Genomic DNA, 56,881 nt, shown 5'->3' on the forward strand with positions numbered 1-56,881 from the left:
ATGGTGCGCAGAATACGATGAATGGGGCAACCTGCTGAATGAAGAGAACCCGCACCAGCTGCAGCAGCTCATCCGCCTGCCGGGTCAGCAGTATGATGAGGAGTCCGGCCTGTATTACAACCGCCACCGCTATTATGACCCGCTGCAGGGGCGGTATATCACTCAGGATCCGATTGGACTGAAGGGGGGATGGAATTTTTATCAGTATCCGTTAAATCCGGTTCAGTATATAGATTCAATGGGACTGGCATCTAAATATGGACACTTAAATAATGGCGGATATGGAGCGAGACCCAACAAACCGCCTACGCCCGATCCAAGTAAGTTGCCAGACATAGCGAAACAATTAAGACTGCCATATCCTATTGACCAGGCCAGTAGTGCGCCTAATGTTTTCAAAACATTCTTCAGAGCATTAAGTCCTTACGATTACACACTGTATTGCAGGAAGTGGGTAAAACCCAATCTGACTTGTACGCCGCAGGATGATCCCCAGTATCCAGGGATGGAGACAAAGACAGCAAGTGATTACCTGCCACAGACAACTTGGCCAACAACTCAATTACCACCAGGATATACTTGTGCAGAACCCTATTTATTCCCAGACATTAATAAACCCGATGGGCCAGCAACAGCAGGGATAGATGATTTGGGTGAAATTTTAGCTAAAATGAAACAGAGAACATCGAGAGGAATAAGAAAATGAAAAGAGCTTTGTTCTTTTTGCTGATGATATTCGTTAGTTTTGGTGTTATAGCTAATTGCGAAACACAAGCTAAAGATCAAGATTGCTTTACCATTTTCACTAAGGGTACTATTTTTTCCGCGTTTCCTGTCTTAAATAATAAAACCATGTGGAGATGGTATCAGAATGAGGACATAGGTGAGTATTATTGGCAAACAGAACTTGGTATATGTAAAAATAACAAATTCACACCAAGCGGGGCGAGACTCTTAATTCGCGTCGGATCACTACGCCTTAATGAAAATCATGCAACCAAAGGAACGTTGCAGGAGTTGCTAAATACAGCAGAAAAAACGGCGTTTCTCGGCGATCGGTTTAGAAGTTATATAAGAGCGGGTATCTATCAAAAAAAGAGCAGTGATCCAGCTCAGTTGTTGGCAGTCCTTGATAATTCAATCATGGTTAAATATTTTAAAGATGAGAAGCCAACTTATGCTCGAATGACAGCACATCTCCCGAACAAAGATGAGTCTTACGAATGTTTAACAAAAGTACAGCATGAACTGCTTCGTAGTGAAGAAAAATAAAATCTCTTCCTGAGAAAATAAATTAACTATTCGAAAAAATATGTTCTTAATGGGTATCCAGGAACACCAGAAGGTCGATTTGGAAAAATGGATTCCGATGGTAAGAATATCATATATTCTGAATGTAATGTTTTACCCACAACTTTTGAGATTCGATAGGTGTAGAGCATGAGAAACTCACTAATATTACTTATTATGATATTGTTTACAATATCACACTCAGTATTTGGAAAAGAAAATTCAGTGGAAATTTTAGTAAATAGTCGTGAAATGGCTTTGGAATTATCATATGTTTATATTAAATATATATACGGGAAAGAAAAAGCAGAATTTCAGAAACCATATAGTATTACAGATGACAATAATTGTTGGAAAATCGAGGGAAAACAACCGAAGACGTTAGGAGGAAATTTTACAATACTAATAGCGAAAAAAGATGGGCAAGCGTTGGATGTAATACACAAAATAATCCACTGTTCAGACGATTCAAATATTTTACCAAGGTGTGTTTCATAACTATTTTGTGTACAATATGACTCTACATATCGACGAAAAAACCACTTGATTTGACAGGAACACATTCAAAAAAATTTCTTTTTCATTTCAGGAGCGATTTTCATCTGTTACTTGAAGTATCTGTGAGATTAAGTGACTCCCCCTAACGTCGTACTAAATAGTAATTACTGGCCATACCGGGAGCAGTATTCGGCGCTTCCCACATGCAGCAGAATAACCGCATCAGCGAAGATGTATTGTATTTTTACTATCACAATGTGTACGGACGGTTTATGGAAAAGAATGAACATTAGATACGCGATGCGGCGGCAGATTACACGGTTATCACTACGATAGCCAATACTGGCTGGTGCATTACCGCCGTGAACAATAGGACGCCGTACTGCTGGAAATTTCTTACCTTTATGACTCCCCGCACCGCCGTATCGGGAAACGGGAAGCAGTCAAGATGAGGCTGATATAATGTGTGGAATGCCTGAGTATTTTTAGAATAGAGGGTAATATGTTTGATAGAATATATCTTGGTGATCGACCAATAAAAAAATTGAATTTGATTTATGGAGCAAACAAATTAGAATTCAGGTGAATTTAATCTCAAGGATAGCCTATGGTACAACAGAATGGAATTTTTATAATAATGAAGACTTAGAAAATGGTTATTTAGTATTTACCGATGTTACTTTCTTTAATATAATACCTAATGGCTCCATTCCAGATGATTATATAGTTTCAATAATAACAGATAAAGTCAATGTTGAATGTTTTGAATCAACTATAGTTGCTGTTGGTCAAATTCGAAACACAAATGTTGGTGACATTGATAATATTGGTGAATGTCAAATTCTCATCAGGTATAAAGACCGCTGGATTGAGAATAAACTCAAAGAAAAAATAATTGAATAACCATGTCAGTTATAGACATTTTAGATGGAACGAACCAGAGAAGGTCATGCCTCCGAGCTGGGTTATGTGGACACGGAGCTTTAGCGTAGTGAACTCAACGAAGCAAGCCGGAAACCTGCCAGCCCTTATCAGCACGTAAGGGACAACAGCGTAGTACGCAGAATAATCCTACCCACGTAGTATGGACACAGGCCTAAGCGAGGTTCTGGTTTTCAAATTTTTCAGGAGTTAGATGATTGGAGGAACAGATGATAAGAATCGCATTTTTAATAACCAATAAATTTCTTGAGATAGATAGTACCACTCTTGCTGGATATGATTTTAGCGGGATGAATCTACATCGTGCCACCCTCAATGGTTATTGTCTTGATGGGGCGAAATTTGAAAAAACTCATTTAAGAAATGTAATGATTCAACATACATCAACTAGAAATGCTGTCTTTCACAATGCGGCTCTGATGAATGCTATTCTGAATAACTCAGATTTCACTGGAAGTGATTGTAGTAATTCAAGGTCAATAGGTGAAAATTTTAAAGCAATAGATAATCATGGGAAAGATATAATAAATGGAAAAGGATTGTCTAATGTTTGCAAAATACATGACAACGTATAAGAAAATATTATTCAGAACCTATGTGATTGTATCTTTGTTTTTACATACAACACATGGGCGCAGTGTAATAATATTATTATAATGCGCAAGTATGAATGTGAGGGGAAATACACCGTTAGAAATTTGGTAAAAAATAAAGCTATAGCATTGGAATTAGCTGAGATGTATGTTAAAAATCGTTATGGGCATGATGCCGCAGAAGAAGAAAAACCATACAAAATCATGGAATTACCAACAAGTTGGATTGTTGAAGGCACCATTGAATCAGACCAAATTGCTGGTAGGGTTTTTATTATAGAAATAGGCAAAAATGACGGGAGAATTCTAAATTTTGGCCACGGAAAATAAGTATGTAAGGATAAACAAACATCGTGTGTGCTGATGGCAGAGTAGGTGGAGGACTCCAGACAGTCAAACGATAGAAAAAGATAGTCTTTATGGAGGTTCCTGCAATGTCAAATACATACCAGAAAAGAAAGGCAAGTAAAGAGTATGGTTTATATAATCAATGTAAGAAACTAAATGATGATGAATTATTTCGCTTACTTGATGATCACAATTCCTTGAAAAGGATTTCATCTGCCAGAGTATTACAGTTAAGAGGTGGTCAAGACGCTGTTAGATTGGCAATTGAGTTCTGCTCTGATAAAAATTATATCCGTAGAGATATCGGAGCATTTATACTCGGGCAAATAAAAATTTGCAAAAAATGCAAAGATAATGTGTTTAATATTTTGAACAATATGGCATTGAATGATAAGAGCGCTTGCGTTCGAGCTACGGCAATCGAGTCAACGGCTCAGCGATGCAAGAAAAACCCAATTTATTCACCTAAAATAGTAGAACAATCTCAAATTACTGCTTTTGATAAATCGACTAATGTCAGACGTGCTACAGCATTTGCTATTTCTGTTATCAATGATAAAGCAACAATTCCACTATTGATTAATCTGTTAAAAGATCCAAATGGAGATGTCAGAAACTGGGCCGCATTTGCAATAAATATCAATAAATATGATAATAGTGATATTAGGGATTGTTTTGTGGAGATGCTTCAGGATAAAAATGAGGAAGTCCGTATTGAAGCAATAATCGGACTTTCCTACAGAAAAGATAAAAGGGTTTTATCTGTTTTATGCGATGAGTTAAAAAAAAATACTGTTTATGATGATATCATTGAAGCTGCGGGTGAATTAGGTGATAAAACGCTACTTCCTGTTTTAGATACTATGTTGTACAAGTTTGATGACAATGAAATTATAACTTCCGCTATTGATAAGCTGAAGCGTTCATAGCGTGAGTTGCCTATGCACAGTGGGGGATTCCCGCCGGCACGGTGCAGATGCTCGACCGGCTGGAAAGTGAAATCCTGGCTGACCGGGTGAGTGAGGAAAGCCGCCGCTGGCTGGCATCGTGCGGCCTGACGGTGAAGCAGATGCAAAACCAGATGGACCCGGTGTACACGCCGGCGCGAAAAATCCACCTGTACCACTGCGACCATCGCGGCCTGCCGCTGGTGCTTATCAGCACGGAAGGGGCAACAGAATGGTGCGCAGAATACGATGAATGGGGCAACCTGCTGAATGAAGAGAACCCGCAACAGCTGCAGCAACTCATCCGCCTGCCGGGTCAGCAGTATGATGAGGAGTCCGGCCTGTATTACAACCGCCACCGCTATTATGACCCGCTGCAGGGGAGGTATATCACTCAGGATTCGATTGGGCTGAAGGGGGGATGGAATTTTTATGAGTATCCGTTGAATCCGGTTCAGTATATAGACCCTTTTGGATTAGCTGATATGAATTTCTATGATGAGGGGATACGCAGAAATGTATCACTGCATGCTGCAACAGATAAAATAAATATTCCTGGCGTTTTTACTATTGGAGGACATGGATATCCTGGTTTTATTACAGATGAAAATGGAAACTATGAAACTGCTGAGGGATTAGCCAAGAGAATCAGAGCTAATCCACGCTATAAAAAGGGAATGTCTGTTTGATTATTCTCATGTGGTACAGCCAGAGAGGGAGATAAATCTTTTGCCAGCAAGTTAGCCAGAGCACTTCATGCAAATGTCACTGGAGCTGATACACAATGGCAAGTATGGATGGCATGGGATAATAATACTCCTCTTTTTAATACGATCCAAACAGGACTTACGGATAATATCTCGGCAATTGACACAAGTAATAATGTCATAACTGGTAATAATATGGGCCGCTGGATAACGTTTGGACCTTCAGGTCAACCCATTTCTTCCACTCCTGGCAAAGTTATGAGACCAAGTGATATAAAATAACAAAGGTGGCAACATGAAGTGCTTTTTATTTATTCTGATTGCAAATGTTTTCTTTTTCTCTTGTTGTTCATATGGAGGTGAAATCCCCCCCCCTATTAAGCTCCATAACATTGAAATAAGCTCAACATCTGAATCGTTTAATTTAAGTGAAAATCAAAGATATGAACTTGATATTAAATCTGAGGGCGGGGATGGTGATGCGTCATATCGATTACATCAATATTATACATATGTTTGCTTTAATATACCCAAGCAAATTAAATATCTGGCAAGGTCTGCATCTCAAGGAAATATCATAGCGCAATATAATTATGCTATGATTCTATCCTCAGAGGAGGATGATTCCTATTTAAAATATTATAATTTAGATAATGCAATTAATTGGCTGAAAATGGCTGCCTCACATGGCTATATTAAAGCCGAGGTTGAATTGCTAAGGCTTGAAAGGCTAAAAGAAACTATAAGGTTAGGGAAAGATCATCCAATGCCGTAGGCACAAAGATGCAAGGCAAGATATTTTTCATATTATAAGCATAATGTTGTGAAAAGCGGGGCTGCGATTGTATTAAAGCCATTTTTCTGGCTTCTGAAGGCTGAAATTCAGTCATGATTACTCAGGCTCTGCGCCTCCATCAGACCACCGTTGATCACCATATCCATGTGTTTATGAATAAAGGGCAGGGAAAGATCACGCAACGCTGCTTTTTTGTACTAAATAATTCGCACTAAATATTCAATAATTGAGATATTCCTTATTACCTAAAGCTGTTTTCCATTGCTTATACATGATCAAATACTCCTTACATAATTAAGGAGAACAAAATGAAACTTAAAAAATTGATGGAACATATTTCTATTATCCCCGATTACAGACAAGCCTGGAAAGTGGAGCATAAATTGTCAGATATTCTACTTTTGACTATTTGTGCCGTTATTTCTGGTGCAGAAGGTTGGGAAGATATAGAGGATTTTGGGGAAACTCATCTCGATTTTTTGAAGCAATATGGTGATTTTGAAAATGGTATTCCTGTTCACGATACCATTGCCAGAGTTGTATCCTGTATCAGTCCTGAAAAATTTCACGAGTGCTTTATTAACTGGATGCGTGACTGCCATTCTTCAGATGATAAAGACGTCATTGTAATTGATGGAAAAACGCTCCGGCACTCTTATGACAAGAGTCGCCGCAGGGGAGCGATTCATGTCATTTCTCGCGTCAGTCCTTGCGGGGAGCAGGCTTTCGTAATCTTGCCCTGAATACCGGACTGAGTATCAAAAAGCCGGTTAACTGAAACTGTCCAGGTTTTGGTGGTCAGTTCATAAACGCCTTATCCGGCCTAAAAAAAACTAAAATTCAATAAATTGCACCAATGCGTAGACCCTATAAGCTTACGCATCGGGCAACTGTAATTACGCCATTGTCCCAATCGTCTTCCTAAATCGCAGCAGTGCGATGGTGAAAAACGCGCCGCCAATTGCCATCAGCGTCAGGAACTGCGGCCAGACGATTTCGAATCCGGCACCCCGGTAGAGGATGGCCTGCGCGAGGCTAACAAAGTGTGTCGTCGGCATGGTCAGCATAATGTCCTGCACCATCTGCGGCATACTTTCGCGCGGCGTGGATCCACCGGAAAGCATTTGCAGCGGCAGCAGCACCAGAATCACCAGCAGCCCCAGTTGCGGCATTGAACGCGCTATCGTCCCCATAAAAATGCCGATTGACGTGGTGGCAAACAGACTGAGCGCCACGCCCAGCATAAACAGCGGGATCGAGCCTTCAATCGGTACGCCCAGCACGCCTTTTACCATCAGCACCAGCGATAATCCCGATACCACCAGCACCACCAGCCCCATCGACCAGATCTTCGCCATCATGATCTCAAACGGCGTTATCGGCATCACCAGTAAGTGTTCCACCGTGCCGTGTTCACGCTCGCGGATCAGCGCCGATCCGGTCAATACAATCGCCAGCATAGTAATGTTGTTGATGATCGCCATCACCCCGCCAAACCACGCGGGATCGAGGTTCGGGTTAAAGCGCATCCGGGTTTCCAGCGATACCAACGGTTCGCTATTATCACGGTAGCGCGCGACAAAGCTGTTCACTTCACCGTTGATAATATTCTGGATATACCCATTGCCGGTAAATGCCTGGCTCATGCGCGTGGCATCGACGTTCACCTGAATATCTGGCTGGCGTCCGGCGAGGACATCACGCTGAAAATTAGGCGGAATATTTATCGCGAAGGTATAGCGTCCGGCGTCCAGCCCGGCATCCATCTCATCGGCGGTGATCATCTCCGGTGGCAAAAACCACGGGCGATAGAAGCTGTTAACGATCCTGTTCGATAACTGCGATTGATCCATATCGGCAATGGCGATCGGCGCGAGGTTCAACGATCCTGGCGTAACGGTCGCTGACGAATACACCGACACCGTAAACGAGAAGACAATCAGCGTCAGCATCGCTTTATCACCGAGCAAACTGCGCAACTCTTTGATACCCAGATTAAAAATATTGCGTAAATGGCGCATCATCCCTCCTGTTTTTTCAGCAGCAGGATGCTTAAGCCCATCACCAGCGGGATGGCTATCAGCAACGGGATAAAAAGTTGCCACAAATCAGTCAAATCCAGCGCCTTCGAGAACGTCCCGCGGGCAATAGTCAGAAAATGACTGGTCGGGTAAACCTCGCCGATCCAGCGTCCTGGACCTTCCAGCGAAGCTACCGGATCAATCATCCCGGAAAACTGTGTCGCCGGGATCAACGTGATAATCGCCGTACCGAAAATAGCGGCAATCTGGCTTTTCATAAAGGTGGAGATCAGCAGCCCCATTCCGGTGGCGATGATGATATACAGCAGCGCCGCCAGGGTGAGCGTCAGGAAACTGCCTTTATGCGGTACGCCAAACACAAACACCGACAGGCCGCAGAGCAGGAAAAAGTTCAGCATCCCCAGCGCGATGTACGGTAGCTGTTTGCCAAGCAAAAATTCGCTACGGGTGGTGGGAGTCACGTAAAGGTTGATAATCGACCCCAACTCTTTTTCCCGCACCACGCTAAGGGCGCTTAGCATTGACGGGATCATCATCAGCAGAAGCGGGATCACCGCCGGAACAATCGCTGGCAGGCTTTTTACGTCCGGGTTATAGCGATAGCGCGTCTCAATGTTCATCAGCCCGCTTTGGCTGGAGGGTGTGGATTGTCGGCTCGCCACATCCTGTAGCCAGCTCTGGTGCATAGCCTGCACGTAACCTTTTACCGTTTCGGCACGACTGGGCATCGCACCGTCGATCCAGACACCGAGTTCCACAGGCGTACCACGCGCGATATCGCGCCCGAAATTGGGTGGGATCTCAATCGCCACCGTGATATCGCCCGCACGCATCCGGCGATCCAGTTCGTCATAACTGGTGAGCGGTGGTTGTTCGATAAAGTAACGGGAACCGGAGAGATTGAGCGTCCACGCCTGGCTACTGACGGTCTGGTCGCGGTCAAGCACCGCAAAGCGCAGGTTTTCCACATCCATACTGATGCCGTAACCCATTATCAGCATCAGGATCACCGTTCCCATCAGCGCCAGCGCCGAACGTACCGGATCGCGTCGCAGTTCCAGTGCTTCGCGACGGCTGTAGCTAAACAGACGGCGCAGACTAAATCCCTGACGCGGCGCGTGGGTGGCGTCGTGTACCACGGGCGGCGCTTCGGCTTCGCTGCTCTGCCCTGCCGCTTCCTGCAAATAGGCGATAAATGCCTCTTCCAGACTGGCGGCTCCGCGTTTCTCAACCAACTCCTGCGGTGTACCGCTGGCGAGCACTTTTCCGGCGTGCATCAGTGAGATACGGTCGCAACGTTCCGCTTCGTTCATAAAGTGGGTGGAGATGAAGATAGTCACTTTGTCCTGACGCGAGAGATCGACCATCAACTGCCAGAACATATCCCTCGCCACCGGATCGACACCAGAAGTAGGCTCATCGAGGATTAACATCTCCGGGCGATGAATCACCGCCACCGCCAGCGAAAGCCGCTGGCGAATGCCGAGCGGTAATGACTCCGGCAGAACATCTTCAACGTCGTTGAGCTTAAAACGCTCGCTCATTTCAGCCACTCGCGCGGGAATTTCCGCTTCCGGGATGTGAAACAAACGGGCATGTAACTCAAGGTTTTGCCGCACGGTGAGTTCGTTATAGAGCGAAAACGCCTGCGACATATAGCCTACCCGACGGCGAGTATCGATATCTTTTGGATCAACCGGTTGCCCGAACAGCCACGCCTCACCTTCGCTGGCGGGCAGCAATCCGGTAAGCATTTTCATGGTGGTGGATTTACCGCAGCCGTTCGAACCAAGAAAACCAAAAATCTCCCCGCGTGGAATGCGGAAATTGACGTGATCAACGGCAACGAAGGAACCAAAACGCATGGTCAGATCGCGCGCTTCGATGGCAATCTCTGCGTTTTCAGGTTGATATGGTGGGATCACTACCGCCTGATGCGCCTGGCGTTGCGCTTGCGGTAACAGATTTATAAATGCTTCTTCCAGCGTGGCGCTTTGCGTTTGCTGCCGCAGCTCTTCGGCGCTGCCGGTTGCCAGCACTTCTCCGGCATTCATCGCTACCAGCCAGTCGAAGCGTTCGGCCTCTTCCATGTAGGCGGTGGCGACCAGCACGCTCATATTGCTCTGCCGCTGGCGAATACTGTCGATCAGATCCCAGAACTGGGCGCGGGAGAGCGGGTCAACCCCCGTTGTTGGCTCATCAAGAATCAACAGTTCCGGGTCGTGGATTAACGCACAGCACAGCCCCAGTTTTTGCTTCATCCCGCCGGAGAGTTTCCCTGCCGGACGATCACGAAACGGTGCTAACCCGGTGCTGGTCAGCAGCTCATTAATTCGCACTTCTCGCTCCGCTTTGTCGTGACCGAACAGGCGGGCGAAAAAATCGACGTTTTCATACACCGACAAGGTGTGGTAGAGGTTTTTACCCAGCCCCTGCGGCATCCAGGCGATGCGCGGGCAAACGTCGCGTCGATGCTTCGGGTCGCGCATATCGCCGCCCAGCACGATCACATTGCCCTGCTCAATGACACGAGCACCGGAAATCAATGACAATAAACTCGACTTCCCGACGCCATCCGGACCAATCAGCCCAACCATGCAGCGGGTCGGAATATCGAGAGTGATATTGTTCAGCGCAACGGTTTTTCCATAATGCTGGCTCACGCCCGCCAGTTGCGCGACAGGCGGGACGGGAACCAGTTCCAGATGCGTCATTGCGGCAACCTCACCACCAGGTCGTCAGGCCACGGAAGTTCTTCATTCACCCGCACCCACGCTACGCCCGGCAAACCGGTTTTGACATATTCCAGATGCTGCTGGAGTAATTCCGGTGGGATACGCGCTTTGACGCGGAACATCAGTTTCAGCCGCTCATCGCTGGTTTCGACGGTTTTTGGCGTGAACTGGGCGACGCTGGCGACAAAACTGATGGTTGCAGGAATACGCAGATCTGGCGCGGCATCGAGGATCAGCCGGGCTTCACCGCCCAGTTTCAGCGTGCCCGCCTGTTCGGTTGGCAGGAAGAAGGTCATATAGACGTCGCTCAGATCGACCATATTCAGCACCCGACCGCCTGCCGCCAGCACTTCCCCTGGCTCGGCAACCCGATACTGCACGCGTCCGTCACGCGGGGCTTTCAGTTCGCTGTCATCGATATCTGCGGCAATGCGCCGTTCAGTGGCTTGTGCGGCTTCGACGCGTGTTTGCGCCTGAATGATATTGGTGCGTGCCGCTTCTATAGCGGCTTTAGAAGCCGAAACCTGGGCTTTTGCTGATTCCAGCGCAGCTCGGGCGCTCTCAGCGGCGGCGCGATCGTCATCCAGCTGTTGCGCAGAAATAGCCCCTCGTTGGGCGAGCGAACGGGAACGCGTATGACGTTTGGCAACGGAGTCCAGTTCGGCCTGGCGTTGATTGACCAGCGACTGTGCGGCACGAGTTTCGCTTTGGCGTTGCTCCAGCAAAGCCTGCGCGGCGGCAACGGCGCTTTGTGCTTCTTTGATTTGCGCGATGGCTTCCAGTCGCTGTTCCTGCAACACGCGAGTATCCATCTTCGCCAGCACTTCACCTTCGCGAACAAACTGGCCTTCTTTCACCAGAATGGTGTCGATACGCCCGGCAATTTTGCTGGCGATATCCACTTCCGTCGCTTCAATGCGCCCATTGCTGACGGCAAAGCCTTCCGGCACACCCGCTGGGCGCAACAGCCACCACGCCACGATAGCGGCCACCGCCAGTAACCCGACAACCCACCACGCCAGATGGCGCTTACTCTTATCCATAATCGACCCGCCATAATCCCTGTAAGCAAACGACGCGTGTTACAACTGCCGCCGAACGACGTTCAGCGGATTCTTCCATCCGGGATAAGAAGGAAACGGCAAATACGACCAGCGCGCAGAGCATTGAGCGCCAACGTGGAAGGCTTAGTGAAAACGGGTAGTAATGTTGTCATCATCAGCATTCCTGGCCGTAAATGAAACACGCATACTCATAAGTGTGATCTATAAAACTGGCTGACAAAACGGTATCCATCCTGTTGGATAGCGTTTCACGCCTGTTCAGTTGCAGGAACAGAGCATTCCTTATTACGTTTTATCAACAGTCTCAACCAGATAGTAACATTAATATTCATGTTGTCTATGGTTCAGAGCTGTAACATTGTGCGCCTTCTAATCAAAGGCATAAGTCCATTTTTGTTTTTTTCATGCTGGTAAGACTTCCAGGGAGTGGTTATCTCAGGCCCCGCACCAGGGTTAATTTGGCAATTATGCATGCTGAACATTCTTCCAGCATGTTTACTGTCACGGGCGTTAAGACCTAAAACTGTCCCCGTTTCACCTATGCGTTCTCTCCCACCATTTCCGTTATGTGCAACAACTTGATTTATACCTAACATTTGTGAGCATGCTAATAGTGCTTCAAGTTTAGGTCTGTAATCTGTCGAAACAGAAAAATAACGATTAAAGGATCGACAAGAGATAGCCCGGCTAGTTTTAAACTTTTTACCATTAATTATAGTATGATGCTTTTTATTAATAATTGCCGCTAATTCGACCGGATCGAGAGCATTGGTCATTTCATCAATAGAGACTGTTATCGGTCCTATAATGTAACGTTTTCGCTGATCATCAAAAGTTATCCCATGATGATTTGCCATTATTTTGTATTTAGGGTCATAGAAACATACAGGATAATCTTTTATCCCAGCGTAGGTATCCTCATCAAGTGGTTTCATACGCGTGAAGTTCTGCATATAGTTACCATTGCAATTCGTTTCATGATTTCCAGCTAATACATGAACGTTTTCATTGATACTCATTATACGTTTTAACAAATCGATGATAAATTGATCGCCACAGATATTACTAAATCGATCGCCGGTTTGGTCACCCAGAAACGTACATGGCGTCACAGCGTCTTTATTAATAACTAAATAAGGCTGAAGACTTTCTAAAACTATATCTCTTCTGTTCAGAATACTGATTATTGTATTAACATTAGTGTCAAGTTGCTCATTAAAGTTCTCCCTTAGCAATACGTTGAGAACTTCATCTTCTATATTAAGCAACTGGCCAAGGAAATTTTCTCCTTCAGCCATGATTCCCAAATGTCCCGTTGCGAAAAGCGCGTACAAAACTGCACCAACTGAGCCATCGGTATCGCCAAAATAGGTTGGTCTGGTACTTGTGGGATCAACAGGTGAACAATTGGAGAAATAGGTTCTGTCAGCGAACTGGGGTTTTATCATTGTTTCGAATTTAATATCAGATACATTGTATTGCGATATTTTCCAGTTCCAGATGGGTTTGTACGACTCAGTAACTGCAACATCATTAGCATTATCATTTACTGTCATATTATTAAGTAAATAAACAATGCTGCACCAATTAATATCGGTATCATCAAGAGGGCAACCGTAATTTTTACTATTAATTGTCACAATAAACTGATAACTATTATTCCTACGTAGAATATGGGCACGCATGCCCGATAGCATACTATATTTTTCTGAATGATTCGTTTCTATGGTAAATGAAATTTTGTCATCTTGAAAAGATTGTTGGAAACGTTCTATTTGCCAATCATCAATTTTTTCCACAACTTCACCGAGCATTGTCCTGGCAATACTTGATATATCATCACCTATACCATTTGCAATATACCCAAACAGTTCTTTAGTGAAGTTAGTAACATGCTCTTGCACCATATCATTTGTTGCGATTGTCGTTGTACTGTCGTTAGTGCCTGCCACAGTTCCAAGTTTCATCTTTTACCTCATATAATTCACCGCAAGGAATACATAGTTATCATTTAATCTTATGACATACACCTCATGTTCGACGGGGAAATAATTATATTTTGCACAAATCATTCAGCCTTAAAGCATAATATGAAATTTCTTATCTCATAGTAGAGAAAGTCCCTAAAGATTGTAGAGGCGTCATCAGTACATGCCTCTACAATCGATTAAGAAAAACTATGAAATACTGGCAGGATTAAAAAAATATACCACCGTATTCATGGAGTTTTAATGAGATTGAAAACAACTAAGCCCTGGGACACCTTTTTTATCACCACGTTCGTTAGGTGCTATCTTCCAGGAATTTAGCCCCATGGTATAATTATCAATTTTTTGATGCTGATCTACCCCTAATCCATAATGGCCATATTTCTGTTTACTTTTTTGAGCGTCTGTCCACATTTGAAGATATCTTCAGGTTTTGGTCTGAAAGCAGTAGTGTTATTAAAATAATTGTCATATACAGGTGTGGATGCTATAGCATTGCTTCTAATTAGATGGATAAGACGATCATCCATGTGTTGTTTATGTTTTTTATTAAATATATTTGCTAATTCCTCAGGATCAATTGGGTCTTTCATCTGATTAAATGGAATCTGCAAAGCACCTAGACAATAACATTCATTTTCTTCATTTCTTATTATTCCGTGATGACTGGTTAAAACTTTCGTTTCTGAGTCATAATTACAAACATCGAGCGTTTTAATTAAGTCATATGTATCACCGGAAGAGAGTTTATGATTTGCTAGTCGTGCACTATAGTTACCATTAAAATTGATTTCATGATTTCCAGCCAGAACGACGACATTTTTATTTATACGACTATCTTTATTACCCTCCATATTTCGCATAGAATTTAGCAAAGTAAGGATATATTTATCACCAAAAATAGTACTAAATCTATCGCCTGTATGATCCCCAAGGAAGATACAAGGGGTAATCGCATCGCCTTTTAAAAAAACATGTTGATGCAACTCATTCAAGATCATGTCTCTCGTATCTAATAAAGTGAAGAGTTTTTTCAATTTTTTATTTTCATATGCGAATGAAGCCATGTCTTCGTGTTTTAATAAATCACATAATAAACTCCACCCCTCTCCCCTGATGCCTATATGCCCTGAAACGAGCAATGCATAAAGTACAGCGCCTACTCTTCCATCTGTATCGCCAAAATAAGCCGTGTTGGCATTTTGTGGATTAATCACACCACACTGTTTATAAAAGTCTATTTTTGAAAAAACAGATTCAACATAGCTATCAAACTTTTCCTTAGTAAACGTCTCTTTAGAGACAGCCCAACGCCAGTCAGGTTTGAAATTACCACTAAGAAGAGTAAAGAAATTTCTCTCTATGATAGAAAACCCATCAACTTTATAAATTATGTCTGATTTATCTCCGGAGAAATTAATAAAATAATAACCGTCCTTACGCTCAATCGTAACGGTAATGGGAGACGATAATTTTATCACATGGTTATTGTCTGGTATAATTGTAAAGATAAACGTGTCAGTAGTATTATCGGCGAAACTATTATATTCTTTAATATCTATAGATGGCTCACTATTGTAAAACCATAGTTTTTCTATCTGAGGACTATGTTCAGTTACGTTCCAGCAGCCATGTTGCAGGAAATAGATGATATGCAGGCCAAAATCGTTATCTATTTGCGAATGTTTATCCAGCTTATCAATTTCAACTATCTTTGAACGATGTTTTTTATCAACCTTGCCATGGTGTTGATGACTGTTAACTTTATCTGAATGCTTATCTTGATGGTTTGAAGAGAAGTGCTTAAATATATTGTGAAATACTTTCATAAATAACCCGTGATATTTTTGACTTGTTAGTAACAAAATAAATGACACATGTCTGAAAGACATATTTACGATGATACAAAGCAATAATACTTATATGTTCGATGATTTTAAGCACCGATACCATCCGGTCTTTTACCAAATAATGAAAAAGAATCCCTCCCTGGAAGATAATTGTAAAAAACAACAGAATAAGAATTAATCTTAGGATAAATATTTATTTACCATGGCCTTTTGAACGCTGAAAAGTAGCGCTCTGTAAAGTAAATCCCGCTATAGTTATGCTATGCATTTGTCTTTAATGATATCTCGTCATTATATTAACAGGCTGAAATTATCATTAATGCACATTTCAATATTAGCAGGGATACCTGAGGAGTTTAAAGTGAACATATATATCGGGTGGCTTTTCAAATTAATCCCTTTAATTATGGGCTTAATTTGTATCGCGTTAGGTGGCTTTGTGCTGGAAAGTTCTGGGCAAAGTGAGTATTTCGTCGCGGGTCATGTGCTGATTTCTCTGGCAGCCATATGCCTGGCATTATTCACTACCGCATTTATTATCATTTCGCAGCTCACGCGCGGCGTTAATACGTTTTACAATACATTGTTCCCCATTATTGGCTATGCGGGGTCAATTATCACCATGATATGGGGTTGGGCACTGTTAGCAGGCAATGATGTGATGGCAGACGAGTTTGTTGCCGGCCATGTTATTTTTGGCGTTGGTATGATTGCCGCCTGTGTATCGACAGTGGCAGCGTCATCCGGTCACTTTCTGCTCATTCCCAAAAATGCAGCAGGGAGCAAGAGCGATGGAATACCGGTACAGGCTTATTCGTCATTAATCGGTAATTGCCTCATTGCCGTTCCCGTGTTACTCACCCTGCTCGGTTTCATTTGGTCTATTACGCTGTTACGTAGTGCCGACATAACTCCGCATTATGTCGCCGGTCACGTATTGCTTGGGTTAACCGCAATCTGTGCCTGTCTAATTGGCCTTGTTGCCACAATCGTCCATCAAACACGTAATACGTTCTCATCCAAAGAACACTGGCTGTGGTGTTATTGGGTTATTATTCTCGGCTCAATCACGGTGCTGCAGGGCATATACGTGTTAGTCAGCTCCGATGCAAGCGCCCGACTGGCTCCCGGCATTATCCTCATTTGCCTCGGAATGATCTGTTACAGCATATTCTCAAAAGTCTGGCTACTGGCACTGGTCTGGAGACGTACCTGTTCGTTAGCCAACAGAATACCGATGATTCCCGTCTTCACCTGCCTGTTTTGCCTTTTCCTGGCATCGTTTCTTGCGGAAATGGCGCAGACCGATATGGGATATTTTATTCCTTCGCGGGTTCTGGTCGGTTTGGGAGCGGTATGCTTTACGTTGTTCTCAATCGTTTCAATATTAGAAGCGGGTTCTGCTAAAAAATAATTGCAACGTACCGGATAAAACCAGCGTTGATTATTTGCGTAACGCTGGTTTTTCTTAGGTATCATGAAATAACGCAGCATTAATGCATAGTGGTTAAGTATAAATAAACAGCTAAGTTGCTGATTTTTTCAACCTGTTCATATTTTATAAAGATCTGGCCACTGGGGGAGTTTTAATCACCTTTCCCTCCACCTTATATTAAGCATGGAGGGTCTCAGTTCACAGGCTCATTAGAAAATAATCACAAGATAACCACTATCAAAATTAGCTCATTTTTAATGCGACTCTAATAATTTTCATCTTTAGGAAATAGCTCAGGACGACTTCGCTGCAATCAAATCCTGCGCACAAGCCCACGCACTCGACCACGCCCACTGGAAGTTATAGCCCCCCAGCCAACCGGTGACGTCCATCACTTCGCCGATGAAGTACAGCCCAGGCACTTTGCGCGCTTCCATCGTCCGTGAAGAGAGTTCGTTGGTGTCCACGCCGCCGAGCGTCACTTCGGCAGTGCGATAGCCTTCAGTGCCGTTGGGTTGTACGCGCCAGTCGGTCAATGTGCTAATCAGTGCCTGTTGGTCACGCACGTTGAGCTGTTTTAGCGAAACATCCGGGATTTGCCCGAGTTGTTGTAAACGTTCAACCAACCGCTTCGGTAGATGAACCGCCAGTGTGTTTTTCAGGCTCTGATTCGGATGTGCATTACGCTGCTCATTCAGGAAGGTTTCGAGGTCCACATCCGGTAGCAGATTGATACTGACAAATTCACCCGGTTGCCAGTAGCTGGAAATTTGCAACACCGCCGGTCCAGATAAGCCGCGGTGGGTGAAGAGTAAGTTCTCACGGAAAACGGTGCCGTTTTCAGCGGTAATCACGGAAGGCACCGCCACGCCTGCCAGCACCTGTAACTCTTCGAGCAACGGTTTATGCAGAGTGAATGGCACCAGACCCGCGCGGGTCGGCAGCACGTTGAGGCCAAATTGTTCGGCAATCTTATAACCAAACGGCGACGCGCCCAGCCCCGGCATTGACAGTCCACCGGTCGCGATGACTAGCTTTTCGCAACCGACAGTCATGCCGTTCAGTTCAAGCGTGAAGCCTGTATCATCCTTCTCCACGCTCAGCACTTCGCTACGCAATCTGAAGGTCACATTGCCCTTCTCGCACTCATCCACCAGCATGTCGACAATCTGCTGAGCGGAGTCATCGCAGAAGAGTTGCCCTAACGTTTTCTCGTGCCAGGCGATGCCGTGTTTATTGACCAGATCAATGAAATCCCACTGGGTAAAACGCGCGAGTGCAGACTTACAAAAATGCGGATTCTGGCTCAGATAAGCGCCCGGTTCGACATAAAGATTGGTAAAGTTGCAGCGCCCACCGCCAGACATGAGGATTTTGCGCCCTGGTTTTTTACCATTATCGATCAGCAGAACCCGGCGTCCTGCCTGACCTGCCAGCGCAGAACAGAACATACCCGCCGCACCAGCGCCTATAATAATGGCATCAAACCTTTCCACGTTGCGCTCCTCTAAGAAAAAACGGGCGTGAATTGTAAAGATTCCTCAGTGGTCGCACCAGCATCAATATTACTAAAAGGAAGTATTTACCTGAATTATATAAGATAATTATTTTTTGAGTGAAATCCATACAGGAGGCAAATCAAAAAAAGTCTATATTTCACTTTGCCCGCGCCGCGAAAGTCACTGATAATGCGCCGCGTTCATGTCCTCAAAATGGCGTAACGTCCTATGCTACATTTGTTTGCTGGCCTGGATTTGCATACCGGGCTGTTATTATTGCTTGCACTGGCTTTTGTGCTGTTCTACGAAGCCATCAATGGTTTCCATGACACAGCCAACGCCGTGGCAACCGTTATCTATACCCGCGCGATGCGTTCTCAGCTCGCCGTGGTTATGGCGGCGGTGTTCAACTTTTTGGGTGTTTTGCTGGGTGGTCTGAGTGTTGCCTATGCCATTGTGCATATGCTGCCGACGGATCTGCTGCTTAATATGGGATCGTCTCATGGCCTTGCCATGGTGTTCTCTATGTTGCTGGCGGCGATTATCTGGAACCTGGGTACCTGGTACTTTGGTTTACCTGCATCCAGCTCTCATACGCTGATTGGCGCGATCATCGGGATTGGTTTAACCAATGCGTTGATGACCGGGACGTCAGTGGTGGATGCACTCAATATCCCGAAAGTATTAAGTATTTTCGGTTCTCTGATCGTTTCCCCTATTGTCGGCCTGGTGTTTGCTGGCGGTCTGATTTTCTTGCTGCGTCGCTACTGGAGCGGCACCAAGAAACGCGCCCGTATCCACCTGACCCCAGCGGAGCGTGAAAAGAAAGACGGCAAGAAAAAGCCGCCGTTCTGGACGCGTATTGCGCTGATCCTTTCCGCTATCGGCGTGGCGTTTTCGCACGGCGCGAACGATGGTCAGAAAGGCATTGGTCTGGTTATGTTGGTATTGATTGGCGTCGCACCAGCAGGCTTCGTGGTGAACATGAATGCCACTGGCTACGAAATCACCCGTACCCGTGATGCCATCAACAACGTGGAAGCTTACTTTGAGCAGCACCCTGCGCTGCTGAAACAGGCTACCGGTGCTGATCAGTTAGTACCGGCTCCGGAAGCTGGCGCAACGCAACCTGCGGAGTTCCATTGCCATCCGTCGAATACCATTAACGCGCTCAACCGCCTGAAAGGCATGTTGACTACCGATGTGGAAAGCTACGACAAGCTGTCGCTTGATCAACGTAGCCAGATGCGCCGCATTATGCTGTGCGTTTCTGACACTATCGACAAAGTGGTGAAGATGCCTGGCGTGAGTGCTGACGATCAGCGCCTGTTGAAGAAACTGAAATCCGATATGCTTAGCACCATCGAGTATGCGCCGGTGTGGATCATCATGGCGGTCGCGCTGGCGTTAGGTATCGGTACGATGATTGGCTGGCGTCGTGTGGCAACGACTATCGGTGAGAAAATCGGTAAGAAAGGCATGACCTACGCTCAGGGGATGTCTGCCCAGATGACTGCGGCAGTGTCTATCGGCCTGGCGAGTTATACCGGGATGCCGGTTTCCACTACCCACGTACTCTCCTCTTCTGTCGCGGGGACGATGGTGGTAGATGGCGGCGGCTTACAGCGTAAAACCGTGACCAGTATTCTGATGGCCTGGGTGTTTACCCTTCCGGCTGCGGTACTGCTTTCCGGCGGGCTTTACTGGCTCTCCTTGCAGTTCCTGTAATCGCACGCACCAAAACGAGCGGGTCAGTTTACTGGCCCGCTTTTTTTATGCGTTATTTTTGCTGAAGTGCTTAATGCCAAATCATCAATGCAATCAGACTGACCACCACCAGACCACACAATGCGCTGGTCAGAATAAACTGCCGACGCACCCGCTCACAGCGGCGAATAAACTCATCATCGTGATGATCGCGATAACGTTGGGCATAGATATACCAAACGAGACGCACCTGTTTGTTGGGTTGGCCATGTGAGGTAAAAAAGCCCCCTCCATCAACATATTGATAGAGCAATGGATCGCAGTTACGCAGTACCACTAACAACGCGCGTAGTGATGAGAAATAGCGCGCCATGTTAACAATGCAAACGACACATAAAGCCCAAAATAATGCGACGGTGCTTATCATACCTCCTCCCCGGCGACCTGCCCGCGGAGTTCCACCCCGGGGCTACCGCTCCCGATACGCTGCCAATCAGTTAACACCAGGTCCTGGAGAAACCGCTTTTGTGGTGACCAACATCCGAGCGGCTCTATAGATAGTGTAGGAGATCAGGTTGTTTTTTTTCCAGAAGGTTAACCACTATCAATATATTCATGTCGAAAATTTGTTTATCTAACGGGTAAGCAAGGCGGATTGACGGATCATCCGGGTCGCTATAAGGTAAGGATGGTCTTAACACTGAATCTTTACGGCTGGGTTAGCCCCGCGCACGTAGTTCGCAGGACGCGGGTGACGTAACGGCACAAGAAACGCTAGCTGGCCAGTCATCGACAACTTTATGGAAGGAGTAACACTATGGCTTATAAACACATTCTCATCGCGGTCGATCTCTCCCCGGAAAGCAAAGTTCTGGTAGAGAAAGCAGTCTCTATGGCTCGCCCCTACAATGCGAAAGTTTCTCTGATCCACGTAGATGTAAACTACTCTGACCTATACACCGGGCTTATTGATGTGAATCTGGGTGATATGCAGAAACGCATCTCTGAAGAGACACATCATGCGCTGACCGAGCTTTCCACTAATGCAGGCTACCCAATCACTGAAACCCTGAGCGGCAGCGGCGATCTGGGCCAGGTTCTGGTCGATGCAATCAAGAAATACGATATGGATCTGGTGGTTTGTGGTCACCACCAGGACTTCTGGAGCAAACTGATGTCTTCCGCACGTCAGCTGATCAACACCGTTCACGTTGATATGCTGATTGTTCCGCTGCGCGACGAAGAAGAATAATCTTCCCTCTACGACGTGTTCCTGAACGCCCGCATATGCGGGCGTTTTGCTTTTTGGCGCGCCTTGTTACCTTGCAGCGTAAACACCTTATCTGGCCTACGGTCTGCGTACGCAATCAAAATCCCCTGCCAATACAACATTTAACACCATCATATTTTCCATCATTAGTGTGATCAGCTGGTTATTTTCTGTTGTAATAGTGTATTAATCTATTCACCGCATCAATATTAAGAATCTCTGACAGATGAAAACTTTTTCGCGCGTTATCCCTTACGCGTTCATACTTTTCAGGATGGTATTGGAAGGTTAATAAATATGAATACAACAACACCCATGGGGATGCTGCAGCAACCTCGCCCATTTTTCATGATCTTTTTTGTCGAGTTATGGGAGCGATTCGGCTACTACGGCGTGCAGGGCGTACTGGCGGTTTTCTTCGTTAAGCAGCTTGGATTCTCGCAAGAACAGGCTTTTGTCACTTTTGGTGCTTTTGCTGCGCTGGTCTATGGCCTCATTTCCATTGGCGGCTATGTCGGCGACCACCTGCTGGGGACCAAACGCACCATTGTTCTCGGAGCACTTGTGCTGGCGATTGGCTACTTCATGACCGGCCTGTCGCTACTTAAGCCTGACCTGATTTTCATCGCCCTGGGGACTATCGCTGTCGGTAACGGCCTGTTTAAAGCTAACCCAGCCAGCTTGCTTTCGAAGTGCTATCCGCCGAAAGATCCGCGGCTTGATGGCGCATTTACCCTGTTCTATATGTCGATCAACATCGGCTCGTTGATAGCGTTATCGCTGGCCCCCGTGATCGCTGATAGATTCGGTTATTCAGTCACCTACAACCTGTGCGGTGCGGGGTTAATTATCGCGCTATTGGTTTACATCGCCTGTCGCGGAATGGTGAAAGACATTGGTTCTGAACCCGACTTCCGGCCGATGAGCTTCAGCAAACTGTTGTACGTGTTACTTGGCAGCGTGGTGATGATCTTCGTCTGTGCATGGCTGATGCACAACGTAGAAGTCGCCAATCTGGTGCTGATTGTTCTCTCTATCGTCGTCACCATCATTTTCTTTCGTCAGGCATTCAAGCTGGATAAAACCGGGCGCAATAAAATGTTTGTCGCCTTTGTCCTGATGCTCGAAGCGGTGGTGTTTTACATTCTCTACGCCCAGATGCCAACGTCGCTGAACTTCTTTGCCATCAACAACGTGCATCATGAAATTCTCGGCTTTTCCATCAACCCGGTCAGCTTCCAGGCGCTTAACCCGTTCTGGGTGGTACTCGCCAGCCCAATACTGGCAGGCATTTACACGCATCTGGGTAACAAAGGCAAAGACCTCTCTATGCCGATGAAATTTACTCTCGGCATGTTTATGTGCTCACTGGGCTTTTTGACGGCTGCAGCTGCGGGAATGTGGTTTGCGGATGCCCAAGGACTGACATCGCCGTGGTTTATTGTGCTGGTTTACTTATTCCAGAGCCTGGGTGAATTGTTTATTAGCGCCCTGGGTCTGGCGATGATTGCTGCCCTGGTGCCGCAGCATTTGATGGGCTTTATTCTCGGGATGTGGTTCCTGACGCAGGCTGCCGCGTTCTTGCTGGGCGGCTATGTGGCAACATTTACCGCAGTACCAGACAACATTACCGATCCGCTTGAGACGTTGCCCGTCTATACCAACGTGTTTGGTAAGATTGGCCTGGTTACGCTGGGCGTTGCGGTGGTGATGCTGCTGATGGTGCCGTGGCTGAAACGAATGATTGCGACGCCCGAAAGCCATTAATTATTCTTGCAGAAAGCAGGGTAGCGATAACGCTACCCTGCTTTACTTTTACACCGGCGTTCCGGCATAAATATCAAAGCGATGCCCTTTGGTCACTACCGCGTTTGGCGTGGCGACATTCGCCAGCGGCGGCGCGTAGTCCGGGCGCTTTACCACCACGCGTTTGGTCGCCAGCAAGCGTGCAGGCTCTAGTAATCCATCGGCATCAAGATCCGGCCCCACCAGCGACTGAAAGACACGCATCTCTTTTTTCACCAGAGCGCTTTTCTGCTTATGCGGGAACATCGGATCGAGATAGACCACCTGCGGGCGTGGGGTAATATCGGTCAGCGCCGTCAGGCTGGAGGCGTGAATTAACTGCAACCGCTCCTGCAACCAGCCGCCGATTTCCGCATCCGCATAACCACGCGCCAGGCCGTCGTCGAGCAATGCAGCAACCACCGGATTACGCTCCAGCATCCGCACGCGGCAGCCGACTGAAGCCAGCACAAAGGCATCGCGCCCCAGCCCTGCGGTAGCATCGACGACATCCGGCAAATAATCGCCTTTAATGCCCACCGCTTTCGCCACCGCCTCACCGCGACCACCACCGAATTTGCGTCGGTGCGCCATCGCTCCGCCAACAAAATCAACGAAGATGCCGCCAAGTTTTGGCTCATCACGCTTGCGCAGTTCCAGATGCTCCGGCGTTAATACCAGCGCCATCAGGTTGTCTTCATCGTGCTCCAGCCCCCAGCGGGCCGCCAGAACAGATAAGGCACCGTCTCCGGTGCCTGTTTCATCAATTAAGCAGATTTTCACTGAATGATCAGCCCTTAATGCCGTAATGCTCCAGCATCGCATCCAGCTGCGGTTCACGACCACGGAAGCGTTTGAACAGATCCATCGGCTCTTCTGAACCGCCACGGCTCAGAATGTTGTCGAGGAACGACTGTCCGGTTTCACGGTTGAAAATGCCCTCTTCCTCAAAGCGCGAGAAGGCATCTGCCGCCAGCACGTCGGCCCACAGGTAGCTGTAGTAACCTGCGGCATAACCACCGGCGAAAATATGGCTGAAAGCGTGCGGGAAACGGCCCCAGGATGGAGACGGTACTACGGCAACCAGTTTCTTGATTTCTGCCAGAGTTTCGAGGATTTTCGCTCCCTGATCCGGGCGGAACTCGGCATGGAGGCGGAAATCAAACAGGCCGAACTCCAGCTGGCGCAGAATAAACAGCGCCGCCTGGTAGTTCTTAGCCGCCAGCATTTTATCCAGCAGCTCCTTCGGCAGCGGTTCGCCGGTTTCATAGTGACCGGAGATAAATGCCAGCGCCTCAGGCTCCCAGCACCAGTTTTCCATAAACTGGCTCGGCAGTTCGACCGCATCCCACGGCACCCCGCTGATACCAGATACACCAGCAGTTTCAATGCGGGTCAGCATATGGTGCAGGCCGTGACCGAACTCGTGGAACAGGGTGATCACTTCGTCATGGGTAAACAGCGCCGGTTTACCATTTACCGGGCGGTTGAAGTTACAGGTCAGATACGCGACCGGTTTTTGCAGCGAACCGTCGGCTTTACGCATCTGGCCTACACAGTCATCCATCCACGCCCCGCCGCGCTTGTTTTCACGGGCATACAGGTCGAGGTAGAAGCTGCCGCGCAGTTCGTTGTTCTCGTCATACAGTTCGAAGAAACGTACATCCGGATGCCAGACATCAACATCTTTACGCTCTTTAGCGGTGATGCCGTAAATACGTTTCACCACTTCAAACAAGCCGTTAACCGCTTTGTTTTCCGGGAAGTACGGACGCAGCTGTTCGTCACTGATGCTGTAGAGGTGCTGTTTTTGTTTTTCGCTGTAGTACGCGATATCCCACGGCTGCAACTCATCCACGCCAAATTCGGCTTTAGCGAAGGCACGCAGTTGCGCCAGCTCTTTTTCGCCTTGTGGACGCGCGCGTTTTGCCAGATCGGTTAAGAAATCCAGCACCTGCTGCGGGTTTTCTGCCATTTTAGTAGCAAGGGATTTAAAGGCGTAGTTTTCAAAGCCCAGCAGTTGCGCCAGTTCGTGACGCAGCGCGAGGATCTCTTCCATCACCTTGCTGTTGTCCCACTTACCGGCGTTCGGACCTTGATCGGAGGCGCGGGTGCTGTAAGCGCGATACATCTCTTCGCGCAGAGCCTGGTTGTCGCAGTAGGTCATTACCGGCAGGTAGCTTGGGATATCCAGCGTCAGCAGGTAGCCTTCAAGTTCTTTCGCTTCAGCCTGGGCTTTTGCCGCAGCCAGCGCGCTTTCTGGCATCCCCGCCAGCTCCGCTTCGTCGGTAACGAGTTTGGTCCAGCCCATTGTCGCATCGAGGACGTTGTTGCTGTACTGGTTGCCCAGCTCGGAAAGACGAGTGGCAATCTCACCATAACGCTGCTGTTTCTCTTTCGGCAGACCGATGCCAGAGAGTTCAAAGTCGCGCAGTGCGTTATCAACCGCTTTCTTCTGCGCCGTGTTCAGCGTGGCGTAATGATCGCCATCGCGCAGGTCGCGATATGCTTTATACAGCCCTTCATGTTGTCCTACCCAGGTGCTGTATTCTGACAGCAGCGGCAGGGTTTGTTCGTACGCTTCACGCAGTTCCGGGCTATTTTTCACCGAGTTCAGGTGGCTGACCGGGGAGAAGATACGCCCCAGCACATCGTCCACTTCCGCCAACGGCTGGCAGAGATTTTCCCAGGTGTACGGTGCCCCTTGCGCTACTACGCGCTCCACATTTTCGCGGCAGTCGTTCAGCGCCTTAGTCACGGCTGGAACGACATGTTCCGGGAGAATTTTAGAAAACGGAGGCAATTCAAAGGGAGTCAGTAACGGATTCGTCATTAGCGCAGTCCTGGTTAAAGAGGTTAAGGAAGCGCTCAACAGGCGCTTTACATAATGTTTGTAGCATGGGGTTAAGTGTAGTGAATTTCAATGAGAAACGTTACGCTTTCGCGGCGGCGGCCTCTTTTCGGTATACTGTCCTGATAGGCTTTTGTGCGCCCCGAATACGGGCCGATTTTTACTTACCGGAACACCTTTACCCATGCTCAGTTATCGCCACAGCTTTCACGCTGGCAACCACGCCGACGTCCTTAAACATACCGTTCAGAGCCTGATCATCGAGTCGCTGAAAGAGAAAGATAAACCGTTTCTCTATCTCGATACCCACGCAGGGGCCGGGCGTTATCAGTTAGGCAGCGAACATGCCGAGCGTACCGGCGAATATCTCGAAGGTATCGCCCGTATCTGGCAGCAGGACGATTTGCCTGCAGAGCTGGAGGCGTACATCAATGTGGTAAAACACTTCAACCGTAGCGGTCAGTTGCGTTACTACCCCGGTTCGCCGTTGATTGCTCGTCAGTTACTGCGTGAACAGGACAGCCTGCAACTGACCGAACTGCACCCGAGCGATTACCCGTTGCTACGTTCTGAATTTCAGAAAGACAATCGTGCGCGCGTCGAAAAAGCCGATGGTTTCCAGCAGCTTAAGGCCAAACTGCCGCCGGTTTCCCGCCGTGGTTTAATCCTTATCGACCCGCCGTATGAAATGAAAACCGACTATCAGGCGGTGGTCAGCGGGATAGCAGAAGGCTATAAACGTTTCGCCACTGGCACTTACGCACTGTGGTATCCAGTGGTGTTGCGCCAGCAAATTAAGCGCATGATCCACGACCTGGAAGCGACCGGCATTCGCAAAATTCTGCAAATTGAACTGGCGGTACTGCCAGACAGCGATCGCCGTGGCATGACCGCTTCCGGCATGATTGTGATTAACCCGCCGTGGAAGCTGGAACAGCAGATGAATAACGTGCTGCCGTGGCTGCACAGCAAACTGGTTCCGGCAGGCACCGGGCACGCCACCGTAAGCTGGATCGTGCCGGAGTAATTGCAGCCATTGCTGGCACCTATTACGTCTCGCGCTACAATCGCGGTAATCAACGATAAGGACACTCTGTCATGACTAAACACTATGATTACATCGCCATCGGCGGCGGCAGCGGCGGTATCGCCTCCATCAACCGCGCGGCTATGTACGGCCAGAAATGCGCGCTGATTGAAGCCAAAGAGCTGGGCGGCACCTGCGTGAACGTCGGCTGCGTACCGAAGAAAGTGATGTGGCACGCGGCGCAAATCCGTGAAGCGATCCACATGTACGGTCCGGATTATGGTTTCGATACCACTATAAATAAATTCAACTGGGAAACGTTGATCGCCAGCCGTACCGCCTATATCGACCGTATTCATACTTCCTATGAAAACGTGCTCGGTAAAAATAACGTTGATGTAATCAAAGGCTTTGCCCGCTTCGTTGATGCCAAAACGCTGGAGGTAAACGGCGAAACCATCACGGCCGATCATATTCTGATCGCCACCGGCGGTCGTCCGAGCCACCCGGATATTCCGGGCGTGGAATACGGTATTGATTCTGATGGCTTCTTCGCCCTTCCTGCTTTGCCAGAGCGCGTGGCGGTTGTTGGCGCGGGTTACATCGCCGTTGAGCTGGCGGGCGTGATTAACGGCCTCGGCGCGAAAACGCATCTGTTTGTGCGTAAACATGCGCCGCTGCGCAGCTTCGACCCGATGATCTCTGAAACGCTGGTCGAAGTGATGAACGCCGAAGGCCCGCAGCTGCACACCAACGCCATCCCGAAAGCGGTGGTGAAAAATGCCGACGGCAGCCTGACGCTGGAGCTGGAAGATGGTCGCAGTGAAACGGTAGATTGCCTGATTTGGGCGATTGGTCGCGAGCCTGCCAATGACAACATCAACCTGGAAGCCGCTGGCGTTAAAACTAACGAAAAAGGCTATATCGTCGTCGATAAATATCAAAATACCAACGTTGAAGGTATTTACGCTGTGGGCGATAACACGGGGGCAGTGGAACTGACACCGGTGGCAGTTGCAGCGGGTCGCCGTCTCTCTGAACGCCTGTTTAATAACAAGCCTGATGAGCATCTGGATTACAGCAACATTCCGACCGTGGTCTTCAGCCATCCGCCGATTGGTACTGTTGGTTTAACGGAACCGCAGGCGCGCGAGCAGTACGGCGACGATCAGGTGAAAGTGTATAAATCCTCTTTCACCGCGATGTATACCGCCGTCACCACTCACCGCCAGCCGTGCCGCATGAAACTGGTATGCGTTGGACCGGAAGAGAAGATTGTCGGAATTCACGGCATTGGTTTTGGTATGGATGAAATGTTGCAGGGCTTCGCGGTGGCGCTGAAGATGGGGGCGACCAAAAAAGACTTCGACAATACCGTCGCCATTCACCCGACGGCGGCAGAAGAGTTCGTGACCATGCGTTAAATGTTAAAGGGCAAAGAGTGGTGTGCTCTTTGCCCTTAACTACGTTTCCGCTATCAGTTCAGAAGCTGAAGCAGGAAGCGGATCAGTTCCAGTAGCGCAATTAACGCCCCAAGAACGATGATTGCTTTATCAATCACCCGTTTTCTCCATGCGATGGAGTGAGAATGCATCCGCTTACTCATCCACTGCCTGTCACGGCGCATGCCCCATTGTTAGATGTGGGCATTCTCACTCCGACCAGAGCATCAGTTAACGGCACCACCCGTACTTCTGACCAGGACTTTGAAAGCGTTTATGCGCATTACCAGAGTGAAAATGCCTCAGAACTAACTGGATAATCATACAGTACATACAGGTTATAAAACCAGCATGTCCTTGCAATAGTTTCAGTATGGTATTAGCATTGATGCGTTAGATGATGGCATTCTCACTCCAGCCAGAGCCACCAACTCTGGGCTGCAAAGTAAAAAACCGACGCGAAGTCGGTTTTTTTACGTCCGGATTTGGACAAGGCCTGGTACGGCAGCGACCCGATGAAAGTATATAAATCCTCTTTCACCAACATGTATAGCAAACTGTCCCTTCGCCAGCTGAAGAAATCGCTAACGCTTGCAATGTTAGCCACTGGCTAATAGTATTGAACCGTTAGATGTGGGCATTCTCACTCCGGCCAGAGCCACCAACTCAGGGCTGGAAAGTAAAAAACCGACGCAAAGTCGGTTTTTTTACGTCCTGATTCAGACCTCCTTTCAAATGAATACCCAACTCAAAATTCACACCTATTACCTTCTTCTGCGCTTACACATTCGTTAAGTCATATATGTTTTTGACTTATCCGCTTCGAAGAGAGACACTACCTGCAACAATCAGGAGCGCAATATGTCATTTCTGTTACCCATCCAACTGTTCAAAATTCTTGCTGATGAAACCCGTCTGGGCATCGTTTTACTGCTCAGCGAGCTGGGAGAATTATGCGTCTGCGATCTCTGTACTGCCCTCGATCAGTCGCAGCCCAAGATATCCCGCCACCTGGCATTGCTGCGTGAAAGTGGGCTATTGCTGGATCGCAAGCAGGGTAAGTGGGTTCATTACCGCTTATCACCGCATATTCCATCATGGGCCGCGAAAATTATTGATGAGGCCTGGCGATGTGAACAGGAAAAGGTTCAGGCGATTGTCCGCAACCTGGCTCGACAAAATTGTTCCGAAGACAGTAAGAACATTTGTAGTTAAAAAATTTATCTAAACACATATGAATTTTCAGATGTGTTTTATCCGGGAGGCATTATGTTACTGGCAGGCGCTATTTTTGTCCTGACCATCGTATTGGTTATCTGGCAGCCGAAAGGTTTAGGCATCGGCTGGAGTGCAACGCTCGGCGCGGTACTGGCGTTGCTTACGGGCGTGGTTCATCCGGGTGATATTCCGGTGGTGTGGAATATCGTCTGGAACGCGACGGCGGCGTTTATTGCCGTCATTATCATCAGCCTGCTGCTGGATGAGTCCGGCTTTTTTGAATGGGCGGCGCTGCACGTCTCACGCTGGGGCAATGGACGCGGTCGCTTGCTGTTTACCTGGATTGTCCTGCTCGGTGCTGCCGTTGCAGCTCTGTTTGCCAATGATGGCGCGGCGCTTATTTTGACACCGATTGTCATCGCCATGCTGCTGGCTTTAGGGTTCAGTAAAGGCACGACGCTTGCGTTCGTGATGGCGGCCGGGTTCATTGCCGATACCGCCAGCCTGCCGCTTATTGTCTCCAACCTGGTGAATATCGTTTCCGCAGATTTCTTTGGCCTCGGCTTTCGCGAATATGCCTTGGTGATGGTGCCGGTGGATATCGCCGCGATTGTTGCCACGCTGGTGATGTTGCATCTCTATTTCCGCAAAGATATTCCGCAGAACTACGACATGGCGCTGCTGAAATCTCCCGCAGAAGCGATTAAAGATCCTGCTACGTTCAAAACTGGCTGGGTTGTTTTACTGCTTCTGCTGGTGGGATTTTTCGTTCTGGAACCGCTCGGCATTCCGGTCAGCGCCATTGCGGCAGTGGGCGCGCTGATATTATTTGCCGTCGCTAAACGCGGTCATGCAATTAATACGGGTAAGGTGCTACGCGGTGCGCCCTGGCAGATTGTCATCTTCTCGCTCGGCATGTATCTGGTGGTTTATGGCCTGCGCAATGCCGGACTAACGGAATATCTTTCTGGCGTACTCAACGTGCTGGCGGAAAACGGCCTGTGGGCCGCGACGCTCGGCACCGGATTCCTCACCGCCTTCCTCTCTTCTATTATGAACAATATGCCGACGGTACTGGTTGGCGCGTTGTCCATTGATGGCAGCACGGCATCTGGCGTTATCAAAGAAGCGATGGTTTATGCCAACGTGATTGGCTGCGATTTGGGGCCGAAAATTACCCCAATTGGTAGCCTGGCGACGCTGCTCTGGCTGCACGTACTTTCGCAGAAGAATATGACTATCAGCTGGGGATATTACTTCCGTACAGGGATTATCATGACCCTGCCGGTGCTTTTTGTGACGCTGGCTGCGCTGGCGCTACGTCTCTCTTTCACTTTGTAATGAGATATTGATATGAGCAACATTACCATTTATCACAACCCAGCCTGCGGCACGTCGCGAAATACGCTGGAGATGATCCGCAACAGCGGCACAGAACCGACCATTGTCTATTATCTGGAAACCCCACCGACGCGTGATGAACTGGTCAAACTCATTGCCGATATGGGGATTTCCGTACGCGCGCTGCTGCGTAAAAACGTCGAGCCGTATGAGGAACTGGGCCTTGCAGAAGATAAATTTACTGACGATCGGTTAATCGACTTTATGCTTCAGCACCCGATTCTGATTAATCGCCCGATTGTGGTGACGCCGCTGGGAACTCGCCTGTGCCGCCCTTCAGAAGTCGTGCTGGAAATTCTGCCAGATGCGCAACAAGGCGCGTTCACCAAGGAAGATGGCGAGAAAGTGGTTGATGAAGCGGGTAAACGCTTGAAATAAAGCGGCGATATCCACTGCCCATAGTTGGTAAAGTGCGCTTTGTTTATGTCGGATGCGACGCTAACGCGTCTTATCCGACCTACAAAACCGTGCATGGCATGAAATCTGTAGCGCGTAGCGCATCAGGCAATTTTGCTATTTACGCAGCACTCCTCACGTAAGAATTCAATTATCGCTTCCAGCATTGCGTATTGCGAAACACACATCAGCGTTCGACTCTCACGGTTTTGTTTGACCAGCCCTACCGATACCAGTGCTGAAATATGGTGACTGAGTGTGGAGCCGGGGATCCCAAGCTGCTTTTGCAACTCACCGACCGGCAAACCTTGTTCCCCCGCTTTGACCAGGTGTTTGAATATGAACAAACGGGTCGGGTGACCTAGCTCTTTCAGCGCTTTAGCAACTTCTTCCAACTGCATATGACACCCCCTTTGTCTGGTTGATATTTCGATAATACCAGAAATATCTTGATCTGAATTTCATTTCGATTATTCTGGAAATATGGATTCATTCAATGAGGTTACGTATGAGTAGTTGGCTTGCGATGCTGCAAGATGCCGCAGAGATGTTTGTGTTTCTCGCCGTCGAGCTTTCTTTGCTGTTTATAGTGATTAGTGCCGGTGTCAGCCTGATAAGACAAAAGGTGCCAGACCATAAAATCCAGCAGATGATGGGGGCAAGAAAAGGGAAAGGCTATCTCCTGGCTGCTCTGTTGGGAGCCGTTACCCCGTTCTGTAGTTGCTCGACAATCCCCATGTTACGTGGATTGTTATCAGCGAAAGCCGGGTTTGGTCCGACTCTCACTTTTTTATTTGTTTCCCCATTACTTAATCCCATTATCGTCGGGTTAATGTGGGTGACCTTTGGCTGGAAAGTTACCTTGTTGTACGCGATTATCGCCGCCGGCGTCTCCGTACTTGCCAGTATTATCCTGGATTCCCTGGGATTTGAACGTCATATCATTGCCAGTAAAAGCTCATCAGCAAATTGTTGTGCTCCAGCCAAAACTTCGCCGGGGACGACATATACGCCAATAAAAGTGAGTTGCTGTAGTCCAGCGGCTAAAGCCATTGAGAAACCTGTAGTAAACTGTTGCAGTACCAAAGCTGTGGTAAGTATTAATCCCATAAAACTAGCCACCAAAGATGCGTTGCAACAGTTTAAAGATGTACTGCCATATCTTTTGTTAGGGGTATTAATAGGCTCTTTTATTTATGGCTTTATTCCCTCAGAGTGGATTGCCGCTCATGCAGGGGCAGATAATCCCTTCGCCATCCCATTGAGCGCCGTTGTCGGAATTCCGCTGTATATCCGGGCAGAGGCGGTTATCCCTCTGGCATCTGTTCTGATGACAAAAGGAATGGGGCTGGGAGCATTAATGGCATTAATCATCGGCAGTGCCGGAGCAAGCCTGACGGAAGTGATATTACTTAAATCAATGTTCAGAATGCCGATGATAGCTGCATTCCTGACGGTTATCTTAGGTATGGCTATCTTGATGGGCTATTTGACTCAAATGCTATTTTAAATAGATGCCAGCAGTAAACTATAAGGAGCATTGTGAGTGCCTTATCCTTCTGAGTAGAAAATCATAGATAGGATAATCCTTAAAAATCACAAATAACTTAACTAATGCTTTGAGAATGATGACGGATCCGTCAGTAAGTCATCAATCGACAATCACCACGCAATCATGCTTCTCTGACATTTTATCGGAGAAGCAATGTCTCTTTGTTTCAGTGCTATCCCCCTTTTAAAGGGCAGATTTCAGTCGCCAATACAACACATTTTTAAATACACTTTAACCTGGTTCATTATTACACATCTAAAACATCACAAAAATATCACTTCACACACTATCGGTGAACATCATAACTTTTTAAAATGAGCGCTTTTTGATAGTTGTTAACGTTTTCCTTTACGATACTATCACTGCCCTTTTTTTATACACAAATATTACCGGGTGGAGATAAAAGGGAAATCAAAGGTAATTATATCAGGAAGAGATAACGCATTACATTTATTGTGTGTAGAAGAAAATCCATTCCTGTTCTAATTATCCAATTTAAACATCTTAGCATAAAACAAATGATGAATAAGGAATTTTATGTCAATTGACTTTACCCCAGGTATAATAAATACATATCACGGCGATATTTATAACTGCACAACAAATACCGATAATGCTAAAACGCCAGATACACCGAAGTGGCCTTGCGATAATTGGGAAGAACAACAACCCATTAATTCCACATTCTCTGGAGAAGGATATACCTCTGATCAATATGATTTAGCGCAACACCAACTTCAACAAATTAATGCGTGCCACACGAACACTACATATACAAATGCAGACTACTCAAAAATTGTGGCTCAACTTGTAAGTCTTATTAATAACATTGAAACGATAAGTTCGACACCACTTACGCAACAGACACAATCAATACTTAATCAGATTAATAACATTAGATACGAAAAGAATAAAAATTCTGAATGTCGAATCATTGTTGTCGCTAATCCTAAACCCGACAAGGCAATCATAACTAAAATTAGCGTAGAAGAGGGAATACCAGTAAGATTCAGTGTCCAAACCATGTTTTCAGATACTAATTTTAATGCTGAACAACGAGCTGACTTACCGACTAATATAAAAGATATTCAAAGCCTGTATCAAAAAATGACGAAGTTATATATTGAACACAGTGAAAATAAAAACAGGATGAAAGTCTTTGCCGGAACCAACTTTATTGATTTCAATATGACAGGACAGAACCTGTCCGGGTTCGTTCTAACCTTGTCAAGGTTTTATTTCGAAGATCTACTTAATATAAATTTCACTGACGCAAATTTAGGTGACACTATTTTTTCACATAAAGAACACCCTACCCCAAAATTATATAAAGACGAACAATATCTTGACAAACAAATCGAAGGTTTATTTTCAACATTATTAACCATTAATGACAACTTTTTACGAGCAAAAGCGGAAATTGCTTCGACAATAATTAAATTCTTAGAGGCCAGGATAACCAATCTTTCATACAATGACATATTAAAATATCAGCAAGAATTCCAAAAACAATGTTATAAGCAAGTTAAAGCCTTTACGACACTCTCCCGATACAATAAAATTCAAACATGGGCAGAAATGTCTGAATATCAATTCGAAGTATTTCAATACGAGACACTTAACCCAAAAAAAATGTCACGCACGCCTTATTTAAAGAGATCGCTACCTGATGAAAAAACTATAAATTATGGGGTGGAAATAGAAATACCATCCGGCAAAAGAATTCGCTTATCAAATCATTATCAGAATATAATACCATAATATTGATTATTAGCGCTTTATAAGCATTGAATAAAAATAGATTTTATGTACCTTTAAAAAAAGGCTATTTTATGGGGCGATGGATACTCATGTCACGCCCCAAAATTAACAGAATTAAACTAAACAGAAGGGATATAAACATCAGACAGGTTTACGTTACTATCAGGCATATCGCCTCAGAATCAGATGAAAACTATAAAGAAATATCTATTATGGTTTTAATATTTGTTGATAAGGATAGTAACATGAACATGACAAAAGGTGCACTCATCCTCAGCCTTTCATTTTTGCTTGCCGCATGTAGTTCAATTCCGCAAAATATCAAAGGCAATAACCAACCTGATATTCAAAAAAGTTTTGTTGCTGTTCATAACCAGCCGGGGTTATATGTTGGTCAACAAGCGCGCTTTGGTGGGAAGGTTATCAACGTTATCAATGGCAAAACGGATACGTTGTTAGAAATCGCTGTATTACCGTTGGATAGCTATGCGAAGCCTGATATTGAAGCCAACTATCAGGGCCGACTGCTCGCCAGACAAAGCGGCTTCCTTGATCCAGTGAACTATCGTAATCACTTTGTTACCATCCTCGGTACCATTCAGGGTGAACAACCTGGCTTTATCAATAAAGTCCCGTATAACTTCCTCGAAGTGAATATGCAGGGCATCCAGGTGTGGCATTTGAGAGAAGTGGTTAATACCACCTATAACCTGTGGGATTACGGCTATGGTGCATTCTGGCCGGAACCGGGCTGGGGCGCGCCTTACTACACCAATGCGGTGAGTCAGGTAACACCTGAGCTGGTCAAATAACACCACCGAGAGATGCAGATGCTTTCTCAGCATCTGCATCATGCATTACATCAAATTAATACACAGCCAGCTAACTATTATTATAAGCCCTGTCCTGTTAATTACCTTTGGCAAACTGATTATAAAGTTAATGTCCGCACCAGGAGTCGGTTATGTTTCTTATAATTACCAGGGATACGATGTTCTTCACTGCGATGAAAAACATTCTGAGTAAAGGTAATGTCGTTCATATACAGAACGAAGAAGAGATCGACGTAATGTTGCATCAGCATGCCTTCGTCATTATTGATACATTAATGAATAATGTATTTCATTCTAATTTGCTCACTCAAATTGAACGATTAAAACCTGTCCATGTGATTATTTTCTCCCCCTTTAATATTAAACGCTGCCTGGGGAAAGTACCGGTGACCTTTGTTCCGCGAACTATCACCATCATCGACTTTGTCGCACTCATCAATGGCAGTTACTGCTCTGTGCCTGAAGCGGATGTGTCCCTTTCGCGCAAGCAGCATCAGGTTCTGAGCTGCATTGCGAATCAAATGACAACGGAAGATATTCTGGAGAAACTGAAAATATCGCTAAAAACGTTCTACTGCCATAAACACAATATCATGATGATCCTCAATCTTAAGCGGATCAATGAGTTGGTACGCCATCAGCATATTGATTATCTGGTGTGATCGATTGATTAATATAAAGAGGCCCAGCAATAAATAGCCAGACCTCCCGTTAATTATACGTTATGCAGTAACGCCTTCCGGTATCAGCGAAGCAATTTGCTTACGCCATTGCGCTTGCTCCTGTTCGCCTTCTGTACGTTGACCATAAAGTTGCGCTATCTGCGTACCATCATGGGCAAACAATTCCAGACTGGTCACATAACCGTCACTAGCAGGTTTACGGGTTACCCAGGTTTCAGCAATGCTCTCTTCTAATAGATGAAGAGTAAACGTCGGGTTAAAAATATTCAGCCAACCTTTCATTGGCACCACTTTTTCTACCACGCCAGTGAAAATCTGTACGCAGCCACGGTTGCCAACAAACACCATGATTTCATTGCCATCCTGCTGTGCAGATTCAAGAATTTGCGCCAACGCACTGTTGGATACTTTGCAGGCCAAATCGTCTGCCACCAGATTGAACGCCTGTTGGCGCGTCAGGTTGTGGCGCTTGAGCAACGTAAAAAACTGATGAACGTCGGTCATCGCCCGCCACTCTTGCTCAACCACACTGGCATCGGCTCGCATTTGAACGACTGGCGCATCACCGGCTTTTAACTCAAGCGGCGTATTCTCATCGGCGATAAACCGTGCCAGAAGCTCACTCCATGCCGCCATATCGGTATTGTCGGTGGCATAAACTTTTAGTAATGCATCGCCCTGATGATCAAAGAACTGAATACTCTGGCGTTCGCTACGAGTCGTATTTTCTTTAATGTGAAAAACACTGGCCCATTGATTGAGAAACAGACGCAAATCCAGCGCGCGTGGATTGAGGATCAATCCGGCATGTCCGTTCAAATGCTGGTTTGTGAACGCACCAACTTGCTCATGGACTGCATATTCATTACGACAAATACATTTGGTCTCGCCAACACTTTCGAGCGCCGCCAGAATGTCACGGATATCGCCGCGCATCCGCCACGCATCGTGCGTGACGCGTGCAAATGCCAGTTCTGCTTCGCTAATATTCATTAAACCTGCGATGTCACGCGCGTACTTTCCGGGATTTTGTTCTTTTAACTCAAGCCAGCGTGTGTAGTGGTTCATTGTCTCTCTTCCTTCCAGATAAATGCCCCGAAATATCGGGGCAGATGATTACCATTGATAACTCACGAAAATTTTTCCATTACGACCATCCTGTGGGATGCCTTGTGGCGACCAGTACTCTTTGTCGAAAGCGTTACCCAACACCAAAGTAGTGGTCATACCTTTGAGCGCCTGTTGTCCTTGATAACTGACGTAGAAATCATTCACGCCATAGCCTGGTTGTTTGCTGTAACTGCTGCTGATATGTGTTGAGCGATCGGCAAACGTACCAACCCACCCAACAGAGAAGCCACTGTGAGCGATCGGAATATTCAGGGTGCTGGTAACGGTATCCGGGTTAATACTGGAGATATATTCGCCGGTATCGGTGTCTTTGCCGCGGGTACGGTTATAGGCCACATCAAGGCTAAACAGATCAGTGGTATATTTCGTCATCACATCCCAGCCCCAGATTTTGGCGTTCGGGACGTTATACGACATAGTTGTCGCCGCCGCGAAATCGACGGTCGTGGAGATGTAATCCTTCGCTTTGGTATCAAAGTAGCTGGCTTTAAATTCCAGGGCATCATTGGACAACATCAGGTCATCAAAACGCAGCCCAAAACCGTACTCCTGAGTTTCGTTAGTTTCCGGACGTAAGTTCGGGTTTGGCACCCAATAGTTGGTATAGAAGCGACCAATCGAGAAGTGCTTAGAATCGTTATACATTTCGCCCATCGTCGGGGCGCGGAATGCCTGGGCATATGAGCCAAATAACATCAGCCAGTTAGTCGGGTTGATAGTCATCCCCGCGCGAGATGACCATTTGTCGGCATCAACATCTTTGTAGCCGTCGCTGCTACCGCGATAACTGTCATAGCGGGTTCCGCCAAGCAGAGTAATCGGCAGATCTCGTAAGGTGATCTCATCCTGTAGCCAGCCGGAGCTAAAATCGATTTTTGCTTGCGGGAAGCCCGTCGTCGCGCCGCCCGGATGTTGTTCCTGACGATAATACTCACCGCCATATGTCAGTAAGTGAGAAGCGAAACTGTCGGCAAATAGAGTGGAACGGTTCTCCAGCCTGGCTCCTTTTGTTATCTGTTCACGATACTCGCCGGAACTCCCCGTGTTTTGCGCATTAATACGGACTTCCGACCAGTAAATTTTTGCATCTGCATTTAACCAGTCGTTGCCCTGCGGGGCGAGTTTATAAGAAAGCTGCGCATCGCGTTGAATTGTTGAACGATCAACCATCGGGTTGCTGCTATCAGAAGCTTCAACGGTCTGCGGATTTTTTGGTTCACGCGCGTCGTTGTTGTAGTAACGCACTAAACCGCTCAGAGACTGGGCTGAATCAATTTGCCAGGTCCCTTTCGCCAGCATGTTATTAATGGACTCGTCATTCGGCGCGGTTTCACCATTGCTCTGGCGTAAATCACCCCGATCGCGACTGGACCAGGCCACAATACCATCCAGATTTTCAGTTCGCCCAAACGCGCTCGCGCCTAATCCCAGGCTATGGTCCCCCGTGCCGCCAGTACCAAAGACACGAAAACCACTGCTTTGTCCTTCCTGCAATAAATCTTTTGCATCGACCGTATCGTAGGAGATCACTCCACCCAGCGCACCACTGCCATACAGTAATGCTGAAGGTCCGCGAACAATCTCAACACGCTTGATCAGCGCTGGATCGAGAAAAGTGCCATTCAGGTGTCCGGTATCCGTTCCCTGGCGAACACCATCGACAAGAACCAGCACGCCGCGATGATCATAGCCACGCATATTTACATCCTGGCCGTTGGTTCGTCCGGTACCATCAAGAGTAATTCCAGGAACATGACGCAGCAGATCGGAGGCTGAAGTAGCCGTTTGATTTTCAGGAGCGGAAGTGTCGATGACGCTGACCATCATAGGCGCTTCGAAGGAACTACGGGCATTCCCCGTTGCCGTAACGGTCATGGTTTCAGTAGCAAAAGCAAACGTTGGCAAGGTGGCAGAAACAGCCAAAGCCAACAAACTCAAACGCAACGAGGTAAATTGCGGACGTGACATAGCGATTCTCCATGAGGAAAATAAAAAATGCTGGCTGCCTGGGTTAATACCGGGGTGGCTGGCGAAAAATAAATTTATTTAAAATTCAGAGCGATAATATTCGCCGGGTGAGTTTACAGGCGTTTATATCCCATGAAATTGCCTGGTATCTCGGCAAATACGCAAAAGCACGCCCTCTTTGTCAGGCAAAACGATATGCCCCATCAGGAGTGAAGAGCGCTGTGCGCTATCCCTTGCAAATGCTATGGTTTTGTTATCCATATGGTCGTGTTTTGTTAAGCGCAAACGTGATAATGAGAATTATTATCGATCAATTTTTTATGATCAAGCTTTTTTTAACCGCCATTAACACAATAAACAGGGGGTTATGAAACCTATCCCGCGCCCTGAAAACCACTTTATTTTTATGGTTATTCCCCCATGACCTCATCACTAAACTTTGTCGTTAACAGTGATAATTTCCTCTTCGCTTTGCTCTGCAAGCCTCGATATCTCTGGGTTCTCAGCTTTTTCCCGCGCTGAAATTTAGTCGGTAACAAGAACGTTAGCTGACGAAGCATCTTGATAAAAATCAAAAATAAATACGCTTGTAACGCCGTGCGTATTGAATCGACGGTTGTATTTCATATATAACTCAAATGATAATCATGATCATTCTCAACTTGATAAGAGTTCTCATATTATGCCAAGGATCATCACCAGGCCGTTTCTTTTTTCCCCACTGACGTTATGTATTTCAGCCGTGGCCTCTGCCGCGAAGACCGCGGTAAAACGAAAAAAATTGTTTACGGCAGTACTGGCTCTTAGCTGGGCTTTTAGCGTAACGGCTGCCGAACGTATCGTGGTCGCAGGAGGATCGCTGACGGAGCTAATCTACGCGATGGGCGCTGGCGAACGCGTGGTTGGTGTCGATGAAACGACATCTTATCCACCAGAAACCGCCAAACTGCCGCATATTGGCTACTGGAAACAACTCAGCAGCGAAGGCATTTTGTCACTTCGCCCGGATAGCGTAATTACCTGGCAGGATGCCGGGCCACAAATTGTGCTCGACCAATTACGAGCGCAGAAAGTCAACGTCGTCACCCTGCCGCGTGTGCCTGCCACCCTTGAGCAGATGTACGCCAACATTCGCCAACTGGCAAAAACGCTACAGGTTCCTGAACAAGGCGAGGCGCTGGTGACACAGATCAACCAACGCCTGGAGCGAGTACAGCAAAACGTGGCGGCCAAAAAAGCCCCGGTTAAAGCCATGTTTATTCTCTCCGCAGGCGGAAGTGCGCCACAGGTTGCCGGTAAAGGCAGCGTCGCGGACGCCATTCTTTCGCTTGCCGGAGCAGAAAACGTCGCAACCTACCAGCAGTACAAAAGCTACAGTGCAGAATCACTGATTGCGGCCAATCCAGAAGTGATTGTCGTAACCTCACAAATGGTCGATGGCGATATTAATCGGCTACGTTCTATTGCCGGAATTACCCACACTGCCGCATGGAAAAACCAGCGCATTATCACCGTTGATCAAAACCTGATTCTGGGAATGGGTCCGCGTATTGCTGATGTCGTTGAGTCTTTACACCAGCAGCTTTGGCCGCAATAAATGGATTTAAATCAGACGAATGAACGCAAATAACACCCTGGATCTCACGCCACATTTTGCTTTAGACGGTGATCAGCCATTTAAAGACAGGCGCGCCATGATGCCGTTTCGTGGGGCCATTCCGGTTGCCAAAGAGCAACTGGCACAGACCTGGCAAGAGATGCTCAATCAAACGGTATCACCACGTAAGCGACTGGTTTATCTACACATTCCTTTTTGTGCAACACACTGCACGTTTTGTGGTTTTTATCAGAACCGTTTTAATGAAGATGCGTGTGCTCATTATACCGACGCCCTGATTCGTGAAATAGAAATGGAAGCGGACAGCGTATTGCATCAGTCTGCCCCCATCCACGCGGTCTATTTCGGTGGCGGCACGCCTTCCGCGCTTTCTGCACACGATTTAGCCAGAATTATCAATATATTACGAGAAAAGCTGCCACTGGCCCCTGATTGTGAAATCACTATCGAAGGCCGGGTACTGAATTTTGACGCTGAGCGAATCGATGCTTGTCTTGATGCAGGAGCAAACCGCTTCTCAATTGGTATCCAGTCGTTTAACAGCAAAATCCGCAAGAAAATGGCCCGCACCTCGGATGGCCCAACCGCCATTGCGTTTATGGAAAGCCTGGTCAAACGTGACCGTGCTGCGGTGGTCTGTGACCTGCTGTTTGGCCTGCCGGGTCAGGATGCGCAAACCTGGGGAGAAGATCTGGCTATTGCCCGCGATATCGGTCTCGACGGCGTCGATCTCTATGCGCTCAATGTCCTGCCCAATACACCGCTGGGCAAAGCCGTGGAAAATGGGCGTACTACCGTGCCCTCTCCGGCAGAACGTCGCGATCTTTATCTGCAAGGGTGTGATTTTATGGACGATGCCGGTTGGCGCTGCATCAGTAACAGCCACTGGGGCCGTACCACACGCGAACGCAATCTCTATAACCTGCTGATTAAACAAGGTGCCGATTGTCTGGCCTTTGGTTCCGGAGCCGGCGGTTCGATTAATGGTTACTCCTGGATGAACGAACGCAATCTTCAGACCTGGCATGAATCCGTCGCGGCAGGCAAAAAACCGCTGATGATGATCATGCGTAACGCCGAACGTAATGCGCAATGGCGTCATACCTTGCAGTCAGGTGTTGAAACAGCGCGTGTACCGCTGGATGAACTTACGCCACATGCCGAAAAACTCGCGCCGTTACTGGCTCAATGGCACCAAAAAGGCTTAAGCCGCGATGCGTCAACTTGCCTGCGGCTGACTAATGAAGGTCGTTTCTGGGCAAGCAATATTTTGCAGTCTCTTAATGAACTAATTCAGGTACTAAATGCGCCAGCGATTGTGCGTGAAAAACCATAACAGGAGTGATTTATGAGCCATGTCTCGTTACAAGAATTTTTGAAAACGGAGCCGGACGGTACGCTGGAGGTGGTAGCCGAACAATACAACACCACACTGCTGGAAGTAGTGAAAAACCTGCCCTCCTCAACCATAGTGTCAGGCGATAAATTCGATACTGTCTGGGATACCGTCTGCGAATGGGGCAACGTCACCACGTTAGTACATACTGCCGATGTTATCCTCGAATTTAGCGGCGAACTGCCTTCGGGTTTCCACCGCCACGGCTATTTCAACCTACGCGGAAAGCACGGCATGTCCGGGCATATCAAAGCAGAAAACTGCACACATATTGCCTTGATCGAACGTAAATTTATGGGCATGGACACCGCATCCATTCTCTTTTTCAACAAAGAAGGCAGCGCAATGCTGAAAATCTTCCTCGGCAGGGATGACCATCGTCAGCTCCTGAGCGAACAAGTCAGCGCCTTCCATGCTCTGGCAGCATCGTTAAAGGAACACGCCTGATGACGCCGTGGCTACTCTTTGGCGCAGGCGGAAAAGGTGTGGGTGCCAGAACGCTTGAACTGGCGCTGGCGGAACAACGTCCGGTCGTTGCTGTCGTTCGTCATGCTGATGCCGCCACGAAACTGGCGCAACAAGGCGTACAGGTTTTTACAGGCGACGCCTGTGATGCCAGCGTAGTCGCGGCTGCTTGCCGCGCAGCTGGCCAGGATGCGCTTATCATCTCAACAATGGGCGGAACTCAGGATTATCTGGCACACAGAACAGTGATTGATGAGGCCGAAAAGGCCGGCATCAGTCGCATGATTCTGGTGACCTCTTTGGGATGTGGCGATAGCTGGCCGTTTTTATCGGAGCGGGCAAAGGCTGCGTTTGGTCAGGCGGTACGGGAAAAAACGCTGGCGGAAAGCTGGTTGCAAACCAGCCAGCTTGATTACGCCATTCTCCGCCCTGGCGGTCTGCTTGATGGGGCGGCAACGGGCAAAGCACAACGGATACAAAATCAGGAGTGTCATGGTTTTGTTCACCGTGCCGATGTCGCCGCACATATCCATGAACTGGCAAATGCGCCAGCACTTAACCAGCAGGTCTACAGTCTGATTGAACCGGACCTGAAACCGGCGTGATACCCCGGCGCGGCATGTCCGCGCCGTAATGTCGTAACGGAGTTTTGCGTGCTCAAGGATTCACTCTCTTCCGCCAGGGTCTTTATGGGGCTATCACTATTATTGCTAGCTCTGGTGCTGTTCGGTGCCAGTCAGGGAGCGTTAAGGATCAGTTTTGATGCTCTTTTTGATGAGGAATACCGTGATATCTGGCTCAATATTCGTCTACCACGGGTTTTGCTGGCGGTGCTGGTAGGTGCAGCGTTGGCAACCGCCGGGGTAATTATGCAGGGGCTTTTTCGCAACCCAATGGCTGACCCAGGATTACTTGGCGTCAGTAGCGGTTCTGCATTAATGGTTGGCGTTGCTATTGTGCTGCCCTTCTCCTTCCCAGTGGTGCTGGTGCTCTATGAGCAAATGGTGTTTGCCATCGCCGGAAGTTTAGTGGTCTGTACCATCATTTTTCTCATCACGCAGCGCCATCGCGATGGCAGCATGATGCAATTGTTACTCGCCGGTATCGCCATCAATGCCCTGTGCGGCGCAGCGATCGGCATCCTGAGCTATATCGGCGATGAGCAACAGCTACGACAACTCACGTTGTGGATGATGGGCAATCTCGGTCAGGCGCAATGGCCAACGTTATTGGTTGCCAGTTCCTTCATTCTGCCCGCCATTATGGCAACAACGTGTCTCGCCGGAACGCTGAATTTGCTGCAACTTGGTGATGAAGAAGCCCATTACCTCGGCGTGAACGTAAAGCGTAAACGCCAACAATTACTGTTGATTAGCTCACTGCTCGTTGGTGCCGCCGTATCGGTAAGCGGCATTATCGGCTTTATTGGCCTGGTGATCCCGCATCTGATTCGTATGACTACCGGGGCAAATCACCGCTGGCTAATCCCTTGCTCCGCCCTCGCCGGAGCCTGTTTATTGCTGATGGCAGACACGCTTGCCCGCACGCTGGTACAGCCAGCAGAAATGCCCGTGGGATTATTAACCAGCCTGCTTGGCGGTCCTTATTTTATGTGGTTGATTCTGCGCAACCGGAGGATCACATGATCAGCGCCCAGAATCTGGTTTATAGCCTTCAGGGGCGGCGTCTGACTGACAATGTCTCGCTGACTTTTCCCGGTGGGGAAATTGTTGCCATTCTCGGCCCTAATGGTGCGGGAAAATCTACGCTGCTTCGCCAGTTAACCGGCTATCTTCAACCTGATAGCGGCGAATGTCGGTTGTTTAATAAGCCATTAAATGAATGGTCGATTACTGAACTGGCGAAACACCGGGCCGTGATGCGTCAAAATAGCCACATGGCGTTTCCATTCAGCGTACAAGAAGTTATCCAGATGGGGCGGCATCCGCATCGCACTGGTAATCAGGATAATGAAACAGCACAAATAATGGCGTTATGTGACTGTCAGGCGTTAGCAAACCGTGACTATCGGCAATTATCCGGTGGTGAACAACAGCGCGTGCAATTAGCGCGCCTGCTGGTGCAACTCTGGGAACCTACTCCCTCACCGAAATGGTTATTTCTTGATGAACCAACTTCGGCGCTGGATATTCACCATCAGCAGCACTTGTTTCGTTTATTACGCCAGCTAGTTCACGAACGGCAGTTCAATGTTTGCTGCGTATTGCACGATCTAAATCTTGCCGCGCGTTATGCAGACCGTGTTGTATTAATGCAAAAAGGAAAGGTTATCGCAAATGGTAAACCACAGGACGTATTGACACAGCAGGCGCTGACCATGCTTTACGGCGCGGATATTACCGTACTTAAAGATCCTGCCAGCCATTCACCCCTGATCGTCCTCGATCATTAAAACCAACAGGAGTACCGCTCTGGTACTCCTGTGAATAAATAACTATAAAGATTAGCTAATTGAAACGCCTTTCACCCCTGCCATACCTTTTAATAATCGCAACAGGTCTTCTATCGACGTTGTGGCATGAAGCTGGATATCAATGGCGACCACTTCATGATCTTCATTTTCCTGCAACGAAACTAAATCAGTTTTTATTTTTTGCTGCTTAAACCAGTCGAGCATTGATACCGTATTACCGTTCACTAATGTCAGCTGTAAATGGTAATTTTTGTTCATCAGGCGGAAGGTTAATTGATGGAAGACTTCCAGCACCAGCAAGGTCATCACTGAACCATAAATGCCCAGTTCGTACATACCGCTACCAATAACCATACCAATGGCGGCGGTCACCCAGATATCCGCTGCCGTCGTCAGACCTACAATATTTTGGTTACGAACGAGAATGTTACCTGCGCCGATAAACCCGACGCCCGTCACCACCTGAGCAGCAATACGGCTGGGGTCCAGTCCGACGTGATTTAAAGACAGCACGTCAGCAAAACCATATTTCGAAACAATCATAAACAGGGCGCTTCCCATGCCAATTAATACATGTGTGCGTAACCCTGCTCCTTTGCCGCGCATTTGCCTTTCCATGCCAATAGCGCCACAGGCAATTGCTGCGAGTATAAGACGTATAATAAATTCTGCTGTCATATAAAAAAGCAAAAAGGAGCAGCAAGATGGCTCAACTTGCTACTCCTTTTTACTTGTACCTCATTAATTCGGCAAGTCATTAGATGCTTGATTTTTGAAGGTATACAAATTTTTCTGCGGGTTTTTCTTGCAGTATTCGATCACTTTAGGAATTTGAGTGAGATCGGTTTCATTTAAAGTAACGGTATCGCCACCTTTATATACTGTCTCTTCATGCAGCATCCACCATGCAACCGGTGTCATTGCTTTTGGATTCAGATCAATAAATTCCTGGCAGGTCATATCTTTAGCGGATTCATTGGCTGCCAGCGCAGATTGTGCGTTCACCAGTGACAAAGCCGCTACAGCGCCCATAAAAATAAACGCTTTACGGAGAGATGAAATATTCATTTTGTAACCCATTCAATATAGAGATTATATATGAACAGGAGGAATAGCTGCTTTTAAAGAAGATATTCCGGCCTGTTCAATATGCAAGGAAGTACGATGTAACGCATTCCCGGAATTACATATCTTTCTTAATTTTGTCCCACTCGCCTTTAACTTTATCTTTAAAGTTGGCTTGTTTATCCTGAGTACAAGCCTGAACGATAGCTGGGGTTACGGTTGCAATACCCTGAACATCTAAAACCGCATCTTCTGGTTTATCTTTGTTGTTCAGCGCTTCAGCAAAACCAACTGCAGTTGGCTGGAAGGATTCGTCCACAGCCAAGAAATCTTCACAGGTCCAGGAGTTGACCGGTTTTTTGTTATCGGCTGCTTTTTGCGCATCCGCTGCATTGCTCACAACTGGCAGAAGAAGCAGACCACCAAGAATAACGCCTAATACTTTTTTCATCGTAATATCCTCAACTATAAAGTGAAAGAGCCGTCACGAATCAATTTCGACACTGAGGTTATAACCTGGTTTTCTGTATATGTCATGTTGATGGAAAATATCAAAATCAGATATTTTTATTTCAATACAATGAGTTACAGATGCATCAGATACTGTAATTAGGAAATTTTTATTAAATCGACTGCATTCTTAGACGCGTTTTTGGCATAGATTGATAGCAGGGGATTTTCTTCTTAATTTTATAGGGTGGTTCTATGTTATATATAGATAAGGCAACAATTTTGAAGTTTGATCTGGAGATGCTGAAAAAGCATCGCAGAGCAATCCAGTTTATTGCCGTGTTGCTGTTTATCGTCGGGTTGCTGTGTATCAGTTTCCCGTTCGTCTCTGGCGATATTTTAAGCACGGTAGTGGGTGCATTATTAATCTGCTCGGGCGTTGCGCTTATTGTTGGATTATTCAGCAACCGCAGTCATAATTTCTGGCCGGTATTATCCGGTTTCCTCGTCGCAGTCGCCTATTTATTGATCGGCTATTTCTTCATCCGCGCACCGGAGCTGGGCATTTTTGCCATTGCGGCATTTATTGCCGGTTTGTTCTGTGTTGCAGGGGTTATTCGCCTGATGAGTTGGTATCGTCAGCGTTCAATGAAAGGCAGCTGGCTACAGCTCGTTATTGGTGTGCTGGATATCGTCATTGCATGGATATTCCTTGGTGCAACGCCGATGGTGTCTGTAACTTTGGTTTCCACACTGGTGGGTATTGAACTGATATTTAGCGCCGCCAGCCTGTTCAGCTTCGCCAGTTTGTTCGTTAAGCAGCAATAATTATTCCTGTTGTCACCCGGATCATAGTCACTTGATGTGACTATGATCCGATTAATACTCTCTCCGCTACACAGCGTTGTAGATCAATTGCGCACTATCATTGAAATAATTACCTGCTGATGATTATTTCAACCTACTGAATTTCATCTAATTTTTTTCATTCCATGGCAAATTAGCCATTTCAAACATTATCATGGCTGATATTTTCCGTAGTCAGGTTTAATGTTTTAAAAGTGCTGTGGGAAAGTGAACAAAGAGTTCCGTAAGCGTTGATGCTATGGGCGGTTAAATAAGTAATCCGGGTTCATTTTTTGCAACTGGCGTTGATTACATTGCATAAATATCCGTGTCTCCAGACGCTATATAAAAACCTGAAGACATGAATGAGTTATTTACTCAGGTAATTTCAATGCGTTAAAAGAAAGCTGGCAATCCAATTGCCAGCTTAAGTCGAAACAAGGAGACTCGATATTTAAATCGGATTACATTTTAACTTTAGTAATATTCTTCAGAGATCACAAACTGGTTATTGATAACTTATTCTTGGGCAGTAATCCGTAAACGTTAAGTTTTTGTTTGCCGTTTACAAACTGATAACAACCAGGAATTTTACTTAGGATCAATATATGGAGTGTGTGATGGATAAATCTGAAGCATTGATTAGTGTTAATAGACGTATTAGTTCACGAAGGGCAAAGTTCTTATAGGCGTTTACTATATTGAACAACGATTCGGACAAGGATGTAAATAATGAAAAGGATGACATGTTCGAAACGATAACGGCTAAGGAGCAAGTTATGATTTTTCTCATGACGAAAGATTCTTTTCTTTTACAGGGCTTTTGGCAGTTGAAAGATAATCACGAAATGATAAAAATCAATTCCCTGTCAGAGATCAAAAAAGTAGGCAATAAACCCTTCAAGGTTATCATTGATACCTATCACAATCATATCCTTGATGAAGAAGCGATTAAATTTCTGGAGAAATTAGATGCCGAGAGAATTATTGTTTTGGCACCTTATCACATCAGTAAACTAAAAGCTAAAGCGCCTATTTATTTTGTCAGCCGCAAAGAAAGTATCAAAAATCTTCTTGAGATTACTTATGGTAAACACTTGCCCCATAAGAATTCACAATTATGTTTTTCACATAATCAGTTCAAAATTATGCAACTGATTCTGAAAAATAAAAATGAAAGCAATATCACGTCGACGCTCAATATTTCGCAACAAACATTAAAGATTCAGAAATTCAACATTATGTACAAGCTGAAACTAAGACGTATGAGCGACATCGTCACCCTGGGTATCACATCTTATTTTTAGTCAGGACATAAGCAACTGAAATTGATGGCTGGCATGACGAGGGATGCAGATGCTGATTTCATTACCCCCGGTGATTACTAAAGGAGAGGTTAAAACGACTTTATTCCCCTGGTATGTGTATCCACCAGTAGAACCCTTCGTTGCCCGAATGCTGGCAGGAACTGTTGGCAGAACGGCAACATTTTTTTTGTCGTTGACCTCACCATGTCGATCACTATGCCTGTATCCCACCTTACTGGCTGACAACCCCACTATGCCGCTGGTCTGTAAATCCCTCATATCTCTCCTCGCGCGCAATTTAAAGAACCGTTATTTCTCAAGAATTTTCAGGGACTAAAATGAACAGAAGAAGAAAGCTGTTAATACCGTTGTTATTCTGCGGCGCGATGCTCACCGCCTGCGATGACAAATCGGCGGAAAACGCCGCCGCCATGACGCCTGAGGTCGGTGTCGTCACACTCTCCCCCGGTTCGGTCAATGTATTGAGCGAATTGCCCGGTAGAACCGTTCCTTATGAAGTTGCCGAGATACGTCCCCAGGTTGGCGGTATTATCATTAAACGCAACTTTATCGAAGGCGATAAAGTGAACCAGGGCGATTCGCTGTATCAGATTGATCCTGCACCTTTACAGGCCGAGCTGAACTCCGCCAAAGGCACGCTGGCGAAAGCGCTCTCTACCGCCAGCAATGCCCGCATCACCTTTAACCGCCAGGCATCGTTGCTGAAGACCAACTACGTTAGCCGTCAGGATTACGACACCGCGCGCACCCAGCTGAATGAAGCAGAAGCCAATGTCACCGTCGCCAAAGCGGCTGTTGAACAGGCGACGATCAATTTGCAATACGCGAATGTCACCTCGCCGATTACGGGCGTCAGCGGGAAATCGTCGGTGACCGTCGGCGCACTCGTTACCGCTAATCAGGCAGATTCGCTGGTTACCGTACAACGTCTGGACCCGATTTATGTCGATCTCACGCAGTCGGTGCAGGATTTCTTGCGTATGAAAGAAGAGGTCGCCAGTGGGCAAATCAAACAGGTTCAGGGCAGTACGCCAGTACAGCTCAATCTGGAAAATGGTAAACGTTACAGCCAGACCGGCACGCTGAAATTCTCCGACCCGACGGTGGATGAAACCACGGGCTCCGTGACGTTACGGGCGATTTTCCCCAACCCAAATGGTGACTTGCTGCCTGGCATGTACGTTACGGCATTAGTGGATGAAGGTAGCCGCCAGAATGTATTACTGGTGCCGCAGGAAGGCGTCACCCACAACGCCCAGGGTAAAGCAACGGCGCTCATTCTGGATAAAGACGATGTCGTGCAGCTACGCGAAATCGAAGCCAGCAAAGCCATCGGCGACCAGTGGGTTGTCACCTCTGGCTTGCAGGCTGGCGATCGGGTGATCGTTTCCGGTTTGCAACGCATTCGTCCGGGTATCAAAGCACGAGCAATTTCCTCCAGCCAGGAAAACGCCAGCACCGAATCGAAACAATAACGTTGCAGGCTTAAGGGGACTTTCATGGCTAACTATTTTATTGATCGCCCGGTTTTTGCCTGGGTACTTGCCATTATTATGATGCTTGCAGGCGGTCTGGCGATCATGAACTTACCGGTTGCGCAGTATCCGCAGATTGCGCCACCGACCATAACCGTCAGCGCAACCTATCCAGGTGCCGATGCGCAAACGGTAGAAGACTCGGTCACTCAGGTGATTGAGCAAAATATGAATGGGCTTGATGGCCTGATGTACATGTCTTCAACCAGTGATGCGGCGGGCAATGCCTCTATCACTCTGACCTTCGAGACTGGGACATCGCCTGATATCGCACAGGTTCAGGTGCAAAATAAACTGCAGCTCGCTATGCCTTCATTACCTGAAGCGGTGCAGCAGCAGGGGATTAGCGTCGATAAGTCGAGCAGTAATATCCTGATGGTAGCGGCGTTTATTTCTGATAACGGCAGCCTCAACCAGTACGATATCGCGGACTATGTAGCGTCTAATATCAAAGACCCGCTAAGCCGTACCGCGGGCGTTGGTAGCGTACAGCTCTTTGGTTCCGAGTACGCCATGCGTATCTGGCTGGACCCGCAAAAACTCAATAAATACAATCTGGTACCTTCCGATGTTATTTCCCAGATTAAGGTGCAGAACAACCAGATTTCTGGTGGTCAACTGGGTGGCATGCCACAGGCGGCAGACCAGCAACTAAACGCCTCGATCATTGTGCAGACGCGTCTGCAAACGCCGGAAGAATTTGGCAAAATCCTGTTGAAAGTTCAGCAAGATGGTTCGCAAGTGCTGCTGCGTGATGTCGCCCGCGTCGAACTTGGAGCGGAAGACTATTCCACCGTGGCGCGCTATAACGGCAAACCTGCTGCCGGGATCGCCATCAAACTGGCTGCCGGAGCAAACGCCCTGGATACCTCGCGGGCAGTCAAAGAGGAGCTGAACCGCTTATCAGCCTATTTCCCCGCAAGTCTGAAGACGGTTTATCCTTACGACACCACGCCGTTTATCGAAATTTCTATTCAGGAAGTTTTTAAAACACTGGTTGAGGCTATCATCCTCGTCTTCCTGGTCATGTATCTGTTTTTGCAGAATTTCCGTGCCACAATCATCCCGACGATTGCCGTACCGGTGGTTATTCTCGGGACGTTTGCGATCTTGTCGGCGGTCGGTTTCACCATCAACACGTTAACTATGTTCGGGATGGTGCTGGCGATAGGGTTACTGGTGGATGACGCCATCGTGGTGGTGGAGAACGTCGAGCGTGTCATTGCGGAAGATAAACTACCGCCGAAGGAAGCGACGCATAAATCGATGGGGCAGATCCAACGTGCGCTGGTCGGGATTGCCGTTGTTCTTTCCGCAGTGTTTATGCCGATGGCCTTTATGAGCGGTGCAACCGGGGAGATCTACCGCCAGTTCTCCATCACGCTGATCTCCTCCATGCTGCTTTCAGTATTTGTGGCAATGAGCCTGACCCCTGCCCTGTGCGCCACCATTCTGAAAGCCGCGCCGGAAGGCGGTCACAAACCTAACGCCCTGTTCGCACGCTTCAACACGCTGTTTGAAAAATCAACTCAGCACTATACCGACAGTACCCGCTCGCTGTTGCGTTGTACCGGTCGCTACATGGTGGTCTACCTGCTGATTTGCGCCGGGATGGCGGTGCTGTTCCTGCGCACGCCGACCTCTTTCTTACCAGAAGAGGATCAGGGGGTATTTATGACCACCGCGCAGTTACCTTCCGGTGCCACCATGGTTAACACCACGAAAGTGCTGCAACAGGTGACGGATTATTATCTGACTAAAGAGAAAGATAATGTTCAGTCGGTATTTACCGTTGGCGGCTTTGGCTTCAGCGGCCAGGGGCAAAACAACGGCCTGGCGTTTATCAGTCTCAAGCCGTGGTCTGAACGTGTCGGTGAGGAAAACTCGGTTACCGCGATCATTCAGCGGGCAATGATTGCGTTAAGCAGTATCAATAAAGCCGTCGTCTTCCCGTTCAACTTACCCGCGGTGGCTGAACTGGGTACCGCGTCAGGTTTTGATATGGAACTGCTGGACAACGGTAACCTGGGGCACGAAAAACTAACCCAGGCGCGAAACGAGCTGTTATCACTGGCAGCGCAATCACCGAATCAAGTCACCGGTGTACGCCCGAACGGCCTGGAAGATACGCCGATGTTCAAAGTGAACGTCAACGCCGCGAAAGCCGAGGCTATGGGTGTGGCGCTGTCTGATATCAACCAGACAATTTCCACCGCCTTCGGCAGCAGCTACGTGAACGACTTCCTCAACCAGGGGCGGGTGAAAAAAGTGTATGTCCAGGCAGGCACGCCGTTCCGTATGTTGCCGGATAACATCAACCAATGGTATGTACGCAACGCCTCTGGCACGATGGCACCGCTTTCGGCCTATTCGTCTACCGAATGGACCTATGGTTCACCGCGACTGGAACGCTACAACGGCATCCCGTCAATGGAGATTTTAGGTGAAGCGGCGGCCGGGAAAAGTACCGGTGACGCCATGAAATTTATGGCAGACCTGGTCGCTAAACTTCCGGCAGGCGTCGGCTACTCATGGACCGGACTGTCGTATCAGGAAGCGTTATCCTCAAATCAGGCTCCCGCGCTGTATGCCATTTCACTGGTCGTGGTGTTCCTCGCCCTCGCCGCACTTTATGAGAGCTGGTCAATTCCGTTCTCGGTGATGTTGGTTGTACCGTTAGGCGTCGTTGGCGCATTACTGGCCACCGATCTACGCGGCTTAAGTAATGACGTCTACTTCCAGGTTGGTTTGCTGACCACCATCGGGCTTTCCGCCAAGAACGCCATCCTGATTGTCGAATTTGCCGTTGAGATGATGCAGAAAGAAGGGAAAACGCCGATAGAGGCAATCATCGAAGCGGCGCGGATGCGTTTACGCCCAATCCTGATGACCTCTCTGGCCTTTATTCTCGGCGTGCTGCCGCTGGTTATCAGTCATGGTGCCGGTTCTGGCGCGCAAAACGCGGTAGGTACCGGCGTGATGGGCGGGATGTTTGCCGCAACAGTGCTGGCAATTTACTTCGTTCCGGTCTTTTTCGTTGTAGTGGAACATCTCTTTGCCCGCTTTAAAAAAGCGTAACGTGTAAATGAGAGTAAGGTTGAACGTGAGGGTTCAGCCTTACTCTTTCCCGCTAACCATTCACCACTCAACAACCAGCTAACCGTCAGGAATACCAGGCTTAGTACACAGCACTGAAAGTAGAAACCACTCCAGCCATTCGTCATCAATTTAAACAACACAATACTGACCCACATTCCCGTAATCGTATGAATTGTCAGCTTAATAATCCCAAACATGCCGAGTCTTTTCCTCCTGAAAATACCTATACCGCCTGGCAAACTGCGAAAGAGAACTAGCCGGTAGCCCGGCAGAAATCATCAGGGAAGAGTTTCACATGAAGCAGGTGTGAGATCCTGACCAATATTCAAATGCAAAATATGTCAGGAAAAGGTACCTGGCGAATGTTGCGCAAACTGATGTGGCGTTACACCATAATATTGTCGAAATGTGTTTATAAAGTACGATGTACTGCTATAGCCACATTTTTCCGCAATAGTATGCAGAGGAATTTGACGTAACTCGAGTAATCGTCTGGCCATCGACATCCTGGAGGCGAGTAATATTTTACTGAAACAGGTATTTTCATCCTGCAACTTTTTTTTGATTAGACTCTCGCTGGTATACATTCTTTCCGCGATATCGCGCAGATACCAACGTTTGGCGATATCAAAGCTAATAAGGCGTTCAACTTTTCCTGAAACAGTACTGATACTATTGAAAAGTAAGGGGATCAGTTCTTTCTTATGAGAAAACATCGATAAACAGGAAAGATAGAGCATTTTGCTCAGTATCGGTGAATTTACCCCGGAGTCATTGAAACTATCAAAAATCGCCGTCACCAGCGGCATGGGGGGTGACTGGTTAATTAACAGACGGTCTTTGCTATGTAACCCTAAATTGCGTGGTATCTGACGAATATTTTGTAAGTAATGGCAAACTGTCAGCTCATCGATATCCAGTCGTCGCGTATCCGGTGAACAAAACGCAAAATCGTCTGCCAAATTTTTATCCAGTAACAGGATACTCTCGTTGTGCAACGATATTTTTTGCTGTTCATGATAAATATCGAATGAACGACGAACGAGGATCACCGAGCAGACATGAGTCATGACTATCCCTTATATTTCATTACTGCGATTATTTCAATTTCAGTATACTAATGAAATGATGCCAGACTGTTTCTTAGCGCAAAAACTGCCAGATTTGGTAGGACCAAAATTTATCCACAAAGTAGTTTTGCATAACAGTTAATTGATAATAAGTAAATGCAACACGAATATATTTTCGCACAGCGTATAGCTTATGTTTATAAAAAAATGGCTGATCTTATTTCCAGTAAAAGTTATATTTAACTTACTGAGAGCACAAAGTTTCCCGTGCCAACAGGGAGTGTTATAACGGTTTATTAGTCTGGAGACGGCAGACTATCCTCTTCCCGGTCCCCTATGCCGGGTTTTTTTTATGTCTGAGTAAAACTCTATAATCTTATTCCTTCCGTAGAACGGTCAGTGCCGTAAAAATTCCCTTGCGCAGCCATACTTGCCGCCGAGCCACAGTTCGGTAATTCCTGCGCCGATCGCTCCTGATACTCTGTGGGCGTCATCCCATAATAATTTCGAAAAACGTAAATGAAATACGACACGCTGTGATATCCACAGGATACTGCAACTCGCTTAATTGAAACACCATATATAACAATAAGTTGTAAAGCACGCTGCATCCTACACTCAGTAAGCAACTGTGAATATGACGTACCTTCTTCGCGCAATTTTTTCTTTAACAGGCTTGGACTCATCAACAATTCGCTAGCGATTCGGGCTAATGTCCACTCATGGGCGATATTATTATTGATGACCGTACAAACTCGTGTTCGCATATTCGGTTGCAACACGTTCAGAAGTAACGGTATAAACTGCGTATCCTCAAGAAAAACAGATAACAACGCAAAGATTAATGCCCTTTTACGTAGCATTTCTGCATAGCGAAGATTCTTATTCTGCGATAGTTGCGCAACTTCCTGAAAAACAGGAATATCTCTGGTACAGTTATGAACGAGTAATGAAGGAACTTTTTTATGTGCATGAAGTTTTAATGCCTCCTCCTTGAGCATCGGGAGAAATAATGAAAGCGTGTCTCTTGAAACTAATACGAAATTCTCAACACACTTATCCACTTGAATTTGGCTTGCATCCGCAAAAACCAGATCACCGCCATTAAAATAGCGATATTCACCATTAACCATGGTGAGAATATATTTATGTCTTGCGTACGCAATTAGACAATTCCCATGTAGTGATTGCATAGTTGGCTTAATATTACATAAACATATTACTGTTTATTAATGTAGCACGCCGCCCTCTTAAGTCAAATTGATTGATAAATAAATTTAAACGAAGCGGGAAAACAGGATGATAATCTACGGGCAGGATGACTGGATTTATAATACAAAAGGCGTGCTTAAGAACGCAGTGAAATTAATAGTAAGCAAATAATCCCTTGTAGTGACATTAAAATATTCGCTACATTGAATAAACATTCATATAACATATATCTTATCAACACGATGAATAGACAGCCAATATATTATTGCTATTAATAAGCAACCGAATGCCCAACTGTTTTTTAAAGGTTGGGCATTCGGTTTTTACAACGTTATGTTATCAGGTATGTTTAAAGCTGTTCTGCTGGGCAATACCCTGCAGTTTCGGGTGGTCGCTGAGATATTTCAGGGAGGCTTTGTAGTCTTCCAGCAACAGTTCAGCAAAGTCCATTTCGAAGCCGCGACGACACATAATGCGCATCACCACGATGTCAGTGGCTTCACCGCCGAGAGTGAAGGCCGGAACCTGCCAGCCGCGCAGACGCAGACGTTCAGAGAGGTCGTAGAGGGTGTATCCCGGATCTTCACCCTCTTTCAGTTTGAAG

General features: G+C 47.0%; 49 protein-coding genes and 8 pseudogenes. 35 read left to right on the plus strand and 22 right to left on the minus strand.

Annotated features, from left to right (window positions below; all coding sequences use genetic code 11):
• The 12 genes and pseudogenes from ACJHYD_RS21405 to ACJHYD_RS21460 all read left to right on the plus strand — a co-directional run.
• Positions 1-706, plus strand: a 706-nt coding sequence (locus ACJHYD_RS21405; protein WP_094164726.1) for an RHS repeat-associated core domain-containing protein, incomplete at its 5' end; no start/stop codon positions are given.
• On the plus strand, positions 703-1,272 hold the full coding sequence (locus ACJHYD_RS21410; RefSeq protein ID WP_000816740.1) for a hypothetical protein: 570 nt from the start codon (positions 703-705) through the stop codon (positions 1,270-1,272). The genes ACJHYD_RS21405 and ACJHYD_RS21410, both read left to right, overlap by 4 nt.
• A 168-nt stretch (positions 1,273-1,440) precedes the next feature.
• The gene (locus tag ACJHYD_RS21415) at positions 1,441-1,788 is read left to right on the plus strand and encodes an NTF2 fold immunity protein (RefSeq protein ID WP_001328180.1); all 348 of its coding nucleotides are present in this window, start codon (positions 1,441-1,443) and stop codon (positions 1,786-1,788) included.
• A gap of 582 nt (positions 1,789-2,370) precedes the next feature.
• Positions 2,371-2,691, plus strand: a complete 321-nt coding sequence (locus ACJHYD_RS21420; protein ID WP_001049193.1) for a DUF6258 family protein — start codon at positions 2,371-2,373, stop codon at positions 2,689-2,691.
• A 248-nt stretch (positions 2,692-2,939) separates the two neighbouring features.
• Positions 2,940-3,179, plus strand: a pseudogene (locus ACJHYD_RS21425) (pentapeptide repeat-containing protein); the annotation flags it as partial.
• A 39-nt stretch (positions 3,180-3,218) separates the two neighbouring features.
• Positions 3,219-3,305, plus strand: a pseudogene (locus tag ACJHYD_RS21430) (pentapeptide repeat-containing protein); the annotation flags it as partial.
• Positions 3,277-3,653, plus strand: a pseudogene (locus ACJHYD_RS21435) (NTF2 fold immunity protein). The pseudogenes ACJHYD_RS21430 and ACJHYD_RS21435, both read left to right, overlap by 29 nt.
• A 104-nt stretch (positions 3,654-3,757) precedes the next feature.
• Complete coding sequence (locus ACJHYD_RS21440; RefSeq protein WP_001521516.1) at positions 3,758-4,600, plus strand: HEAT repeat domain-containing protein; 843 nt, start codon at positions 3,758-3,760, stop codon at positions 4,598-4,600.
• Between the two features lie 29 nt (positions 4,601-4,629).
• Positions 4,630-5,607, plus strand: a pseudogene (locus ACJHYD_RS21445) (RHS repeat-associated core domain-containing protein); the annotation flags it as partial.
• A gap of 13 nt (positions 5,608-5,620) precedes the next feature.
• The gene (locus ACJHYD_RS21450; RefSeq protein WP_000649530.1) at positions 5,621-6,100 is read left to right on the plus strand and encodes a sel1 repeat family protein; all 480 of its coding nucleotides are present in this window, start codon (positions 5,621-5,623) and stop codon (positions 6,098-6,100) included.
• A 65-nt stretch (positions 6,101-6,165) separates the two neighbouring features.
• Positions 6,166-6,294: pseudogene (locus ACJHYD_RS21455) on the plus strand (IS630 family transposase); the annotation flags it as partial.
• Positions 6,295-6,429: 135 nt separating this feature from the next.
• Positions 6,430-6,828, plus strand: a pseudogene (locus tag ACJHYD_RS21460) (ISAs1 family transposase); the annotation flags it as partial.
• Between the two features lie 189 nt (positions 6,829-7,017).
• Here the strand turns inward: ACJHYD_RS21460 and ACJHYD_RS21465 are convergent.
• From ACJHYD_RS21465 to ACJHYD_RS21490, 6 genes and pseudogenes are all read right to left on the minus strand, one after another.
• On the minus strand, positions 7,018-8,142 hold the full coding sequence (locus ACJHYD_RS21465; RefSeq protein ID WP_001216257.1) for an ABC transporter permease: 1,125 nt from the start codon (positions 8,140-8,142) through the stop codon (positions 7,018-7,020).
• Positions 8,142-10,877 carry a ribosome-associated ATPase/putative transporter RbbA gene (rbbA, locus tag ACJHYD_RS21470; RefSeq protein ID WP_001551789.1) on the minus strand — a complete coding sequence of 912 codons (2,736 nt, stop codon included), beginning with the start codon at positions 10,875-10,877 and terminating at the stop codon, positions 8,142-8,144. Before rbbA ends, ACJHYD_RS21465 begins: the two co-directional genes overlap by 1 nt.
• Positions 10,874-11,941 (minus strand): HlyD family secretion protein, encoded by a 1,068-nt coding sequence (locus ACJHYD_RS21475; protein WP_000361491.1) that lies wholly within the window; start codon positions 11,939-11,941, stop codon positions 10,874-10,876. Before ACJHYD_RS21475 ends, rbbA begins: the two co-directional genes overlap by 4 nt.
• 62 nt (positions 11,942-12,003) lie before the next feature.
• Entirely contained in the window at positions 12,004-12,117 is a 114-nt protein-coding gene (gene yhiY / locus ACJHYD_RS21480; RefSeq protein WP_001315057.1) for a protein YhiY, read from the minus strand.
• Positions 12,118-12,306: 189 nt separating this feature from the next.
• Positions 12,307-13,929: a DUF4049 domain-containing protein gene (locus ACJHYD_RS21485; RefSeq protein WP_001551790.1), complete on the minus strand. Its 1,623-nt coding sequence runs from the start codon at positions 13,927-13,929 to the stop codon at positions 12,307-12,309.
• 261 nt (positions 13,930-14,190) lie between these two features.
• A pseudogene (locus ACJHYD_RS21490) lies at positions 14,191-15,779 on the minus strand (DUF4049 domain-containing protein).
• 382 nt (positions 15,780-16,161) lie between these two features.
• On the opposite strand from ACJHYD_RS21490, the gene ACJHYD_RS21495 reads away from it, so the two are divergent.
• Positions 16,162-17,214, plus strand: a complete 1,053-nt coding sequence (locus tag ACJHYD_RS21495; RefSeq protein WP_001028895.1) for a DUF2776 domain-containing protein — start codon at positions 16,162-16,164, stop codon at positions 17,212-17,214.
• 314 nt (positions 17,215-17,528) lie between these two features.
• On the opposite strand, the gene ACJHYD_RS21500 is transcribed toward ACJHYD_RS21495, so the two are convergent.
• Entirely contained in the window at positions 17,529-18,731 is a 1,203-nt protein-coding gene (locus tag ACJHYD_RS21500; protein ID WP_000439188.1) for an NAD(P)/FAD-dependent oxidoreductase, read from the minus strand.
• Positions 18,732-18,962: 231 nt separating this feature from the next.
• On the opposite strand from ACJHYD_RS21500, the gene pitA reads away from it, so the two are divergent.
• A complete protein-coding gene (gene pitA / locus ACJHYD_RS21505) occupies positions 18,963-20,462 on the plus strand; it encodes an inorganic phosphate transporter PitA (protein ID WP_000902780.1) in 1,500 nt (499 codons plus the stop codon).
• Positions 20,463-20,532: 70 nt separating this feature from the next.
• Here pitA and uspB read toward each other — a convergent pair whose 3' ends face one another.
• Positions 20,533-20,868: a universal stress protein UspB gene (gene uspB / locus ACJHYD_RS21510; protein WP_000626187.1), complete on the minus strand. Its 336-nt coding sequence runs from the start codon at positions 20,866-20,868 to the stop codon at positions 20,533-20,535.
• A 390-nt stretch (positions 20,869-21,258) separates the two neighbouring features.
• Here uspB and uspA point away from each other — a divergent pair, with 390 nt between their 5' ends.
• A complete protein-coding gene (uspA, locus tag ACJHYD_RS21515) occupies positions 21,259-21,693 on the plus strand; it encodes a universal stress protein UspA (protein WP_000323571.1) in 435 nt (144 codons plus the stop codon).
• A gap of 96 nt (positions 21,694-21,789) precedes the next feature.
• Here uspA and ACJHYD_RS21520 read toward each other — a convergent pair whose 3' ends face one another.
• Positions 21,790-21,843, minus strand: a complete 54-nt coding sequence (locus tag ACJHYD_RS21520; protein ID WP_211180512.1) for a protein YriB — start codon at positions 21,841-21,843, stop codon at positions 21,790-21,792.
• Between the two features lie 165 nt (positions 21,844-22,008).
• On the opposite strand from ACJHYD_RS21520, the gene dtpB reads away from it, so the two are divergent.
• A complete protein-coding gene (gene dtpB / locus ACJHYD_RS21525; protein ID WP_001098629.1) occupies positions 22,009-23,478 on the plus strand; it encodes a dipeptide/tripeptide permease DtpB in 1,470 nt (489 codons plus the stop codon).
• Between the two features lie 48 nt (positions 23,479-23,526).
• On the opposite strand, the gene rsmJ is transcribed toward dtpB, so the two are convergent.
• Positions 23,527-24,279 carry a 16S rRNA (guanine(1516)-N(2))-methyltransferase RsmJ gene (rsmJ, locus tag ACJHYD_RS21530; RefSeq protein WP_000686620.1) on the minus strand — a complete coding sequence of 251 codons (753 nt, stop codon included), beginning with the start codon at positions 24,277-24,279 and terminating at the stop codon, positions 23,527-23,529.
• A 7-nt stretch (positions 24,280-24,286) separates the two neighbouring features.
• Positions 24,287-26,329 (minus strand): oligopeptidase A, encoded by a 2,043-nt coding sequence (gene prlC / locus ACJHYD_RS21535; protein ID WP_001298719.1) that lies wholly within the window; start codon positions 26,327-26,329, stop codon positions 24,287-24,289.
• A gap of 202 nt (positions 26,330-26,531) precedes the next feature.
• Here prlC and rlmJ point away from each other — a divergent pair, with 202 nt between their 5' ends.
• Both rlmJ and gorA read left to right on the plus strand, forming a co-directional pair.
• Positions 26,532-27,374: a 23S rRNA (adenine(2030)-N(6))-methyltransferase gene (gene rlmJ, locus ACJHYD_RS21540; protein WP_001296497.1), complete on the plus strand. Its 843-nt coding sequence runs from the start codon at positions 26,532-26,534 to the stop codon at positions 27,372-27,374.
• A gap of 71 nt (positions 27,375-27,445) precedes the next feature.
• Positions 27,446-28,798 (plus strand): glutathione-disulfide reductase, encoded by a 1,353-nt coding sequence (gene gorA / locus ACJHYD_RS21545; protein WP_000160811.1) that lies wholly within the window; start codon positions 27,446-27,448, stop codon positions 28,796-28,798.
• 53 nt (positions 28,799-28,851) lie between these two features.
• Here the strand turns inward: gorA and dinQ are convergent, their stop codons facing one another.
• On the minus strand, positions 28,852-28,935 hold the full coding sequence (gene dinQ / locus ACJHYD_RS21550; protein ID WP_001295215.1) for a damage-inducible type I toxin DinQ: 84 nt from the start codon (positions 28,933-28,935) through the stop codon (positions 28,852-28,854).
• A 742-nt stretch (positions 28,936-29,677) separates the two neighbouring features.
• On the opposite strand from dinQ, the gene arsR reads away from it, so the two are divergent.
• Genes arsR through arsC form a run of 3 tightly spaced genes read left to right on the plus strand, consistent with a single transcriptional unit; the run spans position 29,678 to position 31,813 of the window.
• Positions 29,678-30,031, plus strand: coding sequence for an As(III)-sensing metalloregulatory transcriptional repressor ArsR (gene arsR / locus ACJHYD_RS21555; protein WP_001551793.1), 354 nt, complete (start codon positions 29,678-29,680; stop codon positions 30,029-30,031).
• Between the two features lie 54 nt (positions 30,032-30,085).
• A complete protein-coding gene (arsB, locus tag ACJHYD_RS21560) occupies positions 30,086-31,375 on the plus strand; it encodes an arsenite/antimonite:H(+) antiporter ArsB (protein WP_001551794.1) in 1,290 nt (429 codons plus the stop codon).
• A 12-nt stretch (positions 31,376-31,387) separates the two neighbouring features.
• On the plus strand, positions 31,388-31,813 hold the full coding sequence (gene arsC, locus ACJHYD_RS21565; RefSeq protein ID WP_000065800.1) for a glutaredoxin-dependent arsenate reductase: 426 nt from the start codon (positions 31,388-31,390) through the stop codon (positions 31,811-31,813).
• Positions 31,814-31,935: 122 nt separating this feature from the next.
• Here arsC and ACJHYD_RS21570 read toward each other — a convergent pair whose 3' ends face one another.
• Positions 31,936-32,232 (minus strand): ArsR/SmtB family transcription factor, encoded by a 297-nt coding sequence (locus ACJHYD_RS21570; RefSeq protein WP_001175589.1) that lies wholly within the window; start codon positions 32,230-32,232, stop codon positions 31,936-31,938.
• A 107-nt stretch (positions 32,233-32,339) separates the two neighbouring features.
• Between ACJHYD_RS21570 and ACJHYD_RS21575 the strand changes: the two genes are divergently transcribed.
• From ACJHYD_RS21575 to ACJHYD_RS21590, 4 genes are all read left to right on the plus strand, one after another.
• Entirely contained in the window at positions 32,340-33,341 is a 1,002-nt protein-coding gene (locus ACJHYD_RS21575; protein WP_001389872.1) for a permease, read from the plus strand.
• A gap of 579 nt (positions 33,342-33,920) precedes the next feature.
• Positions 33,921-35,144: a hypothetical protein gene (locus ACJHYD_RS21580; RefSeq protein WP_000020609.1), complete on the plus strand. Its 1,224-nt coding sequence runs from the start codon at positions 33,921-33,923 to the stop codon at positions 35,142-35,144.
• Between the two features lie 245 nt (positions 35,145-35,389).
• Complete coding sequence (gene slp, locus ACJHYD_RS21585; RefSeq protein ID WP_001057453.1) at positions 35,390-35,956, plus strand: outer membrane lipoprotein Slp; 567 nt, start codon at positions 35,390-35,392, stop codon at positions 35,954-35,956.
• Positions 35,957-36,108: 152 nt separating this feature from the next.
• Positions 36,109-36,639: a helix-turn-helix transcriptional regulator gene (locus ACJHYD_RS21590; protein ID WP_000478615.1), complete on the plus strand. Its 531-nt coding sequence runs from the start codon at positions 36,109-36,111 to the stop codon at positions 36,637-36,639.
• Positions 36,640-36,699: 60 nt separating this feature from the next.
• On the opposite strand, the gene chuS is transcribed toward ACJHYD_RS21590, so the two are convergent.
• On the minus strand, positions 36,700-37,728 hold the full coding sequence (chuS, locus tag ACJHYD_RS21595; RefSeq protein WP_001551795.1) for a hematinate-forming heme oxygenase ChuS: 1,029 nt from the start codon (positions 37,726-37,728) through the stop codon (positions 36,700-36,702).
• A 48-nt stretch (positions 37,729-37,776) separates the two neighbouring features.
• Positions 37,777-39,759, minus strand: coding sequence for a TonB-dependent heme/hemoglobin receptor ChuA/ShuA (chuA, locus tag ACJHYD_RS21600; protein ID WP_000089572.1), 1,983 nt, complete (start codon positions 39,757-39,759; stop codon positions 37,777-37,779).
• A gap of 682 nt (positions 39,760-40,441) precedes the next feature.
• Here chuA and shuT point away from each other — a divergent pair.
• Genes shuT through ACJHYD_RS21630 form a run of 6 tightly spaced genes read left to right on the plus strand, consistent with a single transcriptional unit; the run spans position 40,442 to position 45,651 of the window.
• A complete protein-coding gene (gene shuT / locus ACJHYD_RS21605; RefSeq protein ID WP_001551796.1) occupies positions 40,442-41,356 on the plus strand; it encodes a heme ABC transporter substrate-binding protein ShuT in 915 nt (304 codons plus the stop codon).
• Between the two features lie 19 nt (positions 41,357-41,375).
• On the plus strand, positions 41,376-42,713 hold the full coding sequence (gene hutW / locus ACJHYD_RS21610; protein WP_001551797.1) for a heme anaerobic degradation radical SAM methyltransferase ChuW/HutW: 1,338 nt from the start codon (positions 41,376-41,378) through the stop codon (positions 42,711-42,713).
• 12 nt (positions 42,714-42,725) lie between these two features.
• Positions 42,726-43,220, plus strand: a complete 495-nt coding sequence (gene hutX, locus ACJHYD_RS21615) for a heme utilization cystosolic carrier protein HutX (protein WP_000020040.1) — start codon at positions 42,726-42,728, stop codon at positions 43,218-43,220.
• On the plus strand, positions 43,220-43,843 hold the full coding sequence (chuY, locus tag ACJHYD_RS21620; protein ID WP_001551798.1) for an anaerobilin reductase: 624 nt from the start codon (positions 43,220-43,222) through the stop codon (positions 43,841-43,843). The genes hutX and chuY overlap by 1 nt, the downstream gene beginning before the upstream one ends.
• A gap of 48 nt (positions 43,844-43,891) precedes the next feature.
• Entirely contained in the window at positions 43,892-44,884 is a 993-nt protein-coding gene (gene shuU / locus ACJHYD_RS21625; RefSeq protein ID WP_032145808.1) for a heme ABC transporter permease ShuU/ChuU, read from the plus strand.
• Complete coding sequence (locus ACJHYD_RS21630) at positions 44,881-45,651, plus strand: heme ABC transporter ATP-binding protein (RefSeq protein ID WP_001521540.1); 771 nt, start codon at positions 44,881-44,883, stop codon at positions 45,649-45,651. The genes shuU and ACJHYD_RS21630 overlap by 4 nt, the downstream gene beginning before the upstream one ends.
• Positions 45,652-45,702: 51 nt before the next feature.
• Here ACJHYD_RS21630 and ACJHYD_RS21635 read toward each other — a convergent pair whose 3' ends face one another.
• The 3 genes from ACJHYD_RS21635 to hdeA all read right to left on the minus strand — a co-directional run bounded on the left by ACJHYD_RS21635 (position 45,703) and on the right by hdeA (position 47,188).
• Positions 45,703-46,350 carry an MgtC/SapB family protein gene (locus ACJHYD_RS21635; RefSeq protein ID WP_001309028.1) on the minus strand — a complete coding sequence of 216 codons (648 nt, stop codon included), beginning with the start codon at positions 46,348-46,350 and terminating at the stop codon, positions 45,703-45,705.
• Between the two features lie 63 nt (positions 46,351-46,413).
• A complete protein-coding gene (gene hdeB / locus ACJHYD_RS21640) occupies positions 46,414-46,740 on the minus strand; it encodes an acid-activated periplasmic chaperone HdeB (RefSeq protein WP_001298717.1) in 327 nt (108 codons plus the stop codon).
• Positions 46,741-46,855: 115 nt separating this feature from the next.
• Positions 46,856-47,188, minus strand: coding sequence for an acid-activated periplasmic chaperone HdeA (gene hdeA, locus ACJHYD_RS21645; protein WP_000756550.1), 333 nt, complete (start codon positions 47,186-47,188; stop codon positions 46,856-46,858).
• Positions 47,189-47,442: 254 nt separating this feature from the next.
• Here hdeA and hdeD point away from each other — a divergent pair, with 254 nt between their 5' ends.
• Together hdeD and gadE are read left to right on the plus strand one after the other, a co-directional pair.
• Positions 47,443-48,015: an acid-resistance protein HdeD gene (hdeD, locus tag ACJHYD_RS21650; protein WP_000965681.1), complete on the plus strand. Its 573-nt coding sequence runs from the start codon at positions 47,443-47,445 to the stop codon at positions 48,013-48,015.
• A gap of 797 nt (positions 48,016-48,812) precedes the next feature.
• On the plus strand, positions 48,813-49,340 hold the full coding sequence (gadE, locus tag ACJHYD_RS21655; protein ID WP_000576690.1) for an acid resistance transcriptional activator GadE: 528 nt from the start codon (positions 48,813-48,815) through the stop codon (positions 49,338-49,340).
• On the opposite strand, the gene ACJHYD_RS21660 is transcribed toward gadE, so the two are convergent.
• Complete coding sequence (locus ACJHYD_RS21660) at positions 49,341-49,619, minus strand: hypothetical protein (RefSeq protein ID WP_001551801.1); 279 nt, start codon at positions 49,617-49,619, stop codon at positions 49,341-49,343.
• Positions 49,620-49,726: 107 nt separating this feature from the next.
• On the opposite strand from ACJHYD_RS21660, the gene mdtE reads away from it, so the two are divergent.
• Together mdtE and mdtF are read left to right on the plus strand one after the other, a co-directional pair.
• On the plus strand, positions 49,727-50,836 hold the full coding sequence (gene mdtE / locus ACJHYD_RS21665; RefSeq protein ID WP_306174501.1) for a multidrug transporter subunit MdtE: 1,110 nt from the start codon (positions 49,727-49,729) through the stop codon (positions 50,834-50,836).
• Positions 50,837-50,860: 24 nt separating this feature from the next.
• The gene (gene mdtF / locus ACJHYD_RS21670) at positions 50,861-53,974 is read left to right on the plus strand and encodes a multidrug efflux pump RND permease MdtF (protein WP_000024872.1); all 3,114 of its coding nucleotides are present in this window, start codon (positions 50,861-50,863) and stop codon (positions 53,972-53,974) included.
• 362 nt (positions 53,975-54,336) lie between these two features.
• Here the strand turns inward: mdtF and gadW are convergent, their stop codons facing one another.
• The 3 genes and pseudogenes from gadW to ACJHYD_RS21685 all read right to left on the minus strand — a co-directional run.
• Positions 54,337-55,065 carry an acid resistance transcriptional activator GadW gene (gene gadW / locus ACJHYD_RS21675; protein WP_000150006.1) on the minus strand — a complete coding sequence of 243 codons (729 nt, stop codon included), beginning with the start codon at positions 55,063-55,065 and terminating at the stop codon, positions 54,337-54,339.
• Between the two features lie 368 nt (positions 55,066-55,433).
• Positions 55,434-56,258, minus strand: coding sequence for an acid resistance transcriptional activator GadX (gene gadX / locus ACJHYD_RS21680; protein ID WP_001551804.1), 825 nt, complete (start codon positions 56,256-56,258; stop codon positions 55,434-55,436).
• A 358-nt stretch (positions 56,259-56,616) separates the two neighbouring features.
• A pseudogene (locus tag ACJHYD_RS21685) lies at positions 56,617-56,881 on the minus strand (glutamate decarboxylase); the annotation flags it as partial.

It is taken from the genome of Escherichia sp. WS1368 (assembly GCF_046487485.1).
Taxonomy (GTDB): Bacteria; Pseudomonadota; Gammaproteobacteria; order Enterobacterales; family Enterobacteriaceae; genus Escherichia; species Escherichia coli.

Bases quoted from the DNA above. Each gene is read 5' to 3' on its own strand.
- ACJHYD_RS21575 (WP_001389872.1), top strand. From the start codon at position 32,340: ATGAGTAGTTGGCTTGCGATGCTGCAAGATGCCGCAGAGATGTTTGTG.
- rbbA (WP_001551789.1), bottom strand. From the start codon at position 10,877: ATGACGCATCTGGAACTGGTTCCCGTCCCGCCTGTCGCGCAACTGGCG.
- shuT (WP_001551796.1), top strand. From the start codon at position 40,442: ATGCCAAGGATCATCACCAGGCCGTTTCTTTTTTCCCCACTGACGTTA.
- arsR (WP_001551793.1), top strand. From the start codon at position 29,678: ATGTCATTTCTGTTACCCATCCAACTGTTCAAAATTCTTGCTGATGAA.
- gadX (WP_001551804.1), bottom strand. From the start codon at position 56,258: ATGCAATCACTACATGGGAATTGTCTAATTGCGTACGCAAGACATAAA.
- hdeB (WP_001298717.1), bottom strand. From the start codon at position 46,740: ATGAATATTTCATCTCTCCGTAAAGCGTTTATTTTTATGGGCGCTGTA.
- uspA (WP_000323571.1), top strand. From the start codon at position 21,259: ATGGCTTATAAACACATTCTCATCGCGGTCGATCTCTCCCCGGAAAGC.
- mdtE (WP_306174501.1), top strand. From the start codon at position 49,727: ATGCTCACCGCCTGCGATGACAAATCGGCGGAAAACGCCGCCGCCATG.
- chuS (WP_001551795.1), bottom strand. From the start codon at position 37,728: ATGAACCACTACACACGCTGGCTTGAGTTAAAAGAACAAAATCCCGGA.
- ACJHYD_RS21485 (WP_001551790.1), bottom strand. From the start codon at position 13,929: ATGAAACTTGGAACTGTGGCAGGCACTAACGACAGTACAACGACAATC.
- hdeA (WP_000756550.1), bottom strand. From the start codon at position 47,188: ATGAAAAAAGTATTAGGCGTTATTCTTGGTGGTCTGCTTCTTCTGCCA.
- uspB (WP_000626187.1), bottom strand. From the start codon at position 20,868: ATGATAAGCACCGTCGCATTATTTTGGGCTTTATGTGTCGTTTGCATT.
- yhiY (WP_001315057.1), bottom strand. From the start codon at position 12,117: ATGATGACAACATTACTACCCGTTTTCACTAAGCCTTCCACGTTGGCG.
- arsC (WP_000065800.1), top strand. From the start codon at position 31,388: ATGAGCAACATTACCATTTATCACAACCCAGCCTGCGGCACGTCGCGA.
- gadW (WP_000150006.1), bottom strand. From the start codon at position 55,065: ATGACTCATGTCTGCTCGGTGATCCTCGTTCGTCGTTCATTCGATATT.
- ACJHYD_RS21450 (WP_000649530.1), top strand. From the start codon at position 5,621: ATGAAGTGCTTTTTATTTATTCTGATTGCAAATGTTTTCTTTTTCTCT.
- prlC (WP_001298719.1), bottom strand. From the start codon at position 26,329: ATGACGAATCCGTTACTGACTCCCTTTGAATTGCCTCCGTTTTCTAAA.
- gorA (WP_000160811.1), top strand. From the start codon at position 27,446: ATGACTAAACACTATGATTACATCGCCATCGGCGGCGGCAGCGGCGGT.
- mdtF (WP_000024872.1), top strand. From the start codon at position 50,861: ATGGCTAACTATTTTATTGATCGCCCGGTTTTTGCCTGGGTACTTGCC.
- dtpB (WP_001098629.1), top strand. From the start codon at position 22,009: ATGAATACAACAACACCCATGGGGATGCTGCAGCAACCTCGCCCATTT.
- ACJHYD_RS21630 (WP_001521540.1), top strand. From the start codon at position 44,881: ATGATCAGCGCCCAGAATCTGGTTTATAGCCTTCAGGGGCGGCGTCTG.
- pitA (WP_000902780.1), top strand. From the start codon at position 18,963: ATGCTACATTTGTTTGCTGGCCTGGATTTGCATACCGGGCTGTTATTA.
- slp (WP_001057453.1), top strand. From the start codon at position 35,390: ATGAACATGACAAAAGGTGCACTCATCCTCAGCCTTTCATTTTTGCTT.
- ACJHYD_RS21580 (WP_000020609.1), top strand. From the start codon at position 33,921: ATGTCAATTGACTTTACCCCAGGTATAATAAATACATATCACGGCGAT.
- ACJHYD_RS21440 (WP_001521516.1), top strand. From the start codon at position 3,758: ATGTCAAATACATACCAGAAAAGAAAGGCAAGTAAAGAGTATGGTTTA.
- ACJHYD_RS21410 (WP_000816740.1), top strand. From the start codon at position 703: ATGAAAAGAGCTTTGTTCTTTTTGCTGATGATATTCGTTAGTTTTGGT.
- rlmJ (WP_001296497.1), top strand. From the start codon at position 26,532: ATGCTCAGTTATCGCCACAGCTTTCACGCTGGCAACCACGCCGACGTC.
- hutW (WP_001551797.1), top strand. From the start codon at position 41,376: ATGAACGCAAATAACACCCTGGATCTCACGCCACATTTTGCTTTAGAC.
- ACJHYD_RS21475 (WP_000361491.1), bottom strand. From the start codon at position 11,941: ATGGATAAGAGTAAGCGCCATCTGGCGTGGTGGGTTGTCGGGTTACTG.
- gadE (WP_000576690.1), top strand. From the start codon at position 48,813: ATGATTTTTCTCATGACGAAAGATTCTTTTCTTTTACAGGGCTTTTGG.
- ACJHYD_RS21465 (WP_001216257.1), bottom strand. From the start codon at position 8,142: ATGCGCCATTTACGCAATATTTTTAATCTGGGTATCAAAGAGTTGCGC.
- arsB (WP_001551794.1), top strand. From the start codon at position 30,086: ATGTTACTGGCAGGCGCTATTTTTGTCCTGACCATCGTATTGGTTATC.
- ACJHYD_RS21660 (WP_001551801.1), bottom strand. From the start codon at position 49,619: ATGAGGGATTTACAGACCAGCGGCATAGTGGGGTTGTCAGCCAGTAAG.
- hutX (WP_000020040.1), top strand. From the start codon at position 42,726: ATGAGCCATGTCTCGTTACAAGAATTTTTGAAAACGGAGCCGGACGGT.
- ACJHYD_RS21415 (WP_001328180.1), top strand. From the start codon at position 1,441: ATGAGAAACTCACTAATATTACTTATTATGATATTGTTTACAATATCA.
- hdeD (WP_000965681.1), top strand. From the start codon at position 47,443: ATGTTATATATAGATAAGGCAACAATTTTGAAGTTTGATCTGGAGATG.
- chuA (WP_000089572.1), bottom strand. From the start codon at position 39,759: ATGTCACGTCCGCAATTTACCTCGTTGCGTTTGAGTTTGTTGGCTTTG.
- ACJHYD_RS21590 (WP_000478615.1), top strand. From the start codon at position 36,109: ATGTTTCTTATAATTACCAGGGATACGATGTTCTTCACTGCGATGAAA.
- ACJHYD_RS21635 (WP_001309028.1), bottom strand. From the start codon at position 46,350: ATGACAGCAGAATTTATTATACGTCTTATACTCGCAGCAATTGCCTGT.
- ACJHYD_RS21570 (WP_001175589.1), bottom strand. From the start codon at position 32,232: ATGCAGTTGGAAGAAGTTGCTAAAGCGCTGAAAGAGCTAGGTCACCCG.
- chuY (WP_001551798.1), top strand. From the start codon at position 43,220: ATGACGCCGTGGCTACTCTTTGGCGCAGGCGGAAAAGGTGTGGGTGCC.